Here is a 55,528-nt window from a genome sequence, read left to right on the forward strand (position 1 = left end):
CGCGCCTATCGCGAGGCGGCGGCCCTCGATGCGGATCCGCAATTCCGCGAGATCAGCGGGAATATCGTCTTCCCCGGCTTTACTGCGCCGAAGCTCGTCTGGCTCGCCAAGCACGAGCCGGAGCGTTTCGCGAAAGTGGCGAAGGTGCTGCTGCCGAAGGATTACCTGCGGCTCTGGCTGACTGGAGAGCATGCTTCGGAGATGTCCGACGCCGCCGGGACGAGCTGGCTCGATACCGGCGCGCGCGACTGGTCGGATGCACTTCTGGCGGCGACCGGGATGCGGCGCGAGCAGATGCCGCGCCTCGTCGAGGGCTCGGACGTCTCCGGCACGCTGCGCCCGCAGATCGCGGCGCGCTTTGGTCTACCGGAGGGCGTCGTCGTGGCAGGCGGCGGGGGCGACAACGCGGCCTCGGGCGTGGGCGTCGGTGTGGTGGCGGCGGGGCAGGCCTTCGTCTCGCTCGGCACCTCGGGCGTCCTGTTCGCCGCCGATGACGGCTACCGCCCCGATGCGGCGAGCGCGGTCCACAGTTTCTGTCACGCCCTGCCGCAGACATGGCACCAGATGGGCGTGGTGCTGGCCGCGACCGACGCGCTGAACTGGTATGCGCGACTTCTGGAGAGCGACGCCAAGGAATTGACCGAAGGCCTCGGCCCGCTGCAGGCGCCGGGCAAGGCGCGGTTCCTGCCCTATCTCGGCGGCGAGCGCACGCCGCTCAACGATGCGGCGATCCGCGGCGCGTTCATCGGGCTGGAGCACGCGACCGATCGCGCCGCGACCACGCGGGCCGTGCTGGAAGGGGTGAGCTTCGCACTGCGCGATTGCCGCGATGCGCTGGCAGGAACTGGCACCCGGATCGAGACGCTGCTCGGCGTCGGGGGTGGGACGCGCTCGCGCTATTGGTGCGAGGCGATCGCGACCGCGCTCGACACGCCCGTAGCCCTGCCGGTGGCGGGCGATTACGGTGGCGCGTTCGGGGCGGCGAGGCTTGGGATGATGGCCGCGACGGACGGCGGGCTGGACATCGCGGCGCCGCCCGAGATCGCCGCGACGATCGAGCCAGTCTCCGCGTTGCGCGAGGCGTTCGACGAAGGGCACGAGCGCTACCGTCAGGCCGGCGCTGCGCTGCGGGGTTTGATCTGATCTACCTCGGGCCGCGCCGTGGCGATCGGCGCGGCGTCGCGGAGATCAGCTCGAGAATTGCAGACGGATCCGGTTCACATATTCCACGCCCGGTCGCAGGATCGCCGAGGGGAACTCGGGGTGATTGGGCGCATCGGGCCAGGCTTGCGGCTCCAGGCAGATCGCGTTGAAGCTGTCGCCGGACGGCGCGGTGTAGACCTGCAATCCGGGCTGGTTGCTCAGCATCGTCATGCTGCGTCCGGAGGCCGGATCGCTCAGCACCGCCACCTCGCGCATCCCGCCGGAGCCGACGCAGAAATTGTGATCGAAGCCCGCGGCATCGGGCCCCAGCGCCGGGGCCGGTTCGCGGAAATCGAAGCGTGTGCCAGCCACGTCGCGCGGCCCGCCTACGGGGAGTTTCTCGCCATCAACCTCGAGAACCTGTTTGGCATTGAGCTTCAGTCGGTGATCGGCGATCGAGCCGCCGCCCGCGAGATTGAAATACCCATGCGAGGTCAGAGACACCGGGCAAGCGCGATCACAGCACGCGCGGTAAGTGATGCTCAAAGTTTCTGGGTCCGATACCGCGAAGCTCACCTCCGCGACGAGATTTCCGGGGAAGCCCTGATCGCCATCCGGGCTTTCGAGCCGCAGTGTCGCCGCGTTGATCCAATGCGCGACAACGGTCCAGTCGCATTGGTCGAACCCCTCGCCACCGCCGTGAAGGCAGTTCCCGCCTTCGTTCGCATCTAGCTGGAACTGCTCGCTATCGAGCGTGAATTGCGCTCCGGCGATGCGGTTGGCATAGCGCCCGATCGTCGCCCCGTGGAAATCGCGTGTCTTTTGTTTCGGGTCGGGGCCGATGAGAAGCTCGACCGGACCGTCGTCGCTGGGCAGCACAACGCTTGTCAGTCGCGCGCCCTTTGGATCGATGCGCACCAGCATCCCTGATGCAAGCCCGATCTCCAGTTCTGATTCGTGATCGAACATGCTGTGTCCTGTCCGTTTCTCGACGAGGCTAACCTAGCGTAACCCTCTCTTCACGTTATGACTTTAATCTCGATCAATACCCGAGGCGAGTTAGCTACATCGCCACTTTCAGCGCTTTGGGCGCGGGCCGCACATCCCGAGCCACATCATACCCAACGCAATTGTTCCTTAAAAGTTTCGTGATGAGCACGCGGAATCTTGTGTGCAGAGGTATTCATGCTCGATTTTGCGCGAAAATTCATTATATCTGGCAATAACGAAAGTTAACGCGCCTTTTGGTGCACAAGCGACAGGCGCTAGCGGGAGTACGCAAAATGCCACAAGCAGTAGATCTCTTCGTGATCGGCGGCGGGGTGAACGGCTGCGGGATCGCGCGCGACGCGGCCGGACGGGGCCTGCGGGTGCGTCTGGCCGAGATGGGCGATCTTGCGCAGGCGACCTCTTCGGCCTCCACCAAGCTGTTCCACGGCGGGCTGCGCTACCTCGAATATCTCGAGATCAAACTGGTCCGCGAGGCGCTGTCCGAGCGCGAGGTGCTGATCCGCGCGATGCCGCATATCTCATGGCCGATGCGCTTCGTGCTGCCCTATAGCGCCGATATGCGTTTCGAGAGCGATACACCGGTCTCGAAAATGCTCTCTACCGTCATGCCGTGGATGAAGGGCAAGCGCCCGTCCTGGATGATCCGCTCGGGGCTGTTCCTCTATGACCATCTGGGCGGGCAGGGGCTGCTGCCGGGCACCAAGCGGCTCGACCTGCGCAACGCCCCGGAAGGCGCGCCGCTGAAGGACAGCTTCACCCATGCGTTCGAATATTCCGATGGCTGGGTGCAGGATGCCCGGCTCGTCGTGCTCAATGCTCGCGACGCCGAGGCGCATGGCGCCGACATTCGCGTGCAGACCAAGGTGGTCGAGGCGCATCGCGATGGCGGCCACTGGGTGATCGTGACCGAAGGCCCGAACGGGCGCGAAGAGCATATGGCCCGCGCCGTGGTCAATGCTGGCGGCCCGTGGGTCGAGCAGATCCTGAAAGGCACGATGGGCAGCGCCAGCCGCGAGCATATCCGCCTCGTGCGCGGCAGCCATATCGTGACGCGCAAGCTCTACAATCACGACAAATGCTACTTCTTCCAGGGTGCGGACGGGCGGATCATCTTCGCGATCCCCTATGAGCAGGACTTCACCCTGATCGGCACCACCGAGGCCGCCCATGAGGACTCGCCGCTCGCCGCCGAATGCACCGAGGCTGAGCGCGATTACCTGTGCGATTTTGCGTCCGAATATTTCAAGGAAGAGGTCACGCCCGACGACGTCGTCTGGACCTATTCCGGGGTGCGCCCGCTCTATGAAGACGGCGCGAGTTCGGCCACGGCGGCGACGCGCGAATATGTTCTTTCGCTCGATGCGCCGGCGGGCCAACCCGCGGCGCTGCACGTCTTTGGCGGAAAGATCACCACCTATCGCCGTTTGGCCGAGGATGCGCTCGCCAAGCTGCGCCCGCACCTCCCGGGCATGGGCGGGTCGTGGACGAAAGGCGCGCGCCTGCCGGGTGGCGATTTCGCCCCCGAAGAGGTCGGCGCCAAGATCGCCAAGCTCTCGCAGGATTATCCCTTCGTGGATCGTAAATGGGCCGAGCGGATGATCCGCCATTACGGCACCGAGTCTTGGGACATCTTCGGCGACGCCAAGGCGCTGGGCGATCTGGGCCGCGATTTCGGCGGCACGCTGACTGAGGCCGAGCTGCGCTGGCTCGTCGAGAAGGAGTGGGCACGCAAGGTCGAGGACGTGATCTGGCGGCGCACCAAGCTGGGCTTGCGGCTCGATGCCGATCAGGTCAACTCTGTCGCCGCGTGGCTGGAGGAGCACGCAGGCTGACGCGCGAAACGGGAGGACTTCATGACCTACATTCTGGCAATCGACCAAGGCACCACGTCGTCGCGCGCGATCGTCTTTGACGATGCGCTGCACCCCGTGGCGAGCGCGCAGGAGGAATTCACGCAGCACTTCCCGCGCTCGGGCTGGGTCGAGCATGATGCCGAGGAAATCTGGGAAAGCGTGCTGGCGACCGTGCGCGGGGCCATCGAAAAGGCCGGGATCAAGGCTTCCGATATCTCCGGCATAGGCATCACCAACCAGCGCGAGACGACGCTGGTCTGGGATCGCGAGAGCGGAAAGCCGATCCACAACGCCATCGTCTGGCAGGACCGCCGCACCGCCGAATTCTGCCGCGAGCTGCGCGAGGACGGGTTCGAAGAGACCGTCACCGCGCGCACCGGGCTGATCGTCGATCCGTATTTTTCGGCCACCAAACTGCGCTGGCTTCTGGAAAATGTCGACGGCGCGCGCGAGAAGGCCGAGGCGGGCAAGCTCGCGTTCGGGACCATCGACAGCTGGCTGATCTGGAAACTGACCGGCGGCAAATCGCATGTCACCGATGCGACCAATGCAGCGCGCACGATGCTCTACGATATCGCCAAGGGTCGCTGGTCGACGACCATCGCCGCCAAGCTCGGCGTGCCGATGGAGATGCTGCCCGAGGTCAAGGATTGCGCCGCTGAGTTCGGCGTCACGCACCCCGATCTCTTCGGTGCGGAAATCCCGATCCTTGGCGTTGCGGGCGATCAGCAGGCGGCGACCGTGGGGCAGGCCTGCTTTAAGCCCGGCATGCTGAAATCGACCTACGGGACCGGGTGCTTTGCGCTGCTCAATACCGGCGACCAGATGGTGCGGTCCGAGAACCGCCTGCTGACGACCATCGCCTATCAGCTCGACGGCAAGGTCACCTACGCGCTCGAAGGCTCGATCTTCGTCGCGGGGGCCGTGGTGCAATGGCTGCGCGACGGGCTGAAGATCATCGAGGCCGCCGATCAGACGCAGGCGCTGGCCGAGCAGTCCGACCCCGAGCAGGACGTGATCATCGTGCCCGCCTTCACCGGTCTTGGCGCGCCTTACTGGAACCCCGACTGCCGCGGCGCGGTCTTCGGCCTGACCCGCAGTTCCGGCCCGGCCGAATTCGCCCGCGCGGCGCTGGAATCGGTGGGTTTCCAGACCCGCGACCTCTTGGAGGCAATGCAGGCCGACTGGTCCGACGGTGCGCGCCCGACCCTGCGCGTCGATGGCGGCATGACGGCCTCGGACTGGGCGATGCAGTTCCTGTCGGACATCCTCGGCGCGCCTGTCGACCGGCCCGAAGTGTTGGAAACAACGGCGCTCGGCGCGGCATGGCTCGCGGGCTACAAGGCGGGGATTTATCCCGAGCCGGAAGAGTTCGCGAAGGGCTGGGCGCTCGATCGCAACTTCGCCCCCGAGATGGACGAGGCCAAACGCGAAGCCCGCTACGCCGAGTGGAAAAAAGCGGTCGAGGCTACGATCTCGATCACTCAGTAGCAGCCCGAGTGATCTTCGCCCCAGCCGGCGATATAGATCACAGACGGGGTGCGCCCGTAGCCGCAGACGAAGACATAGACGCCGAAGGGCTGCCCCGCGCGGACCATTTGCGTAAAACTTCCCCGCGTATCGCCGCCCGCCTCGACCATCGCGGGAATACGCGCCCGCGTGGCGCGATCCGCGAAGACAGGATCGGATTCGTCGCGCGCATCCCTTAGCCCGAAGCGATGATAATTCGCCCGATCCTGCTGCAAGGCCGCACCGAGAGATCTCAGGGCCACGCCCTTCGAATTCCGCATATCCTGTGGGCCGATGTAGGCGGAGTAGGCCGCAATCTGGGTCCAGTCCTGTGCGGCTGACAGGCCGGGCAATCCAATGAGCGGCAGGGGGATGATGGCGATAAGACGAAGTAATTGGCGCATGGGAGGGCCTCCGGGCAGAGCGGAAAGGGCAGGGTACGCAATGTCTTGATGCCCGAAATCATGCCAAGGGCCCTCAAATCGCGCAACGATTCTGTGCCCCGCCTGCCAAGCCCTCTCCGACACCGAGAGAGGGCTTTCCCTTTCGCGCGTTTTGCTCTTTCTTGTCCCGATCCGCCCCGAAGACAGGAGCCACCTAATGACCCGCTACCCCCGCGACCTGCGCGGCTATGGCCGCACGACCCCCGATCCGCATTGGCCGGGCGAGGCGCGCGTGGCGATCTCGATGGTGCTGAACTTCGAAGAGGGCGGCGAGAACAACGTCCTACATGGCGACGCGGCCTCCGAGGCGTTCCTGTCCGATATCGCGGGCGCCGCGCAGTGGCCCGGCCAGCGTCACTGGAACATGGAGTCGATCTACGAATACGGCGCGCGCGCAGGCTTCTGGCGGCTGCACCGGCTGTTCACCGGGCTGAACGTGCCGCTGACGATCTACGGTGTCGCAACCGCGCTGGCCCGCGCGCCCGAACAGGTCGCCGCGATGAAAGAGGCGGGTTGGGAAATCGCCTCACACGGCCTGAAATGGGTCGAGCACAAGGATATGGCGGAAGACGAAGAACGCCGCCAGATCGCCGAGGCGATCCGCCTGCATACGGAAGTCGTCGGAGAGCGTCCGCGCGGCTGGTATACCGGGCGCTGCTCGGCCAACACGGTGCGGCTGACTGCCGAAGAGGGCGGTTTCGACTGGATTTCCGACACTTATGACGATGACCTGCCCTATTGGCTCGAGGTCGGCGCGCGCGACCAACTCGTGATCCCCTACACGCTCGAGGCCAACGATATGCGCTTCGCCACCGCGCCGGGCTATATCGAGGGCGAGCAGTTCTTCACCTATCTCAAGGACAGTTTCGACACGCTCTATGCCGAAGGGCTGGACGGCGCGCCGAAGATGTTCTCGGTCGGCCTGCATAACCGCCTGATCGGGCGGCCCGGCAAAGTCGCGGGGTTGAAGCGTTTCCTCGATTACGCGCTCTCGCATGAGGGCGTCTTGTTCGCGACCCGGGGAGAGATCGCCGCGCATTGGGCTGCGACCCACCCGCATACCCGTCGCGAACGCCCGAGCCAGATGAGCCGGGAGCGCTTCGTCGAAGCCTTCGGCGGCATCTACGAACATTCGCCGTGGATCGCGCAGCGGGGCTTCGATCTGGAACTCGGCCCGGCGCATGATTGCCTCGAGGGCGTGGCCTCGGCGCTGGCCCGTATCTTCCGCTCGGCCTCGGAGGCCGAACGCCTCGGCGTGCTCACCGCGCACCCCGATCTCGCGGGCAAACTCGCCCAGGCCAAGCGCCTCACCGCTGAGAGCACCTCCGAGCAGGCGAGCGCCGGGCTAGATGCGCTGACCGATGAAGAGCGCACCACATTCGAAGGGCTCAACACCGCCTATACCGAAAAATTCGGTTTCCCCTTCATCATCGCCGTAAAAGACAATACGAAGGCGTCAATCCTCCACGCCTTCCGCCGCCGGCTTGACCAAGACCGCGAGACGGAATTCCGTGAGGCCTGCAAACAGGTCGAGCGGATCGCGTGGCATCGCCTGAACGCCATGGACCTTTGATGGAATACACCTATTACGCCCCGACGGGCGGTTTGCCCGATCAGAACCAGCGCGCCCGCGAGCGCGCCCAATTCAACACTTCCTACGCGGTGATCCCGCGCGGGGTGCTGTCCGACATCACCATCTCGCTGCTGCCCGGCTGGCAGAATACCCGCGCCTGGGTGCTCGCCCGTCCGCTTTCCGGCTTTGCCGAGACCTTCGCCGAACTGGTCGTCGAAGTCGCGCCGGGCGGCGGCTCTGACAATCCCGAACCCGACCCCGAGGGCCAAAGCGTGATCTTCGTGCTCGCCGGTCACATCCGCCTCGTGATCGAAGGCGTCGGCCATGAGCTGGACGCGGGCGGCTACGCCTATCTCGCACCGGGCGCGCAATGGTCGGTCGCCAACGATCAGGACACGCCCGGCACCTTCGTCTGGGTCCGCAAACGCTACGAGCGCGTGCCCGGCATCGACGCGCCGGAAAGCTTCGTCACCGCCGATCAGGACAAGCCGCCGCTCGAGATGCCCAACACCTCGGGCTACTGGTCGACCTCGCGCTTCGTCGATCCGAATGATCTGCGCCACGATATGCACGTCAATATCGTGACCTTCATGCCGGGCGGCACCATCCCCTTCGCGGAAACCCACGTGATGGAGCACGGCATCTTCGTGCTGCAGGGCCGGGGCGTCTACCTGCTCAATCAGGACTGGATCGAGGTCGAAGAGGGCGATTTCATGTGGCTGCGCGCCTTCTGCCCGCAAGCCTGCTACGCCGCGGGCCGCCGCCCGTTCCGCTACCTGCTCTACAAAGACGTGAACCGCCACCCGAAGCTCGGCTCGCCCATCTCGGGCTGATCCCCCTTCGGCTTGGTTGAAATATCCCGGGGGTGAGGGGGCAGCGCCCCCTCTCTTCCGCCAGCCCCCGGAGGCCCGCGATGCAGATCAAAGCCGAACCGCTCACGCCCGAGGCCTTCGCGCCCTTCGGCGATGTGCTCGACGCCGCAGGCGACCCAGACAAGATCATCAATGCGGGGCTCTGCGGGCGCTATCACGACCGCGCGCAGCTCGATTTCGGGGCGGAGACGGGCGGTCGCGCCGGCATTTCGATCTTTAAGGCAGACCCGCGCGCGCTGCCCTATCTCTGCGATCTGCTGGAGCGGCACCCCGAAGGCTCGCAAGCCTTCATCCCGATGAGCGCGGACCCGTTCCTCGTGATCGTCGCCCCTGATGCGGGCGGTAAACCCGGCACGCCGCGCGCGTTTCTCACCGATGGTGCGCAGGGGATCAACCTCCATCGCGGCACCTGGCACGGGGTGCTGACGCCGCTCGCAGCGCCCGGTCTTTTCGCCGTGGTGGATCGCATCGGCGAGAGCGCGAACCTCGAAGAGCACCCTCTGGACACCCCCTTCACCGTCACCGCCTGACCCTTCGTCAAAGGGGCATGGACACTTCCGCGGAACTTTCCCAAGCTGCGCCAAATCGTTTTGGGGAGGAGCAAGAATGAAAACGCGGATCGCACTTTTGCGCGAAATGGGCAAAGCGCGCCCTTATTCCGACAGCAAGCCGCTGGAGATCGTCGAGGCCGAGCTGGACGATCCCGGCCCGGGTGAGCTGCTCATCAAGATGTCGGCTGCGGGCCTGTGCCACTCCGACCTGTCCGTCATCAACGGCGACCGTCCGCGCGACATGCCCGTGGCGCTCGGCCATGAGGCGGCTGGCGTGGTCGAGGCGGTCGGCCCGTATGTCACGCGCTTCGCGCCGGGCGATCACGTCGTTCTCGTCTTCGCGCCCTCCTGCGGCCATTGCGTGCCCTGCGCGGAAGGGCGGCCTGCGCTTTGCGAGCCTGCCGCCGTCGCGGCGGGCAAGGGCAGCCTGATCACCGGATCGAAACGCATCTCGGTCGCGGGCGAGCATGTGAACCACCATATCGGCGTGTCGGCCTTCTCGGATTACGCAGTCGTCTCCGAGGCCTCCTGCGTGAAGATCGACAAGTCAATCCCGCTCGATCAGGCGGCCCTTCTGGGCTGCGCGGTGCTGACTGGCGTCGGCGCGGTGCTGAACTCGGGCGGGCTGAAGACCGGGCAAAGCTGCGCGATCATCGGCCTTGGCGGCGTCGGCTTGGCGGGGCTTCTGGGCGCGGTTGCGGCGGGCGCGCGCACCGTGGTCGCCGTCGATCTGGCCAAGGACAAGCGCGACCTCGCGCTGAAACTGGGTGCGACCCATGCCATCGACCCGACCGAGGAAGGGGCGGTGCAAAAGCTGCGCGAGCTCACCGGCGGCGGCGTCGATCTCGCGGTCGAGCTGGCAGGCGCGGCCCCGGCGCTGCAATTCGCCTACTCCATCACCCGGCGCGGCGGCACCACCGTCACGGCGGGCCTTCCGAACCCGCAGGCGGAATTCAAGATCCCGGCCGTGTCGCTGACCGCGAATGAGCACGCGCTGAAGGGCTCTTACATGGGCTCCTGCGTGCCGGTCCGTGACATCCCGCGTTTCGCGCAGATGATGGTGCAGGGGCAACTGCCGATCCCCGATCTGATGACCCACCGCCTCAAGCTCGAAGACATCAACGAAGGCTTCGAGCGGCTCGCGGCGGGCGAGGCGATCCGGCAGGTCATCGTCTTCGACTAAGCGCCGATCTCGGCGCGCAACCAATCGCGGAAGGCGCTGACATGCGGCGCCTCCCGCGCGCGCTCGGGCAGGATCAGCGCGTAATTCTCGCCGGTGGCAAACCGGCGCGGCGTCGCCTGCACCAGCCGCCCCGAGGCCAGCGCCCCTTCGGCGATGATTGCAGGCACCAACCCAAGGCCCATGCCCGCGCTCGCCGCATCGAGGATCATGTCGAAATGATCGAACCGCGCGCCGCGCAGGATATGCCGCGCATCGCGCCCGCTCTCGCGAAACCAGTCGAGCCAGAGCGTCGGGCGCGTCGATTGCTGCAATAGCGGCAAGGCCAGCAGCGCGTCGTCCTCCAGCGCCGCACGCCCCGCCATCAGGTTCGGCGCGGCCACGACGATCAACTCCTCCGCCACCAGTTTCTCGACCTCCGCCCCTGCCGGTTCATGCCTTGAGCGCATGATCGCCAGATCGAAGGGCTCATGCTCGAACTCCACAGGCAAGAGCCGCGCGCTCAGATCGAGGCTCACCTCCGGCTGCGCGGCTTCGAAGCCCGCCAGCCGCGGGATCAACCACGAGCGCGCAAAGCTCGGCAGCACCGCCATACGCAGCACCGCCCGCGCGCCGCCGAAAGCCATCGCCCCCATCGCAGCCCGGTCGATCTGGCCCAGAATTTCCTCCGCCTGCGCCAGAAAAACCTGACCCGCAGGCGACAGGGACAGCCGCTTGCGCACCCGGTCGAACAGCGCCACGCCCAGTCGCTCTTCCAACGTCCCGAGCGAGCGCGACACCGCCGATTGCGTCAGGTTCAGCTCTGCCGCCGCCCGCGTCGTCGTGCCCAAGCGCGCACAGGCGGCGAAGGCCTGCAATTCGTTGATCGTCGGGGTGTAGCTCTTGCGCATGGTCGCGAGGGTGCTCCGCTGTGTCTTGTAGGATCATGCGCAAAACTCATCATCTTCGCAAATTTAATCGTTTGCGCCGCGCGCCCCGATGCCTAGAGTCCGACGCAACGAAAGACAGCCTCCGAGGATCCGCCATGACCGACCGCCCCACGCTCAAAGCCAAGGATGCCCCCGATCTGGGCAAGTTCACCTGGGACGACGCGCTGCGTCTGGAAACCCAGCTGAGCGAAGACGAGCGGATGCTGCGCGATGCGGCCCGTGCTTATGCGCAGGCCAAGCTGCAGCCGCGCGTGATCGAGGCCTTCGAGAGTGAAACCACCGACCCTTCGATCTTCCGCGAGATGGGCGAGATGGGCCTCTTGGGTGCGACCATCCCCGAGGAATATGGCGGGATCGGCGCGGGCTATGTCTCCTACGGCCTGATCGCGCGCGAGATCGAGCGGGTGGACAGCGGCTACCGCTCGATGATGTCGGTGCAGTCGAGCCTCGTGATGTATCCGATCTATGCCTATGGCTCGGAGGAGCAGCGCCAGAAATACCTGCCGAAACTGGCCTCGGGCGAGTGGATCGGCTGTTTCGGCCTGACCGAACCCGATGCGGGCTCGGACCCGGCGGGCATGAAGACCCGCGCCGAGAAGACCGAGGGCGGCTATCGCCTGACCGGCGCGAAAATGTGGATCACCAATTCGCCGATCGCGGATGTCTTCGTCGTCTGGGCGAAGTCCGAGGCGCATGGCGGAAAGATTCGCGGCTTCGTGCTGGAGAAGGGCATGAAGGGGCTGAGCGCGCCAAAGGTCGGGCAGAAGCTGTCGCTCCGCGCCTCGATCACCGGCGAGATCGTCATGGACGGCGTCGAGGTCGGCGAAGATGCGCTGCTGCCGCATGTCGAAGGTCTGAAAGGCCCGTTCGGCTGCCTCAACCGTGCGCGCTACGGCATCGCCTGGGGCGTGATGGGCTCGGCCGAGTTCTGCTGGCACGCTGCGCGCCAATACGGGCTCGACCGCAAGCAGTTCAACAAGCCGCTGGCTCAGACGCAGCTCTTCCAGAAGAAGCTCGCCGATATGCAGACCGAGATCACGCTGGGCCTGCAGGCGGCGCTGCAAGTCGGTCGTCTGATGGACGAAGCCGATGCCGCGCCCGAGATGATCTCGCTCATCAAACGCAACAATTGTGGCAAGGCGCTGGATATCGCGCGGATGTCCCGCGACATGCATGGCGGCAACGGGATTTCGGGCGAGTTTCAGGTGATCCGCCACATGGTCAACCTCGAGACGGTGAACACCTACGAGGGCACCCATGACGTCCACGCGCTGATCCTGGGCCGTGCGCAAACGGGCCTGCAGGCCTTCTTCTGATGGCCCCGCTGGAAGGTGTGAAAGTTGTCGAGCTGGCGCGCATTCTGGCCGGTCCCTGGGCCGGTCAGGTGCTGGCCGATCTCGGCGCCGAGGTGATCAAGGTCGAGGCGCCCGAAGGCGACGATACCCGCCGCTGGGGCCCTCCCTTCATCGCCCGCGAAGGCGACGGGCCGGAGGGGCGCTCTGCCGCCTATTTCCACGCCACCAATCGCGGGAAGATTTCGGTCGTGGCCGATTTTCGCACCGAGGAAGGCCAGAAGATCGTGCGCGATCTGGTGAAAGACGCCGATGTGGTGATCGAGAACTTCAAGCTCGGCGGCCTCAAGAAATACGGGCTCGATTACGAGAGCCTCTCGGCGATCAACCCGCGTCTCGTCTATTGCTCGATCACCGGTTTCGGGCAGGACGGGCCTTATGCCAGCCGCGCGGGCTATGACTTCCTGATCCAGGGCATGGCGGGCTGGATGGACCTGACCGGTGACCCGCAAGGCCAGCCGCAAAAGGTGGGCGTTGCCTTCGCGGACATCTTCACCGGGCTTTACGCGGTGATCGGCATTCAGGCGGCGCTGGCCGCGCGGGCGCGCACCGGGCGCGGGCAGTTGGTCGATATGGCGCTTCTGGATTGCGCGGTGGGCGTGCTCGCCAATCAGGGGATGAACTTCCTCGCGACCGGCAATGCGCCGCATCGCTTGGGTAATGCCCATCCCAACATCGCGCCTTACGAGGTGGTCAGCGCCAAGGATGGCGACCTGATCCTCGCGGTCGGCAATGACGGGCAGTTCAAGCGGCTGTGCGAGGTGCTGGGCCTCGACCTCGCAGCCAATCCAGACTTCGCCACGAACGAAGCCCGCGTGGCCAATCGCGCGGCAATGCGCGAAACGCTCCTGCCTACGCTCGCGCAATGGCCGCGTGCCGAGCTGCTCGCGGCGCTCGAGAAGGCGACGGTCCCCGCGGGGCCGATCAACTCCGTCGATCAGGTTTTCGCCGACCCGCAGGTTGAGGCGCGGGGGATGCGGATCGAGGCCGAGGGCATCCCCGGCATCCGCACGCCGATCCGCTTTTCGGACACGCCGCTTGCCGATCCGAAACCGGCCCCGAAGCTTAAGGCCGACTAGCCTCTTCCTCTTGGTGGAAATATCCCGGGGGGCGCGTCAGCGCGGGGGCAGCGCCCCCTCCCGACTTACGTTTTGCACGCGGCGGGTGCGGGCGTCATCCGTTACAAGCCAGCGTCAGCGCGATCGGGATATTGTCCGGTCCGCCATGCACATCCGGTTGATTGACCGACACGTTCGGCACGCAAGTCGCGCCGTCGTCCAAGCCCCGGATCACCACCGGGTTGGATTTCACCGGCACCAGTCCGGTCAGGTTCTCGGGGTCATACATCTCGATGCGCAGATCGTTCGGGTTCTCGGCCTGGGGCAGGGCGAGCGCGAAGGCCATCGTGACGGCCCCATCCTTCACCGTCGCCTGAAAACCGTAGATCTGCGGATCGGGCAGTTGCTCGGCCCCTTTCCAGAACCGGGTGTAGAAGAACGAGCCTTCCGAATTCTGCCTCGCCGCGTCTTGCAGCGGGGCAAGCTCGTCTCCGGTGAAAGCCCCGTCGCCATTCTTGTCGAAGGTCTGGATCAGCCAGTCGGAAACGGTCGGATCGAAAGTCCAGCTTTCGCCGATATGGGTGACCTTGCCGCTCTCCATGCCGACGAGCAGGCGGATCAGGATTTCGTCTTCCGGGTGCGCTGCGGACAATCCCGGCGCGAGCCCGATCAGGGCGGCGAGGGCGAAAGCGGCATGGCGGAGTGCGGCGCGGCGGATCATGGCTGAAAATCCGGTTTTTTGCTGCCGGGCGGGGCGGCGGGCGGTGGCGCGCCGAAGCTGGGGAAAGCATCGGCCTCGGGCACGGCGGCATCTGCGGCGGGCGCGTTCTCTGAGGCCGCGGTCGAGGGATCGGCATTCTTGGGCTTCAGCTTGCCGCCCATTAGCGCGACCCCGCCATAGAGTAGGCCGATTGCGACCAGCCAGCTGCCGACGATCCGGCCCGCGATCTCGAACCAGCGCGCCTGCCAGCTGCGCAGCACCAGATAGACCGCGCCGATCAGCCAGACGCCCAACCCGATCCCGGCGAGGAAGACCCACGGTTTTCCGCCATAGCTCGGGTCGGAGAGTTTCACCGAGAGCGCATACATCACTCCCAGAACAAAGCCCGCAGGCACGATCAGCGCGGGCCGCGACCACCGCCCCAGCGCGAGCGTCGCGCCAATGGCGATTGCCGAGATCGGCATGGTCAGGAAGTGATGTGTGATCGCGCCGGGGAGTTGTTGCAACGCGGCCATCAACTCGATGCGGAAGGTGAAGCCGAGTGCGATCCCGACGGCCCAAAGGAGCGCCGCAATCAGCGCCGCGCGCCGCCCGACCAAGGCCAGCGCGATCCCGAAGCCAAACAGAGGGAACAGCCGCTCGATCGCGACCGCATCGCGGATCAGCCAAGCCCCGGTCTCGCCGCGGTCCGCGGGCGGAATGACCGCCAGCACGATCAGGGCGGTCAACCCGGCCAGCACCCAGAGGTGCCTCAGCCAGCCAAGACCGGAACGGTTATGCGATACGTCAATGGCCAAAGAGGCTTAGCCCACCTTGCAGGAACCCAAGCTGAGATTGCAGGTAACCCAGCGCCAGCGCAAGGAAGCCGAGCCCGACCACCGCGATGATCGCACCCAGCCCGCGCGAAAGCTGGCCGCCCCGGATCGGCTCGAGGATGAGGCCCACGCCGACGCCGATCACGTGGATCATCCCGGTCGCCAGCACGAAGCCGATCGCGAAATCGGCCGGGTCGGCGGCCAGCGGCAGTTCCGCCCCATGCGCATAGCCGTGATAGAGCGCGAAGACCGAGATGATCGCCAGCGCGACCCATTCGTAGGGTTTCCACCCGGCGGCGATGGCGAGGCCGAGCACCACGATCGACAGCGCGATCCCGATCTCGATCCCGGGCAGTGGCAGGCCGAGAATGCCGATCACGCCGCCCACGACCATGATCAGCGGAAAGGTCACCGGCAATTGCCAGACCTGCCGCCCGCCCATCTGAGCGCCCCAGAGGCCCACGGCGAACATCGCGAGGAAATGGTCATAGCCCGAGAGCGGATGCTCGAACCCCGCGGTGAACCCGCCCGAGCCGGTCGCGGTGATATGGGCGGCGGCCACCTGCGGCAGCATCAGGGCGACGAGGCCCGCGAGGGCGGCAAGGCGGCGATGGATCATGCGATGGTTCTCTGTCCCGTGATTGTTGGGCGGCATCTTCCGGATCGGGACGCGAAACTCAAGGCGGCAAATGGCTCACCGTGTCTCACCATCGATTGAAGGGGCCGGGCGCGCGCGCTCAGCCCGCGCCGAGCAGCGCGGAAATCTGATAGGTCGCGAAGGCCGCGAGATAGGCCAGCGCGAACATGTAGACCACGGCGACCCACATCCATTTCGCCGAGCCAGCCTCGCGCCGGATCACCGCCAGCGTGGAGATGCATTGCGGCGCGAAGATATACCAGGCCAGCAGCGCCAGCGCGGTGCCGAGGCTCCATTGATCGGAGAGCGTGTGGATCAGTCCGTTCTCGCCGCCTACCGCGTAGACCGTCGCGAGCCCGGCCACGGCGACTTCGCGCGCGGCCATGCCCGGCACCAGCGCCACCGCGATATGCCAGTCGAAGCCTAGCGGATGCAGGATCGGGGCGACGAAATGGCCGATGATCGCGGCGAAGGAGTAGTTTATTGCGGGCTCCGTCGCGCCTTCTGGGGCCATCGGGAAGGTCGACAGGAACCAGATCACGACCATCGCCCAGAAGATCACCGTGCCCGCGCGGCGCAGGAAGACCCGCGCACGCTGGTAAAGCCCTAGCGCGATATTGCGCAGGATCGGCGTTTTGTAGTCGGGCAGGTCAAGCATCAGCGGGGCCGACCGCTCTTCGCGTGCGAAAAGGTAGCGCGCGACGAAAGCCACCGCGAGGACCGAGAAGACGCCCGCCGCATAGAGGCCGAACATCACCAGTCCTTGCAGGCTCAGCCCGCCGAGGACTTTCGTGTTCGGGATGAAGGCCGCGATGATCAGCGTATAGACGGGAATGCGCGCCGAGCAGGTCATCAGCGGTGCCACGAGGATCGTCGTCAGCCGGTCGCGTTTGTTGTCGATCACCCGCGCCGCCATGATGCCGGGAATCGCGCAGGCAAAGCTCGATAGAAGCGGGATGAAGGCGCGCCCGTTCAGCCCCGCGCGGCCCATGATCCGGTCCATCAGGAAGGCGGCCCGCGCCATGTAGCCAAAATCTTCCAGCAGCAGGATGAAGAGGAAGGTGAACAGGATCTGCGGCAGGAAGATGATGACCGAGCCGATGCCCGCGATCAGCCCGTCCGCGATGAAGCTCTGGATCAGCCCGTCCGGCAGCAGCTGCGTCACCGCTGCGCCAACGGAGGTAAACGCCCAGTCGATCGCGTCCATGAACGGCGCGGCCCAGGAAAAGACCGCCTGAAACATCACGAAGAGGATTGCGAGCAGGATGATCGGCCCGGCGATCGGGTGCAGCACGACGCGGTCGATCTTGGCGGAGACCGTGTCCGGCTCTGGCGGCTGGATCACATGGGTCTTCACCAGCCGTTCCGCCTCGCGCATCGAGACACGCATGTCATGGGTGCTCGGCACGGCCCAGCTTGACGGTTGCGGTGCGTCGAGACCGGCTTCCAGCATCGGGTCGACTGCGGACCAGAGCTCGTCCAGTCCGCCACGGCGCACGGCGGTCGCGGGGATCACCGGGATGCCCAGTTCCTCGCTCAGCGCCACATGGTCGATCTGCAAGCCGCGATGGCGCGCGATGTCGATCATGTTGAGGATCATCACGATCGGCAGGCCGATCTTCTTGAGCTCCGAGACCAGACGCAGCGCGCCGCGCAGGTTGGTCGCATCGCCTACGGCGAGGATCATGTCGGGGACACGCTCGCCCGGACGCTGGCCCAGCAGCACGTCGCGAGTCACTTCCTCATCGGGGGAGCGGGCGCGCAAGGAATGGGTGCCGGGCAGGTCGATCAGGGCGAACTTGCGGCCCGCAGGCGTGGTGGCCACGCCGACTTTGCGCTCCACGGTCACGCCGGAATAATTGCCGACCTTCTGGGTTGCGCCGGTCATCGCGTTGAACAGTGCCGTCTTGCCGCAATTGGGTGCGCCGACGAGCGCGGCCTCGATCGGCTGGGCGTCGGGGTCGGTCTGGGCTGCTTTGGGCTGGTTTATGGCAGGTGCCGACGTCATTCCGCGAGGATGGCCATCGCCTCGGCACGCCGCAGAGCGACGGTGGTGTCGTTCACGCGCACCGCAATCGGATCGCGCCCGAACGGACCTTCGTGAAGGATGTGGACCGAAGCGCCCTCGATGAAGCCAAGCTCCAGCAGGCGCAGTTCCAACTCGTCCGCGTCATAGCCGCCATTCCCGGCGAGCGGGCAGACCGATACCAGAGTGCCCCGGAACCCACGACGGCACTGGCCAAGCGGCAGCGCGCATTTGCAGGTTTCGTTCTCGATAGGGCTGGCCTTCATGAGGGCACCTCCGTGATGGGTCGCGAGTTGGTCTTCGCTTCCTACAGATTGGAGATAGTCTGGAAATTGATCTCTGACAAATGAAGTCTGGTATTTTTCCGCCTTCGTGATCGATTATTTTAGTCAGGAATTTAGAAGGACTCTAAATTGTAGGATAAGTGACTGAAATAATTGTTTTCATATGGAAAGGCGCCGCCCCCTCCGGAGCGACGCCTTCAGGCCGGTTTTCCGCCGGATCGACCCCTCAATGCTCGCGGAAAGCGCGGTTCATCGAATCCACCACCGGTTTCGCGATGTATTGGGCGAAGGTTCGCGACGCGGTCTGGATCATCACTTCGACCGGCATCCCGGGCATCGGCGCGAAGCCCGGCACGCGGCGCAACTCCGAGGCGGGCAGGCGGATGCGGGCGATATAGACCTCGCGCGGATGCTCGCCCGAGCGCTCCACGATCGCGTCGGCGGAGATGTAATAGACCTCCCCGATCAGGATCGGCGTCGTGCGCTGGTTGAGCGCCGAAAGCCGCACCGAGGCCTCCTGTCCGACCTTGATCGCGTCGATATCGGTGCGTGCGATCATCGTCTCGATGATGAGCGGGGCTTCCGAGGGCAGGATCTCGGCGATCACCTTGCCCGCCTCGATCACGCCGCCCGCGCCGGAATAGTTCAGACGCACCACGGTGCCGGAAACGGGGCTGTCGATCACGACGCGCTTCAGGATGGAGGTGGCCTTGCGTTCTTGTTCGCGCACGGAATCCAACTCCGCCTGCACGGTCTCCAGCTCGTCGAGCGCGGCCTGCTTGTGGGTTTCGATCGTCTGCGTGGTCTGCGCCTGATATTTCGCGCGCATCTCCTCGCTCTCGCCGATCTCCGCCTTGAGGCGTCCGATCTGCCCATCCGCATCGGCCAGAGCGCGCAGAAGGGCGTTCAGTTCGGTCCGCCGGATCAGGCCGCTCTCATAGAGTTTCGCCTTGCTCTCATGGTCCTGCGCTAACAAGTCGCGCTGGGCCTCGGTGGCGGTCAGCTGTGCGCGATAGCCTTCCGCGCGGCTTTCCATGGCGGCGATGTTGCGGGCCAGAAGGTCCAGCTCGCTTTGTACCTTCGCCCGTGTCACCTCGAAGGCGAGGCGCTGCGAGTCCATCATCGCGGCGATCTCCGCATCGCGCCGGGCCTCCTGAAGCCAATCCGGGAAGACCAATTCGCGCCAGCCGTCATATTCGGCCTGAATACGAGCCTCCATCGAGGTCAGTCGCGCACGGCGCAGAAACAGCGCGCGTTCATTGGCCAGAGCCGAGGTCTCGTCGAGACGCAGGAGCGGTTGTCCCGCCGTGACGAAATCGCCCTCGGAGACGTTGATCTCCTTGATGATCCCGCCTTCGAGGTGCTGGATCATCTTGTTGCGGCCCGTGGCCACGAACGAGCCGGGCGCCATCACGGCCGCCGCGAGCGGTGCGCTGAAGGCCCAGACGCCGAAGCCCCCGAAGGCCATCGCGAAGATCGTCAGGCCGATGATGACGAGCGCCTTGATGTTGCGCGGAACCTCGGTCGACCAGTCGCGGGTTTCGGCAGATTGGATTGGGTTGGTCAGAAGGAGTGTCATGCCGGCGCTCCTTGCATGGGTGCGTTGGCGGTGGTGGCGGGTTGGGCCGCTGCGCGCTGTTGCTGGACCTGTTGAGTCTTGGCCTGCTTGCGCCGCTCCAGTTCCGCCAGCATCTGATCGCGCCAGCCGAACATCGCGATATTGCCGTCATTGAGCAGCATGATCTTGTCGACCGCGCTGAGCAGCGAGGGTTTTTGCGTGACCACGACCACCGTGATCCCGTTCGCCTTCGCATGGCCGAGCGCGCGCACGAGAGCCGCATCGCCTTGGGTGTCGAGGTTCGAGTTCGGCTCGTCCAGCACCACGAATTTCGGATCGCCGAAGAAGGCACGCGCCAGACCGATCCGCTGTTTCTGTCCGCCCGAGAGCGGCGAGCCATCCGAGGCCACGACCGTCTCGTAGCCCTGCGGCAGCGAGGCGATCATCTCATGCACATCGGCGAGCGCGGCGGCGCGGTGGATTGCGGCGTCGCTCGCATCCTCGCGCATCCGGGCGATGTTCTGCTTGATCGTGCCCGGGAACAGCTGCACGTCCTGCGGCAGGTAGCCGATGCATTCCCCGAATTGCCGCGGGTCCCAGTTGCGGATGTCCATCAGATCCAGCCGCACTGCCCCCGAGGTCGGCAGAACCGATCCCACCAGCATCTTGCCGAGCGTCGTCTTGCCCGCGCCCGAATTGCCGATGATCGCAAGCTGATCGCCCGGCGCGAGCGAGAAGGTCAGCGCGTTCAGCACGACATGTTTGGTGCCCTGCGGGACATAAAGGAGACGCTCGATATCAAGCCGCCCCTCGACCTTGGGCAGGCGCAGCTTGTCGTTGCGGGTCTTGGCCGAGGCCAGAAGCTGGCCGACCCGGTCATAGGCGCCGCGTGCCAGCAGGAACGAGTTCCAGCCCTCGATCGCACCTTCGATCGGCGCGAGCGCACGGCCCGCCACGATCGAGGCGGCGATCACCATGCCGCCGGTGATCTGCCCGTCGAGCGCGAGATAGGCGCCCCAGCCGAGCATTCCGATCTGGGTGAACAGGCGGAACATCCGCGAGGCGGAGGCGGTGAAGACGTTGCGGTCCTGCGCCTCGGTCTGTGCGCGCAGCGAAGCGGCGGTATCGCGGCCCCAGATCGACACGGCCTCGGGGATCATCGCCATCGCGTTGATGATCTGGCTGTTGCGCGACATCGACTCGAGATGAAGGTTCGCCTTGGTCTGCGCGATATTGGCGCGGCGGAAGCCCTCCGAGGTGATCTTCTGGTTGATCCAGGCGAAGACCATCAGGATCAGTGCGGTGATGACCACGATCGTGCCGAGATGCGGGTGGATCAGGAAGACCGCGAGCACGAAGATCGGTGTGAAGGGCACGTCCAGAAAGGACAGTAGCGTGCCGGACACGAGGAAGCTCCGCAGCGCGTTGAGATCGCCCAGAACCTGATATTCGCGCCCGTTGGAATGCAGCGAGGCCTGCGCCGCCGCCGATAGAACCGGCGCGCCCAGACGTGCCGCCACATCCACCGCCGAGCGCATCAGCACCAGCCGTCGCACCGCGTCGAGCAGCGTCTGCACCACGATCGCCCCGACGATCACGATGGTCAGCATCACGAGCGTATCGGTCGAGCGCGAGGTGAAGACCCGGTCGGAAATCTGGAACAGGTAGATCGGCACCGCGAGGATCAGAATATTCGTGGCGCAGGTCATCAGAGCAACAAAGGCAATGTTCGCGCGCAGGCGCTTCTTCATGTCATGCAGTGTGCGGGTGAAATCCACCGGACCGAGGCGCTTGTGAAAGGTTGGAGTGGAGGGTGGCGCCGGTGGGGAGCCGGAGGCATTTTGCGCGGGGACACGACCCGCCTCCTTTTGGGTGTCAGCACCACCCTCCGTCCGGGCGGCGACTGTTTCGACAGTCCCCTCCGCGCCGGTCTCTTCGGCTTGCGTCTCCGCCTCGGGACCGTCTCCCGTGGTGGCTTCCGCCTGCCGTTTGTCTGTCGGATCGACCTCTGGCCGGTCCTCGTTCTGAGCCATCGCGTCATGACCATCTTGGCGGTGCGCCTGCCCCCCGGCGGCGTCGTCAGTCCTGTCTTTCATCGAAGTTCCCCTAGTATGTGTAGTTCCGCGCCCCCGTCAGGCCAGAACCGTGTGCAATGCATCGAGCGACCCGCTTCCCCCGTGGGAGCCCGGATGCACCTGGAATTCCTCATCGTCGTAATTCGGCGTGTTCTCGATCATCCCGTCCGCGAGGAAGGCGACTGCCTCCGAGGCGAGCGCCCCTTCGCTGGAACTCGTCGGACCCAGAGGATCACCGCTGCCGTCATCCATCATGCCCGCCTGCCAGATCACCGCGTCGGAATAGACGCCATCGGCGGCCATGATCGTGCTGTCGACGCCCGCGACGGTCAGCGACGCGACATTGCCAAGCGTGTTGCCGCCAGCCTCGACGCCGAACTCGCCCGGCCCGTCGATCGAAATCAGGTCGGCGTCATCGAGAATGTTGATCTGGGTGAAGTTGTCCCGGATGACGAGGTCGCCCTCGATATAGAGCACCCGCAGCGCCATCTGGCCGCCGAGAAGCTCATCGCCCAGAAGCCCTTCGACCGCCTCGAAGGCCGCGCCCGGAGGCATCGAATGGTCTTCGCCCGCGTTCGGACCGAGGCCGCCGTAAATCTTGGCAAGCTGGTCGAGGACGCTCTGATATTGCGCGTCCATCTCCATGTACTGGTCGATGCCCACCTTGGTCAGATGCGCCTCGTTCCACAGAAGGTTATCCTCGCTCGACACATGGCCCGCGCCGCCATGCCCGACGCCGCCCGATCCGCTCATCACCAGATCGTCGTCGAGCAGCACGTTGATCTGCTCGAGCTGCGCGATCTCGTACATGTTGCCGCCGATCATGATCAGATCGAACTGCGAACCGATTTCCAGCAGCAGCTGCAGATTGACGGTCGAGTTGTCGCCCATCACGATCTCGGCGGAATAGGAGCCGAATTCGAAGCTCACCAGATCCCCGTCGGAGACCGCGTTTACCTGCGTCGTATGGTTGTCGATGATCAGGTCGCCGCGAATTGCCGTCATCGCGATCAGGCTGCTGCCAGCCGGCATGACGAGATTGAGGAAGTTCGCGGGATTGGCCTCTTGGGTGTAGACCGCGACGTTGTGAGCCTGCGAGGCGAGCGGGTCATAGCCCCCCGCGTTTCCGAGGCCGTTCCCGCCAGCGCTGTTTCCGGTGCCGTGATGGCCCAGTCCGAGCTTCATATCCACGTCGCGCAGCACGTTGACCTGCGAGATCACCGAGAGCGAAGTCATAGAGCCGCCCACTGCGATGACCGGCGCATCGAGCCAGTCATGCACCGCCTGCGACTGGTTCAGCAGAAGGTTGTTGCCGGTGCTCAGGCTCTGCACGATTTCCAGCGCCAAGCCAGCCGGATCAACGGGCATGTCGGGGCTTTGGACCAGCCCGGCCGCACCGTCTTCGCCGCCGATCCCGTCGATCTCGACCTCGACCACACCTTCGCCAAACGGTGCGTCCTCGTCCTCAGACGGATCGCGCGCTTCCAGCCGCAGCGTCAGCGTCTCGGGCATCTCGTCCATGAGCTGCCCGTCGAACACCACTTGGCCGGAGAAGGCGGGCGGAAGGGGGGAGGAGGCCTCCGCTTCACCGCCCTCGAGGCTTTCGTTTTCCAGCTCGGTCATGGTTTCAGGATCGGAAGCGCCCGCTCCTGCTTCGTCTACCACATCGGTGTCGGTGGGCGCGGCGAAGATCGTCTCGCTGCGGAACATCGCAGCCGTTGCGCCGCCGGGCACGGCCTCGGGATCGAGCGCGTCGATCTGGGCCATCAGCGTCTCTGTCTGCGCTTCGATGGTCGTGCCCACAGGCGCGGTGCTCACCGTCAGCGCATCGGCATAATCGGCCAGCGCCATCAGCTTCGACGCGGAGGCCTCCGGGCCGTATTCGTCCATCAGCTCCGCCGGCATCATGAAGGGCTTGTCGTAGAGCACGTCATGATCGTTCAGCGTGTTGATCTGCGAGGTGATGTGGAGCACCGAGGAGGGCGGGGCCATTCCGAGGAACACCTGAAACGGCACCGGAACTGGCGGAAAATCATAGGGCGGGATCGCGAACTGGCCGGGCGGCAACCCGGGCGGTGCGATGTCGCGCAACTGGTAATCGTCGACGAAGGGCAGCCAGGGCGCGCCGGGCGGCGGCGCCAGTGGCAGTCTCAGCTGCAGCGACGGATCGAAATCTCCGAGCAGGTAATTCGAGTCGACGTTGACGGTGACGGAGAGCAAAACCCCCGGAGCAGGCGTGGAGGCCTGCAGCGCGCGGAAAGCGTCGTATTCCTGTCGGGCGACATAGGTCTCGGTCGTCTGATTGAAGGCGCCGATGAAATGGGCGATGATTTCGGTCTGCCGGTCAAGCATCTTACTTCCCCCCTTCATGACGCTGGAGACCCGCGCTTGGATGCGGGTCGTCAGACTGTCGGTTCATCGCATCGGGCGGGCGAATGCCGCCGAGGTCAGGTCCGGGCGTGATGCGATGTGAAACGCCGGGAACGAGATGCGGCGCGCCTCCGGGAGAGGCGCGCCGCTTGAGCTCTTAGGCCGTGGTGTCGTCGTCGCCGATATAGGTCGAGGACAGCGAGCCACCGACCACGGTGGTATCCACGGCGTTGCCGAGGATGTTCGCACCCATCACGATCGACTGGTTGAACGCGGTGGTGTCGATTGCACCGCTCGCATCGGCGTAGGACTGGCCGGTGACGATACCATCATCGCCATTGCCCGAACCCCAGTTGCCGAGGCTGCCGCCATTGCCGCCGCCGCCTGCGGTGACGTCGCCACCGCCGTTACCGCCGCCAGCATAGCCGCCCGTCGCCCAGGAACCGCCGCCCGAGGCGTGCGAACCGGTCGAGGACCAGCCGTAGCCGTCGCCGCCAGCACCGCCGTTGCCGCCTTCACCAGCGCCGAGGCCCATACCATGGCCGACGCCCATCGAGCCTGCGGTCGCGCCGCCGAACTCCATCGCACCGGCATCGCCGCCCGTCGCCAGTTCCGGCGAAATGATCGGAAGGATGTCCAGGCTGCCCGTGTCGCCGCCGCCAGCGATCGCACCGGCGCCGCCGTCTTGCGCTGCGGCACCCGAGGCGCCTACACCCAGCCCGACGCCGAGACCGAAGCCTGCGCCGCCGTCACCGCCGTCATCGCCTTCACCCTCGGTGTCCGAGGCCGCGATCGAAACGCCGCCGCCCGACAGGGCGATACCGCCACCGGCAAGTGCAGCGCCACCGGTCGAGCCGACATCTTCGGCACCGTTGCCGCCTTCGGAGGCTGCATCGATCCCGTCATCCGCCTCTGCCGAATTGTCCTTGATCGTAGCGTCGACCTGGAAAGTCGAGTGGTTGGAAACGCTCGGATTGCTCAGCGTATCGTTGTCGTTCAGGCTGTTCGACTGAGCATTGATGAGCATGTTGTCGTTACCCGCGCCGTTGAGCACGTCGGTAAAGTTCATGTCATCGCCGGGATCATAGGCGTAGTTCATGTTGCCATCGGCCATCAGAACATCGCCGATGCTCGACGAGCCGCTTAGATCGAAATCGGCAAAGTCGTCATCGGACGGCTCGTAGCCGTCGAGGTTCAGACCGACCTGAACATCGACAGCGGTCAGGTTCGCATTGAGGTTCGCATTGGCGTTGAGGTTGCCATTGCCGTTCATGTTCGTGTTGTCGCTGGAGCTATGAGCGCCAGCCCCTGCATGCGAACCGCTATGCGAGCCGGAATCGCTGTTCGAGCCGGAGCCCGCAAGCGCACCGGCACCGGCACCCGACATAGCGCCCGAACCCGCAAGGCTGCCAGCGCCCGAGCCCGACATCGATCCGGAGTCGCTGCTGTTCTCGGTGGTCGAGTGCTGATACTGGCCCTGGCCCTGGCCCTGCATTTCAGCCTGCGCCTGGCCCTGGCCCTGCGCTTCGAACTGACCCTGCCCCTGCACCTGCATGGACGGATCGGCGTGGTGATTTTTCTTTCCAGACATTGATATTCACTCCCAGTTGTTCGGTCCGGGATCCGTCACTCTGTCTAAAACGGATATAATTGGACCATTGTGATCAGGGCTTTCGCCCCGGTGAATGTCCGCTTCCCCAACCGCTCGGCACCCCTGTCCCGGTCCCCGAATCGAGCGATTCGCAGGTGGGTCACCCTTGCCGGGCGGAATGTGGAAACAGACGAGTCACAGCCCCCAGCTGCGACACCGACATCCTGCGCTCCGTGATCCGGTGGACCTAGCTAGCAAATGGGTCTAGCCGGTCGGGTCGTCTGATTAACCGGCTGAAACGCATCCATTTTCCGAAATTCCGCACGCAGAGACCTGCGGAATCCCGGAGGATCGCGGCGGTTTTCACAAAGCCGTTGCAAATGCAGAAATTGGAACAAGGTCTAGTGGCTCATCTATTGGGCGCTACCACTGGCGCGCGCCAGTAAGTGCCGCAGCGCAGAAAACCCACCATTCGCGCGCCGACTCGAGTAAGATTACGTTACGTAAGAGAATCCTTACCATCGGGTAAACACTTCGGGTAACGCTGATCTCACTGGTCCGTGATATGGTTGATGCGGGCGGTATGACGTGGGGTTAACCGTCCGCATATTGAGTTCAGGGTAGGAGGAGGGGGCCGCCATGAATGCGTTGTATAAGAGTGAACCCGCGGGGAAACGCGTAATGCCGTCTTGCCGCAAACAGGATGCTGCGATCTGTTTTCTGGGCGCGTCGCAGATTTTTTCCGATACCGTATTGAGAACCGTCGATGCCGAGGTGGCACCGGCGACATGTCTGCGTCTGGATGATTTCGAAACGTTGCTCGAGGCGTTGCGGTCCGACGGTTGGATCGAGGATCACGGCGCACTGTGTTCGTTGATCGTGGATGAGGATCACGCCGATGGTCTTGTCGCGCTGGCCGAACGACGTGAGCCGCTTCTGTCGCGTGTGAAGCTGATCGTCGCGATTGAAGACGAGGCCTATGCGCAAGATCTGATGACGCGCCATAGCGCTGCGATTCTGTCCCATCACATCAGTCTGCTGCCGATGAACGTCAATCTGACGACGTGGCTTTTGATCCTTCGGATGATCGTCTCGGGGGGGCATTATATCCCGCCCGCGCTTCTGCGCTGCCGTCCGGCAGAGCCGCCGGTCTCGGCGCTGAACGGATCGGCTGCAGCCAACGCGTCGCATGCGATCGACGTATCGGGGCTGACGCCGCGCGAAACCGAGGTGCTCGAGATGCTCGCCTCGGGGCAGCCGAACAAGATCATCGCGGGGCAGCTGAACCTGTCCGAACATACGGTGAAGCTGCATATCCACCGCATCATCGGGAAGCTCGGCGTCACCAACCGCACCGAGGCGGCGATCTGGTATCACCGAAACCGAAGTGCCTAAGGACCCGCCCACGCCGACGGAGATGCGGCCGCCGGATTTCGATCAGTTCCTGATGCAGATCGGGCGCATCAACTACGCGTGGACCAACACCGAGAGCCTGCTAATCCATCTGATCGCGGGGCTCGCCGGGACCGACAAGGGCGTCGCGACGATCATCCATTTGACGCTGAACACGACGCGGGCGCGGCTCGATCTGGTGGATCGGCTGGCCAAGCGCGACGACTGCCCCTGCGCGCCGAAGGCCTGCGAACGGGTGCTGGCGGTGTCGGCGCGGATGAAGAAGGTCTCGGGGCTGCGTAATCACTTCAACCATTGCCTCTACGCCTTCGACGAGGGCGGCGGGCCGGTGCGCGCAATCCAGATGCGGATCGCGGATCGCAAGACCAGTCTGAGGATTGGAGAGGAAAGCGTTCTGGACCGCGCGACGCTCGCCGAGTTGGAAGCCGCGCTTGCCGAAATGCAGGCGATCAATGCAGAGATCTGGGCGATCGCCAAGAACTATGGAATGCCGCTGTAAAGCGGGCAGAGGGATCACAAAGGCGCCGCGCGCAAGCTCAGTTGCGCATCTGGCGTCCCAGCGCTTCGGCCAGTTCCCACGGGTTCGTCGGCTTCGAGAAGACGGGAATTTCCGGCATGATCGACTGGAAGGCGAGCGGCAGCGGCTCGGCCGTGTTCACCACCAAGGGCACTTCGCGCTTCCACAGCTCAACGATCAGGGCTTCCGCCGATCCGTCGAGCAGGTTCATGTCGAGGATCGCGCCATCGACATTCATCGAGCCGTCGGACAGCGCGGCACGCGCGCGCGCTAAGGTCGCGAAGGGGCCGGCAACCTGACCGCCCGCCTCCTCGACCGAGAAGGCGATGTCATAGGCAATGAATAATTCGTCTTCGACCACGAGGACATTGCTGCCCTCGAGGCAAGTCATACTGCTCTGTAACATGGGCTACACTACCCTTTTATCAGGTCCATTGGCACGGTCATGCGAGCTTGGAACCCGTCGGGAACCCATTCGGTTCCATAGGTTCCCCGCAATTGGCCCTGAATGGTCAGGTCGATGAGCTTGGATCCGAAGCCGCTGTTGCTCGGCTGCACCAGTTCTTCGGGATAGCCGCTTTCTCGCCAGTCGAGTTCGAGCTGCCCGGACCTGTCGCGCCAGGTCAGTTCCAGAAGCCCCGCATCATGCGAAAGCGCCCCATATTTCACGGCGTTAGTCGCCAATTCGTGGATCACCAGCGCGAGGTTGGTCGACCCCGCATGGTTCAGCGCGATATCGGGACCGTCGAGGATCAGGCGCGGATCGTCGAGATTGGTGTAAGGCGAAAGCACGCCCAGCAACAATTCGCGCAACTCGACCATGCCGCGGAAATCGCGCTCGGGCGTGGCGGTCGGATTGATCAGCTCATGGGCGCGGGCCAGCGCGCCGATCCGCTCGCGCAAACCCCGCGCCATTTCCTCCGGCGTCGTCGCATGGCGCGCGGTCATGCCGACCAGCCCAGACATCATCGCGAAGGCGTTCTTGACCCGGTGGTTGAGTTCGCGCGTCAGCGTATCGCGCGCTTTCGCGATCTGCCGCTCCTCGGTCACGTCGCGGAGATAGGCGAGGATCGCGCCGTGCTCGGGGTAAAGGCGTGCCTCCAGAATGCGGCCGTCTCGCCCGTCCTGATCGGTGACCGTCGGGACACCCGTGCGGCGGGCCTCTTCCAGAGCTTTTTCGAAATTGCTTCCGATCAGATGGGGCGCGGTCTCCCAGAGCGACCGCCCGACCGCCTGTGCTTCCGCCTCGGCTCCGACCGCGTCGCGGATGCGGGCGCGCATGACCGAATTGGCGAACCGGATTTTGTCTTCGCTATCGAGTTCGACAATCGCGTCGAAGGTGATTTCGTGAAAATGCGCGAGCCGTCGGTCGACTTCGGCCGCATGTTCGCGCGCCGCGTTCAGATCGGAAATGTCGAGCGCGGTGGCCACGGCCACGGGCGGTTCGCTTTCGACCCGCTGCGCCGAGACCAGCAGATTGCGCTCCGGTCCGTCATGGCGCACGCAGCGCAGTTCCATGTGGCTGATCGTCTCTTCGTTGCGCGCCGCGCGCACGATCGGAAACTCGCTCAGGCTGAGCTTGCGCCCTTCTGGGGTGTACGCGTCGAAGGCGAGCTGCTTGGTCACGTCGCCGTCCGTCACGCCGAACATCTCGATCGCGGTGGCATTCAGATCGATAAGCCGACCGGTGCCCAGCTCGGCCACACCGACGCCGATCGGCATCTGATCGAGAACGGCGCGGAACCGGTTTTCCTCACGATGGGCGACGTTGATCTGGCGCCGAAGACGGATTTCCGCCTCGACCCCGGCGGCGATGTCGGACAGCGCCTCGTATTCTTCCTCGGTCCACTGTCTTGCCTCGCGGTCGATCAGGCAGAACGCACCCAGCGGCTGCCCGTCGATCGTGCGCAACGGCACCCCGAGATAGGCGGTCACGCCCAGATCGCGCACGGCACCATTGTCGCGCAGCACCGTGTCCTCGCGCGCATCGGGCACGTTCAGCGGCGCATCGGATTCGACGACATAGCGGCAGAAGGAATGGCTGAGCGGCGTCTCCGAAGGGGCAGCGGCGTCCAGTCCGGTTTGCGCCACGAAGACCTGCCGGTTCTCATCGACCATGGAAACCAACGAGACAGGCACTCCGGTCACCCGCGTGGCGAGCCGTGTCGCGCGCTCGAAGATTTCCGCAGGCGCACTCTCCAAAAGACCGGTCTCGCGCAACGCCCGAAGGCGCGCCGGATCGGCGAGTCTGGACCGTTCTTCACCGGTCAGCGGAGGGGGCATAGAGGTATTCATGCGCAGGCTCTCATAATTCCACCTATGCCCCGAAGAAACCCATTTCGCCCAGTGTCATATGACACGGTTGCGATCACGATTTCCGCCAAACACGATTTTCTTCAGCGTTTTTCGTGATGCGGTTGCGGTGTCGACGAATCGCAGAGCCAAGAGGTCGCGATCACCCGCATTCCGAAGGCGTCTTATGCTGAATTCGTAACGCGTTCTAATGGGTGACGTTAGGTAAGGATTCGCGCAGGTTTCAGCGAACCGGCAGGAACTGGCCTAGGCGCGCCCCGACCTTGCCGGGACGCGCCATATGAAAGCACGCGACGGAGAGCGTGCTCAGCAAGCGGTGGCGGGTGTCATCGTGCGCTGGTCGAGGAGGAAGTCGGTCACCATCGCGCCGATCCACATGCAGAACAGCGCCAGCCATGCGGTGCCTGCCAGAACGGAGGTGCCCGTCACGCCGTTGCCGATGGCGCAGCCGCCGGCCAGCATCGCACCGAAGCCCATGAAGATCGCCCCGATCATCGAGCGCCGCATCACCGGCATCGAGTCGAAGCCCTGCCAGGCGAACTGGCGCGAGAAGAGCGAGCTCAGGAAAGCGCCCAGAACCACGCCGGGCACGAGGCCCACGTCGAATTCCAGCACCGAGTTGCGGTCGAGGAAGAACATCAGCGTATTGGCCGAGGGGCCCGAGAAGGTGACCGAATTCACCGGCACCGGATCGAAAGCGACCTGGCTCAGCATGAAGGTCAGCACCCAGCCCACCGCGACGGCGAAACCGACGCCGGAGGCGAAGATCCACGTCTTCACGCCGATCTCGTTGCGCTTGGCCAGATACATGCCCGCGATGGCGAAGACGATGCCGACGGCCAGCCCGGTCCAGTTGGGCAGATGCAGCGCGTCGAGGATATTCACATTCTGCGCACCGGTGATCCAGAGGCTCGCCAGCCGGTCACGCAGTGGCGCGAGGATGCCCTTGAGGCTCATCGTGGCGGTCACCGCGAAGATCAGCCCCGAGACGACCGAGCGCAGGTTGCCCGTCGCCGCCAGCACGAGAAGCCGTCCCGAACAGCCGCGCGACAGCACCATGCCGACACCGAAGATCAGCCCGCCGATGATCGCGCCCGACCACGAGCCGGGCACCGACATCATCCGGCTGTCGCCCTGCCGGAACAGGTCCAGAAGCTGCGCGCCCTGCACCCAGACAAGCGCGGTCGAGAAGGTCAGGAACCACACCGCGACCTTGCCGCCCAGCTTGCCGCGCGCGAATTCCACCGTGGCAGCCCGCAGGCAGAAGTTGGATTTCTGCGCGGCGACGCCGAAGATGAGCCCGGTGATCACCCCGAAAAGCGCCGCCGTGGGGCCTTCGCCGATCCGCTCGATGAGTGCGATGATGTCCATGATACGATCTCCCGTTCGCGCACGGGTTCTGCCAGAAACCGCAGAAACGCACATTGATCTGAGTCAGGTTGCACCTTTTGCAGACTTGCCGCAGGCGCTGCCGTCGCGTCTAAGGAGAGGATGATGAAGTTGCGATCCGTCCCTCTCGACGAGGCCCACGAGCTGCCGCGCTGGCGCAGACCCGAGGCGCTGCTTTACGTCATGGCCACCGCCATGCCGATCTCCTTCGCCACCTGGTCGGCGCTCCTGAACAACTTCGTCATCGACGTCGTGAATTTCGATGGCGTCGATATCGGCTGGCTGCAGAGCTTCCGCGAAGTGCCGGGCTTCCTCGCCATCGGGGTGATCGTCGTGCTGTGGGTGATGCGCGAGCAGACGCTGGCCATCCTGTCGCTGCTGCTTCTGGGCGGAGCGACGGCGGTCACCGCGCTTTTCCCCAGCTTCGCCGGGCTGATCATCGTGACGCTCTTGTCCTCGATCGGGTTTCACTATTTCCAGACGGTGAACCAGTCGCTGCAATTGCAGTGGATCGACAAGGCCAAGGCGCCGCAGACGCTGGGCCGGATCGTGGCCATCGGGTCGGGCGCCTCGCTGGCGGCCTATGCGGTGCTGGTGCTGACCTGGAAGACGTTCAACCTCAGCTATGAATTCGTCTACGCCACCGCCGGGATCGCGACGATGGTGATGATGGCGGCGGCTGCGCTGATCTATCCGCAGTTCCACACCCGCGAGCCGCAATCGAAGAAGTTCGTGCTGCGCCGTCGCTACTGGCTCTATTACGCGATCACCTTCATGGCGGGCGCGCGGCGGCAGATTTTCGTGGTCTTCGCCGCCTTCATGATGGTCGAACGCTTCGGGCTGCGCGTGGATGAGATCACCGCGCTCTTCCTGATCAACTTCGCGGTCAACATGGCCGCCGCGCCTGCAATGGGCCGCTTTGTGCATCGCTTCGGCGAACGCCGGGCGCTGATCTTCGAATATGTCGGGCTGACGCTGCTGTTCCTCGCCTATGGCGGCATCTACTGGTTCGGCTGGGGCATCTGGCTGGCCTGCGCGCTCTATGTGGTCGATCACCTGCTGTTCGCGCTGGCCTTCGCGCAGAAGACCTATTTCCAGAAGATCTGCGACCCCGAGGATATCGCGCCCACTGCCGCCGTCGCCTTCACGATCAACCATATCGCGGCTGTCTTCCTGCCGGTGACGCTGGGCTACCTCTGGATGGTCTCGCCCGGCGCGGTCTTCGGGCTGGCGGCCTCGATGGCGGTGATCTCGCTGGGGCTCGCGCTGCTGGTGCCGCGTCACCCTTCGAAAGGCTACGAGACGGTGCTGCAGGGTCTTGGCCCGGTGCCGGCGTGACGCCCGCGTGAACTGGAAATTCCGCCGCTCCGCGCCTATCTGAGAGGGGCGCGAAAGGGAGATTTACCATGCTGTTCGGAAAACCCGCCACCATTCCCACCAAGGCCGAAGCCCTGCCGGGCCGCGCCGAGGCGATGCCTCTGGCAGAGCCGCATTTCCTCTGGGGGCGCGATCTGCGCTCCCCCGTGCCCGAGGGCATGGAAGAGGCGATGTTCGGCATGGGCTGCTTCTGGGGCGTCGAACGCATGTTCTGGAACACCGACGGCGTCTGGCTGACCATGGTCGGCTATGCGGGCGGTCCCACGCCCAACCCGACCTATCGCGAAGTCTGCACCGGCATGACCGGCCATAACGAGGTCGTCCGCGTGATCTACGACCCCGCCAAGGTCAGCTACGAAGACCTGCTGCGCGTCTTCTGGGAGGGCCACGATCCGACCCAAGGGATGCGTCAGGGCAATGACCGCGGCACGCAGTATCGTTCGGGCATCTACACCTACACGGATGCGCAGAAAGAGGCCGCCAAAGCCTCGCGCGACGCCTATGCCGAGCGCCTGCAGGCGGCGGGCTATGGCACGATCACCACCGAGATCATCGACGCGCCGCCCTTCTACTATGCCGAGGATTATCACCAGCAATATCTGGAGAAGAACCCCGGCGGCTATTGCGGCATCGGCGGCACCGGCGTGACCTGCCCGATCGGGCTGAACGCGTGATCTGATGCGTGTGCGGGCCGCTTGACGGCTCGCGCCCGCGGCCCTAAGCCCGGGCGCAACCATCCCGAGGAGCGCGCCCATGACCACCTTCACCGCCTTTACCACGCTGGCCGATCGCGAGGCCGCCGAGGCGCTGTCCGAACGTCTCGAAGAGCTCGATCCCGGCCCCTACGGTACCGGCGTGTTCGAGATCGAGGACGGGTCGGGCCGCTACGAGGTTTCGGGCTATTTCCTCGAGGCCCCCGACGACGTGGCGCTGGACTTGCTGGCGATCTCGCACGGAGCGCAGCCTTTCGTTGTCTCGGAAATTCCGGAGACCGATTGGGTCGCGCATGTGCGGCGCGAACTGGCCCCGGTGCGCGCGGGCCGCTTCTTCCTCTATGGCAGCCATGACGAGGACAAGATCCCGGCGGATACGATCGCGCTCCGGATCGATGCGGCGATGGCCTTCGGGACGGGCCATCACGGGACCACCTCGGGCTGCCTGACCGCGCTCGACGATCTGGCGAACGAGGGTCACGCCTTCCACAATGTCGCCGATATCGGCTGCGGCACCGCCGTTTTGGCGATGGCGGCGGCGAAGCTCTGGCCCGAGCCGGTGCTGGCCTCCGATATCGATCCGGTCGCGGTGGAGACGGCGGCGGCGAATGTCGCGGTGAACGATCTTGAGGGCCGTGTGATCTGCATCGAGGCCGCCGGCTTCTGCGATCCACGCCTGAAAGAGGCCGCGCCCTTCGATCTGATCTTCGCCAATATCCTCAAAGGCCCGCTCGTCGCGCTTGCCCCCGAAATGGGCCGCAACTGCGCCGAATCGGGCTTCGTGATCCTCAGCGGGATCCTCAACGAACAAGCCGATGAAGTGGTCGCCGCCTATCAGGCGCAGGGCTTTGTTTCCCATTCGCGTAAGGAATTCGGCGAATGGACGACATTGGCCATGCAGCGCGCCTAATCCGCCACAAATCCGCTCCGATTGCCGTAAGGATTGCTTTACCCTGACCTGAGAAATTGCCTTTGGGGGCATCGCAGTTAACGGGGTTTGCCATGCGCGATCCGCAAATCGAGTCTTTTGAAAAGCGCCTGCATCGGATCGACCAGATCCATCAAGCAGGCGGCGCATTCGAGGCGTCCGGTGCATTGGGGCGCAGCTATTTTGATTCCATGCGCCCGAAGTCGCGCCGCAGTTTTCCGCTGCGCGGTGTGGCGCTGATCTTTGCCGGTGTTCTGCTGGTGAAGGGCGCGATGCTCGCGCAGGTGGGCCAAGAGAGCTACGAGGCGCGCGTCGCAAGCCTCGCGAACGGCTCGCAATTCGAACGGGTGGGGGCTTGGGTCATGCATGCCGACCCGATCACCCGCAAGATCGCCGGGCTGCTCGCGCCGTATATCGGCTGAACGCCAAAGCCACTAAGCCATAAAGAAAGGGCTGCGCCGTTGCCGGGGCAGCCCTTTTCGCATGACCTGTCGGTCGCGTTAGCGCAGGCGCGCCACGTCGAGCCGGGTCAGGCCGATATCGTCCAGCGCGCGGTCGCTGAGCTTCATCAGAGCCTTGCGGGTGACGCGTGCGTCGTTCCAGTCGTGCAGGGCTGCGATCAGCGAGGTAAAGACGCTCGGTCGGGCGCTGCGGCTCATGCGGGTGTTGATATCCATCGAAGCCATGGGGAGGATCCTTCAGTTCACAAACTGCTCAAGTTTCGGGCATTACATCTTCTGAAGCGCAGATAAGACTGGCAGGGTGCGAAAACAATCTCAGTTTTGGCAGCCCCGCCATGCAGGAATCGCATGTGATATGAGGCCGGTTTTTGCATCCCCTCTGGCCGATGTTCCCTTTTCGTGCTAGTTCTTGCGAAACAACACGAGAACGAGGCAGGGCAAATGCGGGTGATCGGGATCGATCCGGGGTTACGCAATCTCGGATGGGGCGTGATCGAGATGGACGGATCGCGACTCAGGCATGTCGCGAACGGGATTCTCCATTCCGAAGGTAAGGATTTGGCAAAGCGCCTGCTGGTGCTGCACGAGGGGCTGAGCGCGGTTATCGCGACCCACGCACCCGAGGCGGCCGCGGTGGAGCAGACCTTCGTCAACAAGGACGCAGTCGCGACGCTGAAACTTGGGCAGGCACGTGGCATCGCGCTTCTGGCGCCTGCGCAGGCTGGGCTCGAGGTCGGCGAATACGCCCCGAACGCGATCAAGAAAACCGTCGTCGGCGTCGGCCATGCCGACAAGACGCAGGTGCAGCATATGGTGCGCCACCAACTGCCCGGCGTGCAGTTCGAAGGGGCCGATGCGGCCGATGCGCTCGCCATTGCGATCTGCCACGCCTTCCACCTGCAATCGGCGGCTCGGATGAATGCGGCGCAGCTTTCCCGCGATGCCTTGGGCACAACCCAACGGAGGCGCGCATGATCGGTCGCATCGCAGGGGTCATCATTCACCGCGCGCTCGACCACGTCATGATCGACGTGCGCGGCGTGGGCTATGTCGTCCATGTCAGCCAGCGCACCGCGCAATCGCTGCCGCCCGTGGGCGAGGCCTGCGCGCTCTATACCGATCTTCTGGTGCGCGAGGACCTGCTGCAACTTTTCGGCTTCCCGACACTGCTGGAGAAGGAATGGCACCGGCTGCTGACCTCGGTGCAGGGGATCGGCGCGAAAGCCTCGCTCGCGATCCTCGGCACGCTCGGCGCGGAGGGGCTGGGTCGCGCGATCGCGCTGGGCGACTGGTCGGCGGTGAAATCCGCCCCCGGCGTCGGCCCGAAGCTTGCCCAACGCGTCGTGCTGGAGCTGAAGGAGAAAGCTCCGACCGTCATGGCGATGGGGGCGGAGTTCACTGTTGATGCCACCCCCGAGGTGATCGAGGACGCGCCGGCCAAGAAGCCCGCAAAGAAAGCAGCCCCGGCCGCGACGCCGAAGGTAAACTTCACCGCCGAGGCGATCTCCGCGCTCACCAATCTCGGTTATGCGCCGTCCGACGCGGCCGGTGCCGTCGCGCAGGCCAATGACGACCCGGAGGTCACCGACACGGCCACGCTGATCCGCGCGGCGCTAAGGCTCCTGGCCCCGAAGGATTGACCTCTTCCTCTTGGGATAAATATCCCGGGGTGCGGGGCAGCGCCCCGCTTGCTCCCCTCCGCCAAAGGCGCGACAGTAAATGACGATGAGCGAACCTGATCCCACCCTGCGGCCCGACCGCCTGCCCGAAGACGCCGACCGCGCCCTGCGACCACAGGCGCTGGAGGAATTCACCGGTCAGGCCGAGGCCCGCGCCAATCTGCGCGTCTTCATCGAAAGCGCCAAGATGCGCAGCCAGGCGATGGATCACACGCTGTTTCATGGCCCGCCCGGTCTGGGCAAGACGACGCTTGCGCAGATCATGGCGCGCGAGCTGGGCGTGAACTTCAAGATGACCTCGGGGCCGGTGCTCGCCAAGGCGGGCGATCTGGCCGCGATCCTGACCAATCTCGAGGCGCGCGACGTGCTGTTCATCGACGAGATCCACCGGATGAACCCGGCGGTGGAGGAAGTGCTCTATCCCGCGATGGAGGATTTCGAGCTCGATCTGGTGATCGGCGAAGGCCCCGCCGCGCGCACCGTCCGGATCGAGTTGCAGCCCTTCACGCTGGTCGGCGCCACGACGCGGCTCGGCCTGCTGACGACGCCCCTGCGCGACCGCTTCGGCATCCCGACCCGACTGCAATTCTACACCGAGGACGAGCTGGACCTGATCGTGACGCGCGGGTCGCGGCTTCTGGGTATCCCGTCCGACCCCGCGGGCACCCGCGAGATCGCCAAGCGCGCGCGTGGCACCCCGCGCATCGCGGGACGTCTGCTCCGCCGCGTCGTCGATTTCGCGCTGGTCGAAGGCGACGGGCGGCTGACTCGCGAGATCGCGGACCGCGCGCTGACGCGGCTTGGCGTCGACAATCTCGGTCTCGACGGGGCGGACCGGCGCTACATGATGCTGATGGCCGATCATTACGGCGGCGGGCCGGTGGGGGTGGAGACGCTCTCGGCCGCGCTGTCAGAAAGTCGCGACGCGATCGAAGAAGTCATCGAACCCTACCTGTTGCAACAGGGCCTGATCAGCCGCACCCCGCGTGGTCGGATGCTGGGCGCGCGGGCGTGGCGGCATCTGGGGCTCGAGGCACCGAAACCCGCCACCCCGCAGACGGACCTCTTTGGCGATGGCTGACCCCTTGGCACGTTTCGAGATCACCGAGGCGGAGATCGACCGCGTCGTCGCGCGCTTCTACGAGCGTGTGCGCGGCCACGCGATGCTCGGTCCGGTCTTTGCGGTGCATGTCACCGACTGGCCCACCCATGAGGACAAGGTCGCCCGGTTCTGGAAGAACGCGATCCTGCGCAAGCCGGGCTATGACGGCTCGCCCATGCAGGTCCACCGCGCGGCAGGCAATGTGCGCCCGGGCATGTTTTCGACCTGGCTTGCGGAGTTCGACAAGGTGCTGAGCGCGGAGCTCACGCCCGAACAGGCGGCGGGCTGGTCGGCGCTGGCGCATCGCATCGGCATGAGCCTGCGGCAAGGCGTGGTCGAGCGCGAGACCTTTGCGGGCGGTATTCCGAAGCTGAAATGACCCGCGCGCGTAGGCGCGCAAAACTAGAGGCGGAGGGGGCGCTGCCCCCGCTCTGACGGCCCTTCGCTCGCGCTTCGGGCGTTCGGCGGGGCGTCCTTCCACTGGAAGGCCGCTTATCCCGCCTCACCCCCCGGGATATTTCTGCCAAGAGGAAGAGGCTCAGTCCTCTTTCTTGCCGAAGACTCCGGTAAGCGATCGCCCGATCAGATTGGTAACGCGGGGCTTTTGCAGCTTGCGGAAGGGCATCGGGCGGCAGACTTCCAGTGCGGCGATGCCGACGCGGGCGGTTAGCGCGCCGTTGATGACGCCTTCGCCGAACCGACGCGAGAGCTTCGACACCAGATGGCCGCCGGTGACCGTCTCGATCAGATCGTCGCCCGCCGCCACCGCGCCGGTCGCGACGAGATGGGTCATCACCGTGCGCGCCAGCCGGATCGAGCCGAGCGTGCCCGAGCGCCCGCCATAGATTTCCGCGATGCGCCGGATCATCCGCAGGTTCGCGGTCAGCGCGGTGAAGACATCGGCGAGCGCCAATGGAACGATAGCAGTGACGGTGGCCACGGTGCGCGCGGCGGCCTCGATCTCCAGCCGGGCGGCCGCGTCAAGCGGGCCCATCAGCTCAGCTTCGGCCAGCCCCAGCAGCGTGTCGGTGTCGAGCACCTCGCCCGTTTGCTCGGCCAGCCGCTTGCGCGCCCAGTCCATCTCGGGCCGCGCGGCATAGAGGCCCGAGACATGGGCCGTCACCTTGCGCGCGCGGCTCAGATCATCTTCGCTCAGCGCTTCCGAGACTTCCTTATGGACCTTGTCGAGCCGCGCCAGCCGCGAGAAGGCCGCGATCTCGCGCCCGGTGATCAGTAGCGCGCCAAGCGCGAAAGCCGCGACCAGCCCGGTGCCGATCCAGCCGAGGATCGGATGGGTGGCGAACAGCCCGTCGATGAAGCGCCAGAGCGCGACGGAGATCAGGAAACCCACCAGCGCCACGCTCGCGCGCCAGAAAAACCGCACGATGGGCGAGGTGCGCCGCGCCCCCAGCCGTGTCGCGATCTGCATGGCGCGGCCTTCCAGCCGCTCCTCGGTCGCGCTCGGCATATCCTCGATCGGTGCGGCCTCGGCGGGCGAGGGCGCGTCCTCGATCTCGATCATCACCGGCTTTTTCATAGCTTGTCCCCGATCAAGAAATCGGCCGCGCGGTCGAGCCGGATATGCGGCGGGCCTTCGCCGGGTCGCAAGATCACCGGGGCCGGGGCGAAGTTCATGATCGAATAATCCTCGTCGAGCCATGCGGAGGCCCCTTGCGCCGCGGGCGAGAGAAGCTGCGCCGGGTCGGCGGGCAATTCGCCGGGATAGAGCGCGACCGACTTGCCGTTCTCCAGCCGCCCGCGCACGGCCTGCAATTCCGCCCCGTCATGCGAGAGGGTTTCTTCCGTGGTGCTGCGCAGCGCCGCGATCGACAGCGCGAGAGTCTTCGCGCCCGCGAAATCGGCACGGTCCTTGGCCTCGCGCAGCAGTGCGCCGGTGATCGCGGTCAGGCGGGCGTGTTGCGTATGGTGCAGGTGATCCGCCTTGGTCGCGGCGAAGAGGATTTTCTCGACCCGCTTGCCGCCGATCAGCGAGGTCAGCCAGCTTGCGCGGCCCGGACGGAAGGCCGCCAGAATATCGGCCATCGCCTGACGCAGATCGTCGAGCGCGGCGGGCCCCGAATGGATCGCGCCCAATACGTCGACCAGCACCACCTGTCGGTCGATCTTGGCGAAATGATCGCGGAAGAAGGGGCGCACGACCTCGCGTTTGTAGGCGTCGTAGCGGCGCTCCATCTCGCGCCGAAGCGAGCCGCGCGGGGCGTCGCCCGCGGGCAGCGGCGCGAAGGTCAGGGCGGGCGATCCGGCCATCTCGCCGGGCAGCAGGAAGCGCCCCGGCGTGCAGTCAGAGAACCCCGCATCGCGCGCCTCGGTGAGGTATCGGGTGAAGCCCGCCGCCAGCGCCTTGGCTTGCGGCTCGGTGAATTCCGCGGTGCCGTCCGCCGCCTCGGATTGCGTCAGATATTCCGCGCCTTGCGGACGGTTCGGCAGACGCGCCAGCGCCTCTGCCGACCACTCGGCATAGCTTTTGTCCATAAGCCCGAGGTCGAGCAGCCACTCGCCGGGGTAATCCACGATATCGAGATGCACGACGCGCGGACCCCGCACCGCGCCCAGCATCCCGCGCGGCTGGATGCGGAAGGACAGCCGCAGCTCCGAGACGGCGCGCGTGCCCTCGGGCCAATGCGGCGAAGGGCCGGTCAGCGCGGCAAGGTGGCTCTCAAAGTCGAAGCGCGGCACGGTGTCGTCGGGCTGCGGCTGCAGATAGGCGGCGGTGATATCCGACGCCGATCCCAGCGCAGGCATCCGCCCGCGATCCAGCAGGTTCGCGACTAGCGAGGTGATGAACACGGTCTTGCCCGCGCGCGACAGACCCGTCACGCCGAGCCGGATCACCGGTTCGAACAGCGCCTCCGAGACCGAATGGCCCATGCCCTCGATCCCGCGCGTGATCCCGTCCGCAATGTCGGAAATGCCCAAAGCCCGGCCCCTCATTCTCATTCACGGACAAGATAAGCAGCGGAGAGTGTTAATGAAAGAGAGGGCAGACACGCGGCCCGCCCTCTGCATTGTTCTTCCGCCTCGGATCGGTCTCAGACCGCCAGGCAGATATATTTCATCTCGAGATAATCCTCGATCCCGTGATGCGACCCCTCGCGGCCCAGGCCGGACTGCTTCACGCCGCCGAACGGGGCGAGCTCGGTCGAGATCAGGCCAGTGTTGACGCCGACGATCCCGTATTCCAGACCTTCCTGAACGCGAGTGATGCGCCCCACGTCGCGGGCGTAGAAATAGCTCGCAAGGCCGAAAATCGTGTCATTGGCCTTGGCGATCGCCTCCTGCTCGGTCTCGAACTTGAAGAGCGGGGCGACGGGGCCGAAGGTCTCCTCATGCGAGACCTTGGCCTCCTGCGTGACCCCGGTCAGCACTGTCGGTTGGAAGAAGGTGCCGCCCATCTCGTGACGTTCGCCGCCGGTGACGATCGAGCCGCCATGATCGAGCACGTCCTGAATATGCTCCTGCACTTTCTTGACCGCGTCCTCGTTGATCAGCGGGCCGGCCTCGACGCCTTCCTCGAGGCCGTCGCCCACCTTGAGGGCGTTGACGGCCTTGGCCAGCTTCTCGGCAAAGGCGTCATAGACCCCGGACTGGACATAGATGCGGTTGGCGCAGACGCAGGTCTGACCGTTATTGCGGAATTTCGACGCCATTGCGCCTTCGACCGCGGCGTCGAGATCGGCGTCGTCGAACACGATGAAGGGCGCGTTGCCGCCCAGTTCCATCGAGCATTTCATCACCTGATCCGCCGCCTGACGCAGCAGGATACGGCCCACCTCGGTCGAGCCGGTGAAGGTCAGCTTGCGCACGGTGTGGTTCTCGCAGAATTCCTTGCCGATATCGGAGGCTTTCGCGGAGGTGATGACCGAGAGGATGCCTTTGGGCAGGCCCGCGCGTTCGCCCAGCACCGCCATCGCGAGCGCCGAGAGCGGCGTCTCAGAGGCCGGGCGGCAGACGAAACCGCAGCCCACCGCGAGCGCCGGGCCCGCCTTGCGCGCGATCATCGCGTTGGGGAAGTTCCACGGCGTGATCGAGGCGGCGACCCCGATCGGCTGCTTGATCACGGTGATCCGCTTGTCGCGCTGGTGGCCCGGGATCGTCTCGCCATAGACCCGCTTGGCCTCTTCGCCGAACCACTCGATGAAGCCTGCGCCATAGGCGATCTCGCCCTTCGCCTCGGCGAGCGGCTTACCCATCTCGGCGGTCAGGATCGCGCCGAGATCGTCCTGATTTTCCATCATCAGGTCGTACCATTTGCGCATGATCTGCGCGCGTTCCTTGCCGGTGCGCGCGGCCCAGTCCTTCATCGCCTCCTCGGCGGCAGCGATGGCGCGGGCGGTTTCGGCGCGGCCCAGATCGGGCACGGTGCAGATCACGTCGCCCCGCGCGGGGTTGGTCACGTCGAAGGTGGTGCCGTCATCGGCGTCGACCCATTCGCCCGCGACGAGGGCCTTGGTCGCCAGAAGCGAGGGATCCTTGAGGATGGATTTGAGGTCGGTCTTGTCGTCGAGCATGATGTCCTCCGAAGGGCTGGATGGGTCGTCCGGTCAATGCGCCGGGCTTTTTGATGTTCCGTAACGGCTGCGCCAGCAGGGCTGCAGATCGCCGGGGTGTTCTTTGGCTTCATAGATGGCGCGGGCGATGGCCCGGGCAAGCACGCAAGACGCCGCATGGCCAAGCTGGAACGGGTCGCGGACCGGATCGGCCAAGGGCTTCTCGCCGGTCGCGGCGGCGAAGATCAGATCGCCGTCCATCGGTGTATGGGAGGGCAAGATGGCCCGCGCCATGCCGTCATGGGCGGCCGTGGCCATGCGCTGCGCCTGCGCCTGGGTGAGCGCGGCATCGGTCGCGACGATGGCGATGGTGGTGGCCTCGCCCTGACTTTTCATCGGTTCGGGCATCGCGCTCGGATCATGTTGGGGCGCAGGGCCGAAACCGCCGAACTCGCCGTCGATCTCCCAAGGTGCGGCCCAGAAATGCGGCCCGTCGCCGATCGTCACCGAGCCGAGCGCATTCACCGCCACCAGCGCACCCACCGTGAAGCCGCTCTCCAGCACGGCCGAGGCCGACCCGAGCCCGCCTTTGAAAGTCCCGGTCATCGCGCCAAAGCCCGCCCCGGCGCTGCCGATCTCGAACCGCTCCGTGGCCGCCCCGAGCGCCGCGCGCCCAAGCCCGGGATAGGGCGTCTCGGCCCAACTCTTGTCGCCGCCATTGAGCAGATCGAACAGGATCGCGCCGGGCACGATCGGCACGCGCTGATCGCCCACCGCGAAACCGCGCCCTTGCGCGCGCAGCCCCGCCATCACCCCGTCGCAGGCGCCAAGCCCGAAGGCCGAGCCGCCCGAGAGCACGAGCGCATCAACCTCCTGCACCAGCTTGTCGGGCGCCAGAAGATCGGTCTCCCGCGTTCCCGGCGCGCCGCCCATCACCTGCACTGCCGCCGTGAAGGGGCGCTCGCCCAGCAGCACGCTCACACCCGAGCGCAGCCCCACATCCTCGGCATTGCCCACGCGCAGCCCGGCGATATCGGTGATCAGATTGTTCGGCCCTGCCTTCATCTTCCTCTTGGTCCAAATATCCTGGGGGTTTGGGGGCAACGCCCCCAACTCAATGTCCTGCGTTCAGATACAGCGCCCGCCATCGACCTCCATCGCGACGCCGGTGATCATGCTCGCCTCGTCCGAGCACAGGAACAGCGCCGCATTCGCCATGTCCTCGGGCGTCGAGAACCGCCCCAGCGGGATGGTCGAGAGAAACTTCGCGCGGATTTCCGGTGTGTCCTCGCCCATGAAGCTCTTCAGAAGCGGGGTCTCTCCGGCGACCGGGTTGATCGCGTTGACGCGCACGCCGAAGGGCGCAAGCTCCACCGCCATCGCGCGGGTCGCGGTGATCATCCAGCCCTTCGAGGCATTGTACCAGCTCAGGTTCGGCCGCGGGCTGACGCCGGCGGTGGAGGCCACGTTCAGGATCGCGCCCGCGCCGCGCGCTTTCATCCCCGGCACGATATGGCGCGCGGTCAGATAGACCGATTTCGCGTTGACGGTGAGGACGCGGTCGAACTCCTCCTCGGTCACCTCCTCCATCGGCTTCGGCAGATGAGTGGTCCCGGCATTGTTCACCAGAATGTCGATCTGCCCGAACGCCTCGCGCGCCGCCTGCGCCAGTGCGGCGACATCCGCATCGCGGCTGACATCCACGGTGCAGGCCACGCCGCCGATCTCGTCGGCGATGGCCTGCGCGGCCTCGGCGTTGAGATCTGCGACCAGAACCCGCGCACCCTCGGCGGCGAAGCGGCGCGCGATCCCCGCGCCGAAGCCCGAGCCCGCGCCGGTGACGATCGCGCTTTTGCCTTCCAGTCTCATCGGTGCTCCTCCTCGGGGCCTACTGTTGTCGCAGGACACATCGGGTGCAAGGGGGCTCTGCCCCCCCGGTCTCCGACCGTCCCCCGGGGATGTTATAGCAAGCCCGAGATCAGCCATGCCAGGCGGCGACGGTTTTCAGGGTGGAGAAGCCGTAGAGCGCCTCGAACCCTTTCTCTCGCCCGTGCCCGGATTTGCCGATGCCGCCGAAGGGCAGCTCCACGCCGCCGCCCGCGCCGTAATTGTTCAGGAAGACCTGTCCTGCGCGCAGCCTCCGTGCGAGCCGCATCGTTCGTCCGCCATTCTCCGACCAGACCGAGGCGACGAGCCCGTAGTCCGTGCCATTCGCGATGGCGACGGCCTCTTCCTCGTCCTCGAAGGGAATGACGATCTGCGCCGGGCCGAAGATTTCCTCCTGCGCGAGCCGATGCGCGCCGTGGCCACCGCCGATCAGGGTCGGCGCGACGTAATGGCCGCCTGCGGGGACGTCCTCGGCGATCCGCCCTTGGGCCGCGACGGTGAGGTCGGAAGCGAGCGCCAGATAGCCCTCGACGATCTCTTTCTGCCGCCCCGAGATCAGCGGGCCGAGGTCGTGATCGCCAAGCGCGGGCCCCGCCGTCAGGCCACGATAGCGCGCGGCCATTTTCTCCAGCACCTCGTCATAGCGCGAGCGCTGCACGAGGATGCGCGAGGAGGCCGAGCAGGTCTGCCCGGCGTTCTGGATGCCTGCGTTCACGAGGAAGGGCAGCGCGCGGTCGAGATCGGCATCGGCGAAGACCAGCTGCGGGGATTTGCCGCCAAGCTCCAGCGTGACGGGCACGGCATTCACTGCGGCGGCGGCCTGAATGTGCTGGCCGACCGCGACCGATCCGGTGAAGGAGATATGCTGGATGCCGGGATGGGCCGAGAGCGCGGCCCCGGCCTCCTCTCCCAGACCCGGCACGATGTTGAGCGCACCGGCCGGCATCCCCGCTTCTTGCGCGATCCGCCCGAAGGCCAGCGCGGTGAGCGAGGCTTCCTCGGCAGGTTTCACGACCGCCGCATTGCCCATCGCCAGCGCCGCTGCGACCGAACGCCCGATTATCTGCATCGGGTAATTCCACGGCACGATATGCGCGGTCACGCCATGCGGCTCGCGCAGCGTGTAGGCGGTGTAGCCGTTGAGATAGGGGATCGTCTCGCCCATCACCTTGTCGGCGGCCCCGCCATAGAATTCGAGATAGCGCGCCAGTGCCGCCACATCGGCGCGTGCCTGCGTCAACGGTTTGCCGACATCGAGCGCCTCGATCACGGCCAGATCCTCGGCATGAGCCAGCACGAGCCCGGACATCTTCAGCAGGAGCCGCCCGCGTTCCGCTGCGCTCAGCTGTCCCCAACCGCCTGCAAGCGCCGCCTGTGCGGCCTCGACCGCCGCGTCGATCTCCGGCTTCCCGCCCCGGGCGATCTGCGCCATCTCGCGCCCATCCGAGGGGCATTCCACGGAAAGGCGCGCATCGGGCTTGCGCCAGACGCCTCCGATCAACATCTCCTCGGGGTCGAACCAAAGCGGCAAATTCATGCGCGGCACCTCCTCTTGTCACGCGATTTTGCAGCACGCTCCGCCCGCACGGGCGGAAAATCAAGGGGGCAGGAATCTGCCGGAGGCGGTCTGATCACATTCATGTGAGTGTGAGTGGGGGGAACTTTCCCCTATCTAGCCCCTTGAATGACGGAACCGGGCCGAAGGCCCACCGGAAAAAGAGACAGGAAAATTGCAAGTGACCGCGAGTTATTCGACGCTCAAACGCGCAATCCGCCCGGCCATGCTCTTCGGGCTGGCTGGCATCTTGGCAGCCTGCGCGAGTGCGCCGGAACAGCGCTATGCGCAACCGACCCAGTCGACGAAGGCCGTGCCCGCCGAATATCAGGCGCGCGAAGATGATGGGAAAACCATCCCGGCGATCAGTCCGAAATATCTGGTGGAGCGCAACCGCCGCCAGGTCGTGCCCTATCACGGGCCCGAGGCTGTCGGGACGATCGTCGTCGATCCCTATGCGCGTTTCCTCTACTACATCACCGAGCCGGGCAAGGCAGAACGCTACGGCGTCGCAGTCGGTCGCGACGGCAAGACCTTCTCGGGGGATGCCACGATCAAGCGCAAGCAGGAATATCCGAGCTGGACGCCGACGCAGAACATGATCCAGGAAGATCCCGACCTCTACGGGCCGCTGAAAGACGGTCTGCCGGGCGGTCTGGACAACCCGCTGGGCGCGCGTGCGCTCTATCTCTACCAGGGTAACCGGGATACCTATTACCGCATCCACGGTACGATGGATCCGTCCTCGATCGGGCGTGCGACGTCGGCTGGCTGTATCCGCCTGTTCAATCAGGACATCATCGACCTGTTCTCGAAAGTGCCGAAGGGCACGCCGGTGAAGGTGCGCAGCCGCGCCGAGAGCCTCGAGATGGAAGGCCCGGTCGTGCAGCTGCATTCGGGCTATGTGGTCTCCGCCTATAATCAGGTGGCGATCAACGAGGACGAGGCCGCGTGGAAAGCGGGCCAGATCCCCGATCAGCAAAAGGTCGAAGAAGAGCAGCATCAGGCTTCGGTCGCGATGGCCCAGGAAGTCGGCGGCTCGGGCGAGACCGCCAGCTCCACTGTCGATTGCGGCTATTCCGGCACCGGCACCTGCGTCGATACCACCAACTGATCGAGCCGATTTTCGAGATGACGATCACGGCGCGGGGGCAACCTCGCGCCGTTTTTCATGCGCTACGGCCTCTTCGGAACCGGGCCAAATCGCGCGATACGCGCCCCGATGCCGCAGCGTTTGCGCGTTCACGTCTTTCCTTGCGGGCCGGGTGACGCTAGGACTCGCGCGCAAGCAGATCAGGAGGATGCCATGAGCGTCACCGGAACCACGCGGCAGAAAATGCCCGCAGATATTCTCGCGATGAAGGGCGGCGCGCCGATCGTTTGCCTGACCGCCTACACCACGCCGATTGCGAAGCTGGTCGACAGCCATTGCGATCTCGTGCTGGTCGGCGACTCGGTGGGCATGGTGCTCCACGGGCTGCCCTCGACGCTGGGCGTGACGATGGAGATGATGATCCTCCACGGCCAAGCGGTCGCACGCGGCCTCTCGAATGCGCTGATGGTGATCGACATGCCGTTCGGGTCGTATGAGGAAAGCCCGGCGCAGGCGTTCCGCAATGCCTCGCGTCTGATGGCCGAGACCGGCGCGGGGGCGGTGAAGCTCGAAGGCGGGGCGCATATGGCCGAGACCATCGCGTTTCTGACCGCGCGCGGTATCCCGGTGCAGGCCCATATCGGGCTGACCCCGCAATCGGTGAACACGCTGGGCGGCTACAAGGTGCAGGGCCGCGGCGATAGCCGGGCGCGTCTGGTCAAGGATGCGAAAGCGGTGGCCGACGCGGGGGCCTTCTCGGTGGTGCTGGAAAAAGTGCCTCAGGGGCTGGCCGACGAGATCACCGCGATGGTCGCTATCCCCACCGTCGGCATCGGCGCAGGCGCGGGCTGCGACGGGCAGGTGCTGGTGGTCGATGACATGCTGGGCCTCTTCACCGATTTCAAACCCAAATTCGTCAAGCGTTTCGGCCAGCTCGGTCAGGAAGCCGAAGCCGCCGTCGCCGATTACGCAGCCGAAGTGCGCGACCGCAGCTTCCCGGCAGCCGAGCACAGCTTCGCCGACGAGGTGAAGAAATGACGCAGGTGATCCGCAAGGCCGCTGAACTGCGCGACAAGGTGGCGGCGTGGAAACGCTCGGGGATGCTGGTCGGTGTGGTGCCGACGATGGGCGCGCTGCATGATGGCCACCTCAGCCTCGCTCGCGCCGCGCGCAAGCAATCGGACCGCGTGATCGTGACGGTCTTCGTGAACCCGATGCAGTTCAACAACGCCTCGGACCTCGACAAATACCCGCGCGACGAGGCGCAGGATCTGGCGCTTCTGGAAGCCGAAGGGGTCGACGTGCTCTTCGCGCCGGGCGTGGACGAGGTCTATCCCGACGGGTTCGCGACCACCGTGTCCGTCGCGGGCATCACCGAGCCGCTGGAGGGCGCGTTCCGGCCCGGCCATTTCGATGGCGTGGCGACGGTCTGCTCGAAGCTCTTCGGCATGACGCAGGCGGGGCGCGCGTTCTTCGGCGAGAAGGACTGGCAGCAATTGCAGGTGGTCCAGCAGCTCACCCGCGATCTCAACATGCCGATCCGCATAATCGGCTGCCCCACGATCCGTGAAGAAGACGGTCTGGCGATGTCCTCGCGCAATGTGCGGCTGACGGCTGAGGAACGCGAATTGGCGCCGCGCCTGCATACGGTGATGCAGGAGGCGGCTGCGAAGATCCGCGACGGCGTACCGGTCGAAGGCGCCCTCAACGATGCGAAGACCGAGCTGAAAGACGCGGGCTTCGGCGCGCTCGATTATCTCGAACTGCGCACGGTCGACGGGCTGAAACCCGCGACGGACCTGTCACAACCGGCGCGGATGCTGGCCGCGATCTGGCTGGGCGAAGTGCGCCTGATCGACAATATCGCCGTCTGATCTCTCGAGGGGGCGCTGCCCCCGCGGCTCCGCCGCCCCCGGGATATTTCGACAAGAGCGAAGAAGGAGGGAATGCTCCTTCCCCTTGGTCCAAATATCCCGGGGTGAGGCGCGGCACGCGTCGAGGGGCAGCGCCCCTAGGGACCCAGCAGTTCTGCCAGAACCAGCGCCATGACCTTCGCGCTGTCGGCCATATCCTCGATGCCGACCCATTCGTCGGGCTGATGGGCGAGCTCCAGAAGGCCCGGCCCGTAGGCGATGCAGTTCTGCAGCCGCCCGATCCGGTCGATATGCTTCTGATCATAGGTGCCGGGAGAGACGACGTAAGCAGCCTCGCGGCCCAGCACCGCCTCGATCGCCGCGGCGGTGGAACGCACGATCGGCGCGCCCTTGTCGGTCATCGTGGGCTGTACCTCGAACAGGTCGCGGATTTCATAGCGGAAGCTCGGACGCTGGGCTTTCACGCGCTCCATCAGGTCGGTGATTTCGGCCTTCACCTCCGTGAGGTCCTCCTCGATCAGAAAGCGGCGGTCGATCACGATGCGGCAGCGATCGGCGACGCAGGGCGTGGGCAGGCCGGTGTAATCGACCCCCTCTTCCGGCGCGCCGCCATGGATCGAATTGACGTTCAGCGTCGAGGCCCGCGCGCCTTCGGGGATCACGGGCATCTCGGTCTGCTTGCCCAGAAGGAGCGGGTAGAGCGTCTCCTCCATCTCGCTGAGAACGGCGCTCATATGGCGGATCGCGCTGTCGCCGAGAAACGGCATCGAGCCATGCGCGATACGGCCATGGGTCTCAACCTCGGCCCACCAGACGCCGCGATGGCCGAGGCAGATCTGGTCCTTGTGCAGCGGTTCGGGGATGATGACATGCTGCATGCGGGCGGGATCGAAGCGGCCCTGCTCGGCCAGATAGGCCACGCCGCCATAGCCGCCCGATTCCTCGTCGGCGGTGGCGGAAATCTCGATACTGCCCGCGAAATCGGGGCAGGTGTCGAGGAAGGCTTCCGCCGCGATCACCGAGGCCGCGAACCCGCCTTTCATGTCGCAGGCGCCGCGCCCGTAGATGCGGTCTCCGTCGATCTCGGCCCCGAACGGATCGCGGGTCCAGCCATGGCCGATCTCGACCACGTCGTGATGCGAGTTGAAATGCACGCAGTCGCCGGGGCGCGCGCCCTCGATGCGGGCGACGAGGTTCCAGCGCGGATAGGTCTCGCTGTCGCCGGGCGCGCCATGGGCGCGGATCAGTTCGGTCGTGAAACCGCGTTCGGAGAGGTAGGCCGCGAGAAAATCGCAGATTTCGCGGTAGTTTCGCCCCGGCGGATTCAGCGTCGGGATACGGATCAGTGCCTGCGTCAGCGCGACCAGCGCGTCGCGGCGCGCGTCGATGGCGGATTTCAGGCGAGTGGCGAGGTCCATACCCAAGGCTAGCGCCGGGCGCTGCCGCCGGCCAAGCGAAAACGCAAGGTTTGAAAACACATGGCTTTTGGCGCCCCCGCGCGCTATTGCGGTGCAAATTCCTACGGAGGGACCGGATGAACCTGTTCTTGGCCTTCGCGCTCGTGCTTTGCATTGCGGTCGGAGGGTGGCTGTCGAAATACGACTGGGCGAAGCTCTTGGCGCTGGTACCCGTCGCGATGATCGTGCCCGCTTTCTACATGACCGGCACCGCCTGCGGGGCGGGCTTCGTGCTGCATTTCTTCTCCGACACGGCGAGCTGCTCGAACGGCTACGTGCCGCGCCAGATGTTCGCTGCGACCTATGTGCTCGCGCTGATCCCGGTCGCGGCTTCGGCTATCGTGATCAAGCTGATCCGGATCAGTATGGCGCGCCGGAAGGGCTGATCTGGTCAACCGCGCCGCCGCGGCCTAGGCTTGCGACAGCGAGGGGCAAGGAGGGCGCGCGATGCTGGCCTTCATTCGACTGGCGATCTTCGGGCTGATCGTGCTGACGGTCCTGTTCTGGCTGGTGCGTCTCTATGCCCGGTCGGTCCGGCGCGAGGCGCTGGAAGAGGATTGGAACGAGGCCGCCGCCGAGGGCCGTGCCGAGACCACGCGCGATACCTTCGTCGAGGCCGGGATGCGGGACTATGAGAAAAGCCTGCTGCGCAAGCTGATCTGGCTGGTCTATGTCCTGCCGATCGTCGTGGTGGGGCTCATTATCTATCTGATGAATTACAGGTGAGAATCCGATGCGTTACGTGAAATGGGGTTTCTGGCTGGTCGTGATCGGCTTTGTCGCGGTGTTCCTGCATTACAACCTGCCGCGTCATGACATCGTGCGGATCGTCGGCACCGAGGTGCGCCGCGTCGATTTCGGCGAGAACTCGATCTTCTGGGCTGCGCCCGACGTCGGCACCGCGAGTGCGACCAGCCGCGACGTGCGCTTCATCAACACGGTGCGCCCCAACGGCAAGACGCTGGTCTTCCGCAACGAGGACACCGGCTGGGGCTGGCCGCCCTATTTCAAGCTCGACAGCTCGGACCTGCAGGCGCAGGCGGAGTCGCTGATCTCGACCTCGGCCGATCCGATCTGGGTGTCGGTGACGCGCTATGGCTGGCGCTCGCGCTGGCTGACGATCTATCCGAATGCGGTCGGGCTGAAGGTCGTGCCGGGTCCGGATACGCGGATCATTCCCTGGGGAAGCATCATCATCCTGACGCTGCTGGTCATCGTCTTGCTGACGATCCGTGCGATGTGGCGGCAGTTCCGCCAACGCTCGATCGATCCGCTATTCGAGGATGCGAGTGAGGCCTGGGACGATGCTGAAGAGGGCGCGAAAGGCTGGTTCGACCGCTTCATCGGGCGCAAGTGAGACGCGGGTGCAAGGCCGGCAGGCCGCGCCCAACTCAGACCGACGCTGAAACGCAAAAGCCCCGCCACTGGAAGGCGGGGCTTTCGATAATCAGGTGATCTGCGCTTAGGCGTTGGCGGCGCGGATCTGTTCGGCGGCGTCCTTGTTGAAGCTCACGCCCTTGGTCTCGAACAGCTGGTCCAACTCGCCCGAGAGGGTCATCTCGGTGATGATGTCGCAGCCGCCGACGAATTCGCCTTTGACGTAGAGCTGCGGGATGGTCGGCCAGTCCGAATAGTCTTTTATGCCTTGGCGGATGTCCTGATCCGCGAGCACGTTGACGTCCTTGTAGGTCACGCCCATGAAGTTGAGCACGCCCGCGACGCGGCTCGAAAACCCGCATTGCGGCATGTCCTTGGTGCCCTTCATGAAGAGAACGACGTCATTCTCCGAGATTTGCTGGGCGATTTGGTCTTGCGCGTTCATCTTCCGTATCCTTCGGTTTGCCTTCGCCGCGACGGAGTCCGCGAAGGCCATGTTTCAAAAGCCGGGGAATGCCCCGGAAAAATATCCAAAACACCCGGAGCCCGCGCCCGATCGCGTAGAGCAGCAGCAACGCAAGCCCGAGTGTATCCATCGTGTCATTCGGGCGCTTTGGTGGTCAAAGCGAGCGCGTGCAGCACTCCGTTCGGCCCGTCCATCGCCCCTTTGAGCGCGGCATAGACCGCGCGCTGTTGCTGGACGCGGTTCTTGCCGCGGAAGCTCTCGTCGATGACCTCCGCCGCCCAATGATTCCCGTCCCCGGCGAGATCGGTGATCGTGATCTTGGCATCGGGGAATTCCGCCCGGATCAGGGCTTCGATGTCATGGGCTTCCATTGCCATAAATAGGGCTCCTCGTCCTTTGCCGCAAACTTAAGTGGCGCGGCGGCTGGCTGCAAGGGGATGCGCGGGGGCGCGGGCCTATGCGGTGGCCGCTGGCGGGTGCAATCGCGACAGGAAAAACATGAGAGTCGCGATGGCGACGCTGCCTGCGAACATCGCGGCGGCTCCGGCGGCGGTCACTTGCAGGGAATGGCCCGGCGCGCCAACTTCTCCGGCGAGCAGGAAGCACATGTTGATGTCGATCCCCATCAGCGTGGTGCGAGGATGGGCGCGCAGCAGCGCACCGCCCGCGATGAAGGCGAAGGCGAGGATCAGAAGCTCGGTCTGATCGCCGCCCGACAGATGCGTGAGCCCGCGATAGGCGACCGCGGCGAGCACCCCAAGCGCGACACCGGGCACAAGGAAGCGCACGGCAGGGCGCGGATTCGGCATGGAGCCCAGCACCGAGGAGAAGACGATCACCGAAAGCGCGGCAGCGGTCGCTGCGGGGTGGTTGAAATGGGCGTCGATCAGCGTGGCCCCGCCCGTGAGGACCGCCACGGCGGCCATGCGCAGCCAAAGCTGCTGCACGAAATGCGGGTTCGGGCGCGGCGGCATTGGCGCGCGACGGGCGGGCGTGAAGAGCCAGTTCACCGCCGTCACCGAGATGACGCCCAGAAGCGTGCAGGCGACCCGGTCGAGCGCGAGCGGGATCGCATCCGCCCCCATCCCCAGCGCGGGCATCACCACCACGCCGATCGTGATCGCCATCAACGTGAAGCCATAGGCCCAGTGCGTCCCGATCCGATAGGCGATACCGACGCCGATGGCTGCGGTCAGCGCCACGGTCAGCGCGATTCCCGGCACCGGAAGCCATGTCAGAGCCGCGATCCCGATACTGGCGCCGACCAAGGTGCCTGCGACCCGCAGCACCGCGCGCAGCGCCATGTCTTCGCGATGGGGTTGGATCACGACCCAGACGGGCATCGCCGCCCAATAGATATTGGTCAGGCCCAGTAGCCGGGCGGCAGTCAGGGCAAGCGTCGCGGCGAGAAACAGCCGGGCGGCATAGGCGAGGGTGGAACTGGTCAATGCGGGAGCCTGAAATCGGTGGATCGCCGCGACAGTACCCTGTGCGCGGGCGGTCAAGAACCGCCCGGCGCGCATGTCCGCCCTGCGTCAGATCACAGAACTCAGGCGTCGATCGCCGCTTTGAACGCGCTGCGATAGAGGGCCGACAGCTCCTCCAGCGGGGCGCTGTCCGAGCCGAAGCCGACCGTGTCGCCGCCGAAGCGACCCACGGTGTAAAGCGGCACCTCGGCCTTGCGGGCGGCGACCATCAGCGCCTCCGCCTGGTCGAAGGAGCAGGCCACGAGGTAGCGGCCCTGATCCTCGCCGAAGAGCGTCGCGATGTCGTCAGCCTCGAGCGTGACGCCCAGACCGGCTTCTTCCGCCATCTCGAAAGCTGCGAGCGCGAGCCCGCCATCCGACAGATCGCTTGCGCCTTTGACCAGCGCGCGGTTCTCGCGCAGGAACTCGCCATTGCGTTTCTCGACGTCGAGATCGACCTCGGGCGCGTCGCCCGACTCGAGCCCGAAGGCCTCAAATGCCAGCGCGGATTGATCGAGGTGCCCCTTGGTCTCGCCAATCACCATCGCCACGTCGCCCGCCGTCGGCAGGCCCGCGATCAGCTCGTCGAGCGAGCTCAGCAGGCCGACCGCGCCGATGGTCGGCGTGGGCAGGATGCCGGTGCCGTCGGTCTCGTTATAAAGCGAGACGTTGCCCGAAACGATCGGCATGTCGAGCGCGCGCACGGCGGCGTCGATGCCTTTAATGGCGCCCACGAACTGGCCCATGATCTCGGGCTTTTCGGGATTGCCGAAGTTCAGGTTGTCGGTCGAGGCCAGCGGCTTCGCGCCCACGGCGGTCAGGTTGCGATAGGCTTCGGCCACCGCTTGCTTGCCGCCCTCAAAGGGGTTCGCCTTGACGTAGCGCGGGGTCACATCGGCGGTGAAGGCCAGCGCCTTGTCGGTGCCGTGCACGCGCACGACGCCCGCGCCGAGACCCGGACGGCGCACCGTGTCGCCCATCACCTGCGTGTCGTATTGCTCGTAGACCCAGGACTTATGCGCGTAGTTCGGCGAGCCGATCAGCGCCTTGAGCGCATCGATCGCACCGATCTCGGGCAGTGCCTCGCCAGCGGTCGCGATTGGCGTTTCCACCCACGGACGATCGTATTCGGGGGCTTCCGAGGACAGTTTCGACAGCGGAACGTCGGCTTTCACCTCGTTGCCATGCATGATTAGGAAGCGGTCTTCCGCGATGGTTTCGCCGACGATGGCGAAGTCGAGATCCCATTTCACGAAGATCTCGCGTGCGATGTCTTCCTTCTCGGGGTTGAGGACCATGAGCATCCGCTCCTGGCTCTCCGACAGCATCATCTCATAGGCGGTCATCGCGGCTTCGCGCTGCGGCACCGCGTTGAGGTTGAGCTTCACGCCCAGCCCGCCCTTGTCGCCCATCTCGACCGCCGAACAGGTGAGGCCCGCGGCCCCCATGTCCTGAATCGAGATCACCGCGCCGGTCTGCATCAGTTCGAGGCAGGCTTCCATCAGGCATTTCTCGGTGAAGGGGTCGCCGACCTGAACGGTGGGGCGCTTCTCTTCGATCGTGTCGTCGAACTCGGCCGAGGCCATGGTCGCGCCGCCGACGCCGTCGCGGCCCGTCTTCGCGCCGAGATAGACGACCGGCATGCCGATGCCGGAGGCGGCGGAGTAGAAAATCTTGTCGGCATCGGCCAAGCCCGCCGCGAAGGCGTTCACGAGGCAGTTGCCGTTATAGGAGGGGTGGAAGCGCACTTCGCCGCCCACATTCGGAACGCCGAAGCAGTTGCCGTAGCTGCCCACGCCTTCGACCACGCCTTTCACGACATGGGAGGTTTTCGGGTGGTCGGGCATACCGAAGCTCAGGCTGTCCATCGCGGCCACCGGGCGCGCGCCCATGGTGAACACGTCGCGCAGGATGCCGCCCACGCCGGTCGCGGCGCCTTGGTGCGGTTCGATATAGGAGGGGTGGTTGTGGCTCTCCATCTTGAAGACCACGGCCTGCCCGTCGCCGATATCGACAACGCCCGCATTCTCGCCCGGACCGCAGATGACCTGATCGCCCTCGGTGTGCAGCGTGCGCAGCCATTTCTTCGACGACTTGTAAGAGCAGTGCTCGTTCCACATCGCCGAGAAGATCCCGAGCTCGGTGAAAGTCGGCTCGCGTCCGATGATCTCGAGGATCCGGTCGTACTCGTCGGGTTTCAGGCCATGGGCTGCGATGAGATCAGGCGTGATCTGCGGCTCGTTCATGAGGATCCTCCGGCATCGGCTTTGCCGCCCCTATTAGGCGAATATGTGCAGGGGGAAAAGAGAGGCCGGACGTTGCGGAAAGAAAAAACGCGAGGCCCGAAGGCCCCGCGTCGTAAAAGCGCGTATCAGGTGTCGCCCGGATTACGAGCGCATGTC

At 65.3% G+C, this 55,528-nt stretch carries 53 protein-coding genes (2 of these 53 running past the window's edge); 25 read left to right on the forward strand and 28 right to left on the reverse strand.

Going from position 1 to position 55,528, the window contains the following annotated elements; all coding sequences use genetic code 11:
* Positions 1-1,143: the 3' portion of a xylulokinase gene (gene xylB, locus ACZ7GB_RS13985; RefSeq protein WP_472159153.1), read on the forward strand. The gene continues 294 nt to the left of window position 1, outside the view; the window shows 1,143 of its 1,437 coding nt (coding positions 295-1,437); the start codon falls outside the window, past its left edge; it ends in the stop codon at positions 1,141-1,143.
* Positions 1,144-1,188: 45 nt separating this feature from the next.
* Here xylB and ACZ7GB_RS13990 read toward each other — a convergent pair whose 3' ends face one another.
* Positions 1,189-2,112, reverse strand: a complete 924-nt coding sequence (locus tag ACZ7GB_RS13990; RefSeq protein ID WP_472159155.1) for an aldose epimerase family protein — start codon at positions 2,110-2,112, stop codon at positions 1,189-1,191.
* Positions 2,113-2,426: 314 nt separating this feature from the next.
* On the opposite strand from ACZ7GB_RS13990, the gene glpD reads away from it, so the two are divergent.
* Complete coding sequence (gene glpD, locus ACZ7GB_RS13995) at positions 2,427-3,986, forward strand: glycerol-3-phosphate dehydrogenase (RefSeq protein WP_472159156.1); 1,560 nt, start codon at positions 2,427-2,429, stop codon at positions 3,984-3,986.
* 21 nt (positions 3,987-4,007) lie between these two features.
* Complete coding sequence (glpK, locus tag ACZ7GB_RS14000; protein ID WP_472159157.1) at positions 4,008-5,498, forward strand: glycerol kinase GlpK; 1,491 nt, start codon at positions 4,008-4,010, stop codon at positions 5,496-5,498.
* On the opposite strand, the gene ACZ7GB_RS14005 is transcribed toward glpK, so the two are convergent.
* On the reverse strand, positions 5,492-5,920 hold the full coding sequence (locus ACZ7GB_RS14005; RefSeq protein ID WP_078544978.1) for a hypothetical protein: 429 nt from the start codon (positions 5,918-5,920) through the stop codon (positions 5,492-5,494). The genes glpK and ACZ7GB_RS14005 overlap by 7 nt on opposite strands.
* A gap of 196 nt (positions 5,921-6,116) precedes the next feature.
* Here ACZ7GB_RS14005 and puuE point away from each other — a divergent pair, with 196 nt between their 5' ends.
* From puuE to ACZ7GB_RS14025, 4 genes are all read left to right on the forward strand, one after another.
* Positions 6,117-7,532 (forward strand): allantoinase PuuE, encoded by a 1,416-nt coding sequence (gene puuE, locus ACZ7GB_RS14010; RefSeq protein WP_472159158.1) that lies wholly within the window; start codon positions 6,117-6,119, stop codon positions 7,530-7,532.
* Positions 7,532-8,365, forward strand: a complete 834-nt coding sequence (locus ACZ7GB_RS14015) for a bifunctional allantoicase/(S)-ureidoglycine aminohydrolase (protein WP_078540358.1) — start codon at positions 7,532-7,534, stop codon at positions 8,363-8,365. Before puuE ends, ACZ7GB_RS14015 begins: the two co-directional genes overlap by 1 nt.
* Positions 8,366-8,445: 80 nt before the next feature.
* On the forward strand, positions 8,446-8,934 hold the full coding sequence (locus tag ACZ7GB_RS14020; protein WP_472159159.1) for an ureidoglycolate lyase: 489 nt from the start codon (positions 8,446-8,448) through the stop codon (positions 8,932-8,934).
* A gap of 76 nt (positions 8,935-9,010) precedes the next feature.
* A complete protein-coding gene (locus tag ACZ7GB_RS14025) occupies positions 9,011-10,138 on the forward strand; it encodes a zinc-dependent alcohol dehydrogenase family protein (protein ID WP_472159161.1) in 1,128 nt (375 codons plus the stop codon).
* Here ACZ7GB_RS14025 and ACZ7GB_RS14030 read toward each other — a convergent pair.
* On the reverse strand, positions 10,135-11,025 hold the full coding sequence (locus ACZ7GB_RS14030) for a LysR substrate-binding domain-containing protein (protein ID WP_472159162.1): 891 nt from the start codon (positions 11,023-11,025) through the stop codon (positions 10,135-10,137). The genes ACZ7GB_RS14025 and ACZ7GB_RS14030 overlap by 4 nt on opposite strands.
* A 134-nt stretch (positions 11,026-11,159) precedes the next feature.
* Here ACZ7GB_RS14030 and ACZ7GB_RS14035 point away from each other — a divergent pair, with 134 nt between their 5' ends.
* Together ACZ7GB_RS14035 and ACZ7GB_RS14040 are read left to right on the forward strand one after the other, a co-directional pair.
* Entirely contained in the window at positions 11,160-12,380 is a 1,221-nt protein-coding gene (locus ACZ7GB_RS14035; RefSeq protein ID WP_472159163.1) for an acyl-CoA dehydrogenase, read from the forward strand.
* Complete coding sequence (locus tag ACZ7GB_RS14040) at positions 12,380-13,495, forward strand: CaiB/BaiF CoA transferase family protein (RefSeq protein ID WP_472159164.1); 1,116 nt, start codon at positions 12,380-12,382, stop codon at positions 13,493-13,495. Before ACZ7GB_RS14035 ends, ACZ7GB_RS14040 begins: the two co-directional genes overlap by 1 nt.
* A gap of 94 nt (positions 13,496-13,589) precedes the next feature.
* On the opposite strand, the gene ACZ7GB_RS14045 is transcribed toward ACZ7GB_RS14040, so the two are convergent.
* From ACZ7GB_RS14045 to ACZ7GB_RS14085, 9 genes are all read right to left on the reverse strand, one after another.
* Complete coding sequence (locus ACZ7GB_RS14045; RefSeq protein ID WP_472159165.1) at positions 13,590-14,195, reverse strand: DUF1007 family protein; 606 nt, start codon at positions 14,193-14,195, stop codon at positions 13,590-13,592.
* The gene (locus ACZ7GB_RS14050; protein WP_472159166.1) at positions 14,192-14,992 is read right to left on the reverse strand and encodes a hypothetical protein; all 801 of its coding nucleotides are present in this window, start codon (positions 14,990-14,992) and stop codon (positions 14,192-14,194) included. The genes ACZ7GB_RS14045 and ACZ7GB_RS14050 overlap by 4 nt, the downstream gene beginning before the upstream one ends.
* The gene (locus ACZ7GB_RS14055; RefSeq protein ID WP_078544992.1) at positions 14,982-15,629 is read right to left on the reverse strand and encodes a HupE/UreJ family protein; all 648 of its coding nucleotides are present in this window, start codon (positions 15,627-15,629) and stop codon (positions 14,982-14,984) included. Before ACZ7GB_RS14055 ends, ACZ7GB_RS14050 begins: the two co-directional genes overlap by 11 nt.
* Positions 15,630-15,747: 118 nt before the next feature.
* On the reverse strand, positions 15,748-17,655 hold the full coding sequence (gene feoB / locus ACZ7GB_RS14060; protein ID WP_078540349.1) for a ferrous iron transporter B: 1,908 nt from the start codon (positions 17,653-17,655) through the stop codon (positions 15,748-15,750).
* Positions 17,652-17,939 (reverse strand): FeoA family protein, encoded by a 288-nt coding sequence (locus ACZ7GB_RS14065; protein WP_078544996.1) that lies wholly within the window; start codon positions 17,937-17,939, stop codon positions 17,652-17,654. The genes feoB and ACZ7GB_RS14065 overlap by 4 nt, the downstream gene beginning before the upstream one ends.
* A 244-nt stretch (positions 17,940-18,183) precedes the next feature.
* Positions 18,184-19,536 (reverse strand): HlyD family type I secretion periplasmic adaptor subunit, encoded by a 1,353-nt coding sequence (locus tag ACZ7GB_RS14070; RefSeq protein ID WP_472159168.1) that lies wholly within the window; start codon positions 19,534-19,536, stop codon positions 18,184-18,186.
* Positions 19,533-21,611, reverse strand: a complete 2,079-nt coding sequence (locus tag ACZ7GB_RS14075) for a type I secretion system permease/ATPase (protein ID WP_472159169.1) — start codon at positions 21,609-21,611, stop codon at positions 19,533-19,535. Before ACZ7GB_RS14075 ends, ACZ7GB_RS14070 begins: the two co-directional genes overlap by 4 nt.
* 36 nt (positions 21,612-21,647) lie before the next feature.
* Entirely contained in the window at positions 21,648-23,942 is a 2,295-nt protein-coding gene (locus ACZ7GB_RS14080) for a hypothetical protein (RefSeq protein WP_472159170.1), read from the reverse strand.
* 175 nt (positions 23,943-24,117) lie between these two features.
* Positions 24,118-25,551, reverse strand: a complete 1,434-nt coding sequence (locus ACZ7GB_RS14085) for a hypothetical protein (protein WP_472159171.1) — start codon at positions 25,549-25,551, stop codon at positions 24,118-24,120.
* A 681-nt stretch (positions 25,552-26,232) separates the two neighbouring features.
* On the opposite strand from ACZ7GB_RS14085, the gene ACZ7GB_RS14090 reads away from it, so the two are divergent.
* Both ACZ7GB_RS14090 and ACZ7GB_RS14095 read left to right on the forward strand, forming a co-directional pair.
* Positions 26,233-26,946, forward strand: coding sequence for a helix-turn-helix transcriptional regulator (locus ACZ7GB_RS14090; protein WP_472159172.1), 714 nt, complete (start codon positions 26,233-26,235; stop codon positions 26,944-26,946).
* The gene (locus ACZ7GB_RS14095; protein WP_472159174.1) at positions 26,939-27,463 is read left to right on the forward strand and encodes a hypothetical protein; all 525 of its coding nucleotides are present in this window, start codon (positions 26,939-26,941) and stop codon (positions 27,461-27,463) included. The genes ACZ7GB_RS14090 and ACZ7GB_RS14095 overlap by 8 nt, the downstream gene beginning before the upstream one ends.
* 37 nt (positions 27,464-27,500) lie before the next feature.
* Here the strand turns inward: ACZ7GB_RS14095 and ACZ7GB_RS14100 are convergent, their stop codons facing one another.
* The 3 genes from ACZ7GB_RS14100 to ACZ7GB_RS14110 all read right to left on the reverse strand — a co-directional run bounded on the left by ACZ7GB_RS14100 (position 27,501) and on the right by ACZ7GB_RS14110 (position 31,165).
* Positions 27,501-27,887, reverse strand: coding sequence for a response regulator (locus ACZ7GB_RS14100; protein ID WP_134330188.1), 387 nt, complete (start codon positions 27,885-27,887; stop codon positions 27,501-27,503).
* Between the two features lie 8 nt (positions 27,888-27,895).
* Positions 27,896-29,776 (reverse strand): GAF domain-containing protein, encoded by a 1,881-nt coding sequence (locus ACZ7GB_RS14105; RefSeq protein WP_472159175.1) that lies wholly within the window; start codon positions 29,774-29,776, stop codon positions 27,896-27,898.
* A 324-nt stretch (positions 29,777-30,100) separates the two neighbouring features.
* Positions 30,101-31,165 carry a YeeE/YedE family protein gene (locus ACZ7GB_RS14110; RefSeq protein WP_083079078.1) on the reverse strand — a complete coding sequence of 355 codons (1,065 nt, stop codon included), beginning with the start codon at positions 31,163-31,165 and terminating at the stop codon, positions 30,101-30,103.
* 123 nt (positions 31,166-31,288) lie between these two features.
* Between ACZ7GB_RS14110 and ACZ7GB_RS14115 the strand changes: the two genes are divergently transcribed.
* The 4 genes from ACZ7GB_RS14115 to ACZ7GB_RS14130 all read left to right on the forward strand — a co-directional run bounded on the left by ACZ7GB_RS14115 (position 31,289) and on the right by ACZ7GB_RS14130 (position 34,623).
* On the forward strand, positions 31,289-32,521 hold the full coding sequence (locus ACZ7GB_RS14115) for an MFS transporter (RefSeq protein ID WP_472159177.1): 1,233 nt from the start codon (positions 31,289-31,291) through the stop codon (positions 32,519-32,521).
* A 68-nt stretch (positions 32,522-32,589) separates the two neighbouring features.
* Positions 32,590-33,234 (forward strand): peptide-methionine (S)-S-oxide reductase MsrA, encoded by a 645-nt coding sequence (gene msrA, locus ACZ7GB_RS14120; protein ID WP_472159178.1) that lies wholly within the window; start codon positions 32,590-32,592, stop codon positions 33,232-33,234.
* Positions 33,235-33,313: 79 nt separating this feature from the next.
* Positions 33,314-34,183, forward strand: coding sequence for a 50S ribosomal protein L11 methyltransferase (locus tag ACZ7GB_RS14125; protein ID WP_472159180.1), 870 nt, complete (start codon positions 33,314-33,316; stop codon positions 34,181-34,183).
* 92 nt (positions 34,184-34,275) lie between these two features.
* A complete protein-coding gene (locus ACZ7GB_RS14130) occupies positions 34,276-34,623 on the forward strand; it encodes a hypothetical protein (protein ID WP_472159181.1) in 348 nt (115 codons plus the stop codon).
* Between the two features lie 78 nt (positions 34,624-34,701).
* Here the strand turns inward: ACZ7GB_RS14130 and ACZ7GB_RS14135 are convergent, their stop codons facing one another.
* On the reverse strand, positions 34,702-34,887 hold the full coding sequence (locus ACZ7GB_RS14135) for a DUF1127 domain-containing protein (protein WP_078522067.1): 186 nt from the start codon (positions 34,885-34,887) through the stop codon (positions 34,702-34,704).
* A 216-nt stretch (positions 34,888-35,103) separates the two neighbouring features.
* Here ACZ7GB_RS14135 and ruvC point away from each other — a divergent pair, with 216 nt between their 5' ends.
* From ruvC to ACZ7GB_RS14155, 4 genes are all read left to right on the forward strand, one after another.
* Positions 35,104-35,637: a crossover junction endodeoxyribonuclease RuvC gene (ruvC, locus tag ACZ7GB_RS14140; RefSeq protein WP_078571579.1), complete on the forward strand. Its 534-nt coding sequence runs from the start codon at positions 35,104-35,106 to the stop codon at positions 35,635-35,637.
* Positions 35,634-36,302: a Holliday junction branch migration protein RuvA gene (gene ruvA / locus ACZ7GB_RS14145; protein WP_472159182.1), complete on the forward strand. Its 669-nt coding sequence runs from the start codon at positions 35,634-35,636 to the stop codon at positions 36,300-36,302. Before ruvC ends, ruvA begins: the two co-directional genes overlap by 4 nt.
* Positions 36,303-36,387: 85 nt before the next feature.
* Positions 36,388-37,422: a Holliday junction branch migration DNA helicase RuvB gene (ruvB, locus tag ACZ7GB_RS14150; protein WP_078522132.1), complete on the forward strand. Its 1,035-nt coding sequence runs from the start codon at positions 36,388-36,390 to the stop codon at positions 37,420-37,422.
* Positions 37,415-37,822, forward strand: a complete 408-nt coding sequence (locus ACZ7GB_RS14155; protein WP_472159184.1) for a group III truncated hemoglobin — start codon at positions 37,415-37,417, stop codon at positions 37,820-37,822. The genes ruvB and ACZ7GB_RS14155 overlap by 8 nt, the downstream gene beginning before the upstream one ends.
* 159 nt (positions 37,823-37,981) lie before the next feature.
* Here ACZ7GB_RS14155 and ACZ7GB_RS14160 read toward each other — a convergent pair whose 3' ends face one another.
* From ACZ7GB_RS14160 to ACZ7GB_RS14185, 6 genes are all read right to left on the reverse strand, one after another.
* On the reverse strand, positions 37,982-38,980 hold the full coding sequence (locus ACZ7GB_RS14160; RefSeq protein ID WP_472159185.1) for a YcjF family protein: 999 nt from the start codon (positions 38,978-38,980) through the stop codon (positions 37,982-37,984).
* On the reverse strand, positions 38,977-40,380 hold the full coding sequence (locus ACZ7GB_RS14165; protein WP_246832042.1) for a YcjX family GTP-binding protein: 1,404 nt from the start codon (positions 40,378-40,380) through the stop codon (positions 38,977-38,979). The genes ACZ7GB_RS14160 and ACZ7GB_RS14165 overlap by 4 nt, the downstream gene beginning before the upstream one ends.
* A 113-nt stretch (positions 40,381-40,493) precedes the next feature.
* The gene (locus ACZ7GB_RS14170) at positions 40,494-41,972 is read right to left on the reverse strand and encodes an NAD-dependent succinate-semialdehyde dehydrogenase (protein ID WP_472159187.1); all 1,479 of its coding nucleotides are present in this window, start codon (positions 41,970-41,972) and stop codon (positions 40,494-40,496) included.
* 33 nt (positions 41,973-42,005) lie between these two features.
* A complete protein-coding gene (locus ACZ7GB_RS14175; RefSeq protein ID WP_472159189.1) occupies positions 42,006-43,016 on the reverse strand; it encodes a P1 family peptidase in 1,011 nt (336 codons plus the stop codon).
* Between the two features lie 63 nt (positions 43,017-43,079).
* Positions 43,080-43,820 carry an SDR family oxidoreductase gene (locus ACZ7GB_RS14180; RefSeq protein WP_472159190.1) on the reverse strand — a complete coding sequence of 247 codons (741 nt, stop codon included), beginning with the start codon at positions 43,818-43,820 and terminating at the stop codon, positions 43,080-43,082.
* Between the two features lie 109 nt (positions 43,821-43,929).
* Positions 43,930-45,375 (reverse strand): aldehyde dehydrogenase family protein, encoded by a 1,446-nt coding sequence (locus ACZ7GB_RS14185; protein ID WP_472159192.1) that lies wholly within the window; start codon positions 45,373-45,375, stop codon positions 43,930-43,932.
* A 199-nt stretch (positions 45,376-45,574) separates the two neighbouring features.
* Here ACZ7GB_RS14185 and ACZ7GB_RS14190 point away from each other — a divergent pair, with 199 nt between their 5' ends.
* From ACZ7GB_RS14190 to panC, 3 genes are all read left to right on the forward strand, one after another.
* The gene (locus tag ACZ7GB_RS14190) at positions 45,575-46,507 is read left to right on the forward strand and encodes a L,D-transpeptidase (protein ID WP_341853193.1); all 933 of its coding nucleotides are present in this window, start codon (positions 45,575-45,577) and stop codon (positions 46,505-46,507) included.
* Positions 46,508-46,699: 192 nt separating this feature from the next.
* Positions 46,700-47,524 carry a 3-methyl-2-oxobutanoate hydroxymethyltransferase gene (gene panB / locus ACZ7GB_RS14195; protein WP_078604386.1) on the forward strand — a complete coding sequence of 275 codons (825 nt, stop codon included), beginning with the start codon at positions 46,700-46,702 and terminating at the stop codon, positions 47,522-47,524.
* A complete protein-coding gene (gene panC / locus ACZ7GB_RS14200) occupies positions 47,521-48,360 on the forward strand; it encodes a pantoate--beta-alanine ligase (RefSeq protein WP_472159193.1) in 840 nt (279 codons plus the stop codon). Before panB ends, panC begins: the two co-directional genes overlap by 4 nt.
* Before the next feature lie 137 nt (positions 48,361-48,497).
* Here the strand turns inward: panC and ACZ7GB_RS14205 are convergent, their stop codons facing one another.
* Positions 48,498-49,778, reverse strand: coding sequence for an acetylornithine deacetylase/succinyl-diaminopimelate desuccinylase family protein (locus tag ACZ7GB_RS14205; RefSeq protein ID WP_472159194.1), 1,281 nt, complete (start codon positions 49,776-49,778; stop codon positions 48,498-48,500).
* A 116-nt stretch (positions 49,779-49,894) separates the two neighbouring features.
* Between ACZ7GB_RS14205 and ACZ7GB_RS14210 the strand changes: the two genes are divergently transcribed.
* The 3 genes from ACZ7GB_RS14210 to ACZ7GB_RS14220 all read left to right on the forward strand — a co-directional run bounded on the left by ACZ7GB_RS14210 (position 49,895) and on the right by ACZ7GB_RS14220 (position 51,174).
* Positions 49,895-50,203 carry a hypothetical protein gene (locus ACZ7GB_RS14210; RefSeq protein WP_472159195.1) on the forward strand — a complete coding sequence of 103 codons (309 nt, stop codon included), beginning with the start codon at positions 49,895-49,897 and terminating at the stop codon, positions 50,201-50,203.
* 61 nt (positions 50,204-50,264) lie between these two features.
* Positions 50,265-50,543: a hypothetical protein gene (locus ACZ7GB_RS14215; protein WP_134330208.1), complete on the forward strand. Its 279-nt coding sequence runs from the start codon at positions 50,265-50,267 to the stop codon at positions 50,541-50,543.
* A gap of 7 nt (positions 50,544-50,550) precedes the next feature.
* Entirely contained in the window at positions 50,551-51,174 is a 624-nt protein-coding gene (locus ACZ7GB_RS14220) for a DUF1523 family protein (RefSeq protein WP_078522054.1), read from the forward strand.
* 105 nt (positions 51,175-51,279) lie between these two features.
* Here the strand turns inward: ACZ7GB_RS14220 and grxD are convergent, their stop codons facing one another.
* From grxD to ACZ7GB_RS14245, 5 genes are all read right to left on the reverse strand, one after another.
* The gene (gene grxD / locus ACZ7GB_RS14225; RefSeq protein WP_078522053.1) at positions 51,280-51,639 is read right to left on the reverse strand and encodes a Grx4 family monothiol glutaredoxin; all 360 of its coding nucleotides are present in this window, start codon (positions 51,637-51,639) and stop codon (positions 51,280-51,282) included.
* A 155-nt stretch (positions 51,640-51,794) separates the two neighbouring features.
* Positions 51,795-52,037, reverse strand: a complete 243-nt coding sequence (locus tag ACZ7GB_RS14230; protein ID WP_075775791.1) for a BolA/IbaG family iron-sulfur metabolism protein — start codon at positions 52,035-52,037, stop codon at positions 51,795-51,797.
* Between the two features lie 78 nt (positions 52,038-52,115).
* Entirely contained in the window at positions 52,116-53,108 is a 993-nt protein-coding gene (locus tag ACZ7GB_RS14235) for an FUSC family protein (RefSeq protein ID WP_472159196.1), read from the reverse strand.
* A gap of 101 nt (positions 53,109-53,209) precedes the next feature.
* Positions 53,210-55,372, reverse strand: coding sequence for a phosphoribosylformylglycinamidine synthase subunit PurL (gene purL / locus ACZ7GB_RS14240; RefSeq protein ID WP_472159197.1), 2,163 nt, complete (start codon positions 55,370-55,372; stop codon positions 53,210-53,212).
* Between the two features lie 141 nt (positions 55,373-55,513).
* A protein-coding gene (locus ACZ7GB_RS14245) for a hypothetical protein (protein ID WP_472159198.1) crosses the window boundary here: on the reverse strand, positions 55,514-55,528 show its end. The gene runs 582 nt beyond the window's last position; only the last 15 of its 597 coding nucleotides appear in the window; the start codon falls outside the window, past its right edge; the stop codon is at positions 55,514-55,516.

The sequence above is a fragment of the Thioclava sp. PTB-PU3-1 genome (genome assembly GCF_055666785.1).

What these genes read in the sequence shown, in the direction of transcription:
- ACZ7GB_RS14130 (WP_472159181.1), top strand. Translation starts at nt 34,276, where the DNA reads ATGCGCGATCCGCAAATCGAGTCTTTTGAAAAGCGCCTGCATCGGATC.
- ruvB (WP_078522132.1), top strand. Translation starts at nt 36,388, where the DNA reads ATGAGCGAACCTGATCCCACCCTGCGGCCCGACCGCCTGCCCGAAGAC.
- ACZ7GB_RS14005 (WP_078544978.1), bottom strand. Translation starts at nt 5,920, where the DNA reads ATGCGCCAATTACTTCGTCTTATCGCCATCATCCCCCTGCCGCTCATT.
- panB (WP_078604386.1), top strand. Translation starts at nt 46,700, where the DNA reads ATGAGCGTCACCGGAACCACGCGGCAGAAAATGCCCGCAGATATTCTC.
- ACZ7GB_RS14110 (WP_083079078.1), bottom strand. Translation starts at nt 31,165, where the DNA reads ATGGACATCATCGCACTCATCGAGCGGATCGGCGAAGGCCCCACGGCG.
- puuE (WP_472159158.1), top strand. Translation starts at nt 6,117, where the DNA reads ATGACCCGCTACCCCCGCGACCTGCGCGGCTATGGCCGCACGACCCCC.
- ACZ7GB_RS14080 (WP_472159170.1), bottom strand. Translation starts at nt 23,942, where the DNA reads ATGCTTGACCGGCAGACCGAAATCATCGCCCATTTCATCGGCGCCTTC.
- glpD (WP_472159156.1), top strand. Translation starts at nt 2,427, where the DNA reads ATGCCACAAGCAGTAGATCTCTTCGTGATCGGCGGCGGGGTGAACGGC.
- ACZ7GB_RS14020 (WP_472159159.1), top strand. Translation starts at nt 8,446, where the DNA reads ATGCAGATCAAAGCCGAACCGCTCACGCCCGAGGCCTTCGCGCCCTTC.
- ACZ7GB_RS14220 (WP_078522054.1), top strand. Translation starts at nt 50,551, where the DNA reads ATGCGTTACGTGAAATGGGGTTTCTGGCTGGTCGTGATCGGCTTTGTC.
- ACZ7GB_RS14185 (WP_472159192.1), bottom strand. Translation starts at nt 45,375, where the DNA reads ATGAATTTGCCGCTTTGGTTCGACCCCGAGGAGATGTTGATCGGAGGC.
- ruvA (WP_472159182.1), top strand. Translation starts at nt 35,634, where the DNA reads ATGATCGGTCGCATCGCAGGGGTCATCATTCACCGCGCGCTCGACCAC.
- ACZ7GB_RS14135 (WP_078522067.1), bottom strand. Translation starts at nt 34,887, where the DNA reads ATGGCTTCGATGGATATCAACACCCGCATGAGCCGCAGCGCCCGACCG.
- glpK (WP_472159157.1), top strand. Translation starts at nt 4,008, where the DNA reads ATGACCTACATTCTGGCAATCGACCAAGGCACCACGTCGTCGCGCGCG.
- ACZ7GB_RS14215 (WP_134330208.1), top strand. Translation starts at nt 50,265, where the DNA reads ATGCTGGCCTTCATTCGACTGGCGATCTTCGGGCTGATCGTGCTGACG.
- feoB (WP_078540349.1), bottom strand. Translation starts at nt 17,655, where the DNA reads ATGACGTCGGCACCTGCCATAAACCAGCCCAAAGCAGCCCAGACCGAC.
- ACZ7GB_RS14030 (WP_472159162.1), bottom strand. Translation starts at nt 11,025, where the DNA reads ATGCGCAAGAGCTACACCCCGACGATCAACGAATTGCAGGCCTTCGCC.
- ACZ7GB_RS14085 (WP_472159171.1), bottom strand. Translation starts at nt 25,551, where the DNA reads ATGTCTGGAAAGAAAAATCACCACGCCGATCCGTCCATGCAGGTGCAG.
- ACZ7GB_RS14070 (WP_472159168.1), bottom strand. Translation starts at nt 19,536, where the DNA reads ATGACACTCCTTCTGACCAACCCAATCCAATCTGCCGAAACCCGCGAC.
- ACZ7GB_RS14155 (WP_472159184.1), top strand. Translation starts at nt 37,415, where the DNA reads ATGGCTGACCCCTTGGCACGTTTCGAGATCACCGAGGCGGAGATCGAC.
- ACZ7GB_RS14115 (WP_472159177.1), top strand. Translation starts at nt 31,289, where the DNA reads ATGAAGTTGCGATCCGTCCCTCTCGACGAGGCCCACGAGCTGCCGCGC.
- ruvC (WP_078571579.1), top strand. Translation starts at nt 35,104, where the DNA reads ATGCGGGTGATCGGGATCGATCCGGGGTTACGCAATCTCGGATGGGGC.
- ACZ7GB_RS14090 (WP_472159172.1), top strand. Translation starts at nt 26,233, where the DNA reads ATGCCGTCTTGCCGCAAACAGGATGCTGCGATCTGTTTTCTGGGCGCG.
- ACZ7GB_RS14025 (WP_472159161.1), top strand. Translation starts at nt 9,011, where the DNA reads ATGAAAACGCGGATCGCACTTTTGCGCGAAATGGGCAAAGCGCGCCCT.
- ACZ7GB_RS14035 (WP_472159163.1), top strand. Translation starts at nt 11,160, where the DNA reads ATGACCGACCGCCCCACGCTCAAAGCCAAGGATGCCCCCGATCTGGGC.
- ACZ7GB_RS14205 (WP_472159194.1), bottom strand. Translation starts at nt 49,778, where the DNA reads ATGGACCTCGCCACTCGCCTGAAATCCGCCATCGACGCGCGCCGCGAC.
- ACZ7GB_RS14210 (WP_472159195.1), top strand. Translation starts at nt 49,895, where the DNA reads ATGAACCTGTTCTTGGCCTTCGCGCTCGTGCTTTGCATTGCGGTCGGA.
- ACZ7GB_RS14230 (WP_075775791.1), bottom strand. Translation starts at nt 52,037, where the DNA reads ATGGCAATGGAAGCCCATGACATCGAAGCCCTGATCCGGGCGGAATTC.
- ACZ7GB_RS14160 (WP_472159185.1), bottom strand. Translation starts at nt 38,980, where the DNA reads ATGAAAAAGCCGGTGATGATCGAGATCGAGGACGCGCCCTCGCCCGCC.
- purL (WP_472159197.1), bottom strand. Translation starts at nt 55,372, where the DNA reads ATGAACGAGCCGCAGATCACGCCTGATCTCATCGCAGCCCATGGCCTG.
- ACZ7GB_RS14125 (WP_472159180.1), top strand. Translation starts at nt 33,314, where the DNA reads ATGACCACCTTCACCGCCTTTACCACGCTGGCCGATCGCGAGGCCGCC.
- ACZ7GB_RS14105 (WP_472159175.1), bottom strand. Translation starts at nt 29,776, where the DNA reads ATGAATACCTCTATGCCCCCTCCGCTGACCGGTGAAGAACGGTCCAGA.
- msrA (WP_472159178.1), top strand. Translation starts at nt 32,590, where the DNA reads ATGCTGTTCGGAAAACCCGCCACCATTCCCACCAAGGCCGAAGCCCTG.
- ACZ7GB_RS14175 (WP_472159189.1), bottom strand. Translation starts at nt 43,016, where the DNA reads ATGAAGGCAGGGCCGAACAATCTGATCACCGATATCGCCGGGCTGCGC.
- grxD (WP_078522053.1), bottom strand. Translation starts at nt 51,639, where the DNA reads ATGAACGCGCAAGACCAAATCGCCCAGCAAATCTCGGAGAATGACGTC.
- ACZ7GB_RS14170 (WP_472159187.1), bottom strand. Translation starts at nt 41,972, where the DNA reads ATGCTCGACGACAAGACCGACCTCAAATCCATCCTCAAGGATCCCTCG.
- ACZ7GB_RS14015 (WP_078540358.1), top strand. Translation starts at nt 7,532, where the DNA reads ATGGAATACACCTATTACGCCCCGACGGGCGGTTTGCCCGATCAGAAC.
- ACZ7GB_RS14055 (WP_078544992.1), bottom strand. Translation starts at nt 15,629, where the DNA reads ATGATCCATCGCCGCCTTGCCGCCCTCGCGGGCCTCGTCGCCCTGATG.
- ACZ7GB_RS14180 (WP_472159190.1), bottom strand. Translation starts at nt 43,820, where the DNA reads ATGAGACTGGAAGGCAAAAGCGCGATCGTCACCGGCGCGGGCTCGGGC.
- ACZ7GB_RS14100 (WP_134330188.1), bottom strand. Translation starts at nt 27,887, where the DNA reads ATGTTACAGAGCAGTATGACTTGCCTCGAGGGCAGCAATGTCCTCGTG.
- ACZ7GB_RS14075 (WP_472159169.1), bottom strand. Translation starts at nt 21,611, where the DNA reads ATGAAAGACAGGACTGACGACGCCGCCGGGGGGCAGGCGCACCGCCAA.
- ACZ7GB_RS14045 (WP_472159165.1), bottom strand. Translation starts at nt 14,195, where the DNA reads ATGATCCGCCGCGCCGCACTCCGCCATGCCGCTTTCGCCCTCGCCGCC.
- ACZ7GB_RS14065 (WP_078544996.1), bottom strand. Translation starts at nt 17,939, where the DNA reads ATGAAGGCCAGCCCTATCGAGAACGAAACCTGCAAATGCGCGCTGCCG.
- ACZ7GB_RS14040 (WP_472159164.1), top strand. Translation starts at nt 12,380, where the DNA reads ATGGCCCCGCTGGAAGGTGTGAAAGTTGTCGAGCTGGCGCGCATTCTG.
- panC (WP_472159193.1), top strand. Translation starts at nt 47,521, where the DNA reads ATGACGCAGGTGATCCGCAAGGCCGCTGAACTGCGCGACAAGGTGGCG.
- ACZ7GB_RS13990 (WP_472159155.1), bottom strand. Translation starts at nt 2,112, where the DNA reads ATGTTCGATCACGAATCAGAACTGGAGATCGGGCTTGCATCAGGGATG.